Annotated in this window: 54 protein-coding genes (2 of these 54 cut by a window edge); 23 read left to right on the top strand and 31 right to left on the bottom strand. The window is 45.9% G+C overall.

From position 1 onward, the window contains the following. The 6 genes from ABUE30_RS11110 to ABUE30_RS11085 all read right to left on the bottom strand — a co-directional run. On the bottom strand, positions 1-611 hold the 5' portion of the coding sequence (locus tag ABUE30_RS11110) for an SIR2 family protein (RefSeq protein ID WP_408623842.1). The gene continues 424 nt to the left of window position 1, outside the view; only the first 611 of its 1035 coding nucleotides appear in the window; its start codon is at positions 609-611; its stop codon lies beyond the left edge, outside the window. 115 nt (positions 612-726) lie between these two features. Beyond that, positions 727-1452, bottom strand: a complete 726-nt coding sequence (locus ABUE30_RS11105) for a DUF4145 domain-containing protein (protein ID WP_408623841.1) — start codon at positions 1450-1452, stop codon at positions 727-729. Between the two features lie 89 nt (positions 1453-1541). After that, complete coding sequence (locus ABUE30_RS11100) at positions 1542-1895, bottom strand: hypothetical protein (protein ID WP_345416687.1); 354 nt, start codon at positions 1893-1895, stop codon at positions 1542-1544. Continuing rightward, positions 1885-2652 (bottom strand): toll/interleukin-1 receptor domain-containing protein, encoded by a 768-nt coding sequence (locus tag ABUE30_RS11095; protein WP_408623840.1) that lies wholly within the window; start codon positions 2650-2652, stop codon positions 1885-1887. Before ABUE30_RS11095 ends, ABUE30_RS11100 begins: the two co-directional genes overlap by 11 nt. 1369 nt (positions 2653-4021) lie before the next feature. Next, the gene (ssb, locus tag ABUE30_RS11090) at positions 4022-4633 is read right to left on the bottom strand and encodes a single-stranded DNA-binding protein (RefSeq protein ID WP_408623839.1); all 612 of its coding nucleotides are present in this window, start codon (positions 4631-4633) and stop codon (positions 4022-4024) included. Positions 4634-4912: 279 nt separating this feature from the next. After that, positions 4913-6283, bottom strand: a complete 1371-nt coding sequence (locus tag ABUE30_RS11085; protein WP_408623838.1) for an MFS transporter — start codon at positions 6281-6283, stop codon at positions 4913-4915. A 149-nt stretch (positions 6284-6432) separates the two neighbouring features. Between ABUE30_RS11085 and uvrA the strand changes: the two genes are divergently transcribed. Then, positions 6433-9261 carry an excinuclease ABC subunit UvrA gene (gene uvrA / locus ABUE30_RS11080; RefSeq protein WP_408623862.1) on the top strand — a complete coding sequence of 943 codons (2829 nt, stop codon included), beginning with the start codon at positions 6433-6435 and terminating at the stop codon, positions 9259-9261. Positions 9262-9445: 184 nt separating this feature from the next. Here uvrA and glpD read toward each other — a convergent pair whose 3' ends face one another. Together glpD and ABUE30_RS11070 are read right to left on the bottom strand one after the other, a co-directional pair. Beyond that, positions 9446-10960 (bottom strand): glycerol-3-phosphate dehydrogenase, encoded by a 1515-nt coding sequence (gene glpD, locus ABUE30_RS11075; RefSeq protein ID WP_408623837.1) that lies wholly within the window; start codon positions 10958-10960, stop codon positions 9446-9448. 508 nt (positions 10961-11468) lie between these two features. Then, positions 11469-12227 carry a DeoR/GlpR family transcriptional regulator gene (locus tag ABUE30_RS11070; protein WP_408623836.1) on the bottom strand — a complete coding sequence of 253 codons (759 nt, stop codon included), beginning with the start codon at positions 12225-12227 and terminating at the stop codon, positions 11469-11471. A gap of 290 nt (positions 12228-12517) precedes the next feature. Here ABUE30_RS11070 and ABUE30_RS11065 point away from each other — a divergent pair, with 290 nt between their 5' ends. Both ABUE30_RS11065 and glpK read left to right on the top strand, forming a co-directional pair. Further along, positions 12518-13366, top strand: a complete 849-nt coding sequence (locus tag ABUE30_RS11065) for an MIP/aquaporin family protein (RefSeq protein ID WP_408623835.1) — start codon at positions 12518-12520, stop codon at positions 13364-13366. A gap of 23 nt (positions 13367-13389) precedes the next feature. Then, complete coding sequence (glpK, locus tag ABUE30_RS11060; protein ID WP_408623834.1) at positions 13390-14910, top strand: glycerol kinase GlpK; 1521 nt, start codon at positions 13390-13392, stop codon at positions 14908-14910. Between the two features lie 50 nt (positions 14911-14960). Here glpK and ABUE30_RS11055 read toward each other — a convergent pair whose 3' ends face one another. After that, a complete protein-coding gene (locus ABUE30_RS11055) occupies positions 14961-15740 on the bottom strand; it encodes an NAD(P)H-dependent oxidoreductase (protein WP_408623832.1) in 780 nt (259 codons plus the stop codon). A gap of 85 nt (positions 15741-15825) precedes the next feature. On the opposite strand from ABUE30_RS11055, the gene ABUE30_RS11050 reads away from it, so the two are divergent. Further along, entirely contained in the window at positions 15826-16740 is a 915-nt protein-coding gene (locus tag ABUE30_RS11050) for a LysR family transcriptional regulator (protein WP_408623831.1), read from the top strand. Here the strand turns inward: ABUE30_RS11050 and ABUE30_RS11045 are convergent. Continuing rightward, on the bottom strand, positions 16724-17095 hold the full coding sequence (locus ABUE30_RS11045; RefSeq protein ID WP_408623829.1) for a flavin reductase family protein: 372 nt from the start codon (positions 17093-17095) through the stop codon (positions 16724-16726). The two genes, ABUE30_RS11050 and ABUE30_RS11045, sit on opposite strands and share 17 nt — an antisense overlap. Beyond that, complete coding sequence (locus ABUE30_RS11040; RefSeq protein WP_408623828.1) at positions 17095-17343, bottom strand: hypothetical protein; 249 nt, start codon at positions 17341-17343, stop codon at positions 17095-17097. Before ABUE30_RS11040 ends, ABUE30_RS11045 begins: the two co-directional genes overlap by 1 nt. A gap of 443 nt (positions 17344-17786) precedes the next feature. Here ABUE30_RS11040 and ABUE30_RS11035 point away from each other — a divergent pair, with 443 nt between their 5' ends. Next, complete coding sequence (locus ABUE30_RS11035) at positions 17787-18002, top strand: DUF1127 domain-containing protein (RefSeq protein ID WP_408623827.1); 216 nt, start codon at positions 17787-17789, stop codon at positions 18000-18002. A gap of 232 nt (positions 18003-18234) precedes the next feature. Then, on the top strand, positions 18235-19161 hold the full coding sequence (miaA, locus tag ABUE30_RS11030; RefSeq protein ID WP_408623825.1) for a tRNA (adenosine(37)-N6)-dimethylallyltransferase MiaA: 927 nt from the start codon (positions 18235-18237) through the stop codon (positions 19159-19161). Here the strand turns inward: miaA and ABUE30_RS11025 are convergent. Together ABUE30_RS11025 and ABUE30_RS11020 are read right to left on the bottom strand one after the other, a co-directional pair. Further along, positions 19134-19376, bottom strand: coding sequence for a DUF3624 family protein (locus ABUE30_RS11025; RefSeq protein WP_408623824.1), 243 nt, complete (start codon positions 19374-19376; stop codon positions 19134-19136). The genes miaA and ABUE30_RS11025 overlap by 28 nt on opposite strands. A gap of 244 nt (positions 19377-19620) precedes the next feature. Next, a complete protein-coding gene (locus ABUE30_RS11020; RefSeq protein ID WP_408623823.1) occupies positions 19621-20439 on the bottom strand; it encodes a 4'-phosphopantetheinyl transferase family protein in 819 nt (272 codons plus the stop codon). A gap of 353 nt (positions 20440-20792) precedes the next feature. Between ABUE30_RS11020 and ABUE30_RS11015 the strand changes: the two genes are divergently transcribed. Further along, positions 20793-21776 (top strand): YheT family hydrolase, encoded by a 984-nt coding sequence (locus ABUE30_RS11015; protein WP_408623822.1) that lies wholly within the window; start codon positions 20793-20795, stop codon positions 21774-21776. Here the strand turns inward: ABUE30_RS11015 and ABUE30_RS11010 are convergent, their stop codons facing one another. After that, positions 21777-22925, bottom strand: a complete 1149-nt coding sequence (locus tag ABUE30_RS11010; RefSeq protein ID WP_408623821.1) for a Gfo/Idh/MocA family protein — start codon at positions 22923-22925, stop codon at positions 21777-21779. A 312-nt stretch (positions 22926-23237) separates the two neighbouring features. Here ABUE30_RS11010 and ABUE30_RS11005 point away from each other — a divergent pair, with 312 nt between their 5' ends. Together ABUE30_RS11005 and ABUE30_RS11000 are read left to right on the top strand one after the other, a co-directional pair. After that, positions 23238-24122 (top strand): BadF/BadG/BcrA/BcrD ATPase family protein, encoded by an 885-nt coding sequence (locus tag ABUE30_RS11005; RefSeq protein WP_408623820.1) that lies wholly within the window; start codon positions 23238-23240, stop codon positions 24120-24122. Between the two features lie 46 nt (positions 24123-24168). Further along, the gene (locus ABUE30_RS11000; RefSeq protein ID WP_408623819.1) at positions 24169-25272 is read left to right on the top strand and encodes an ROK family protein; all 1104 of its coding nucleotides are present in this window, start codon (positions 24169-24171) and stop codon (positions 25270-25272) included. A gap of 286 nt (positions 25273-25558) precedes the next feature. Here the strand turns inward: ABUE30_RS11000 and ABUE30_RS10995 are convergent, their stop codons facing one another. Beyond that, positions 25559-26650: an ABC transporter ATP-binding protein gene (locus ABUE30_RS10995; protein WP_408623818.1), complete on the bottom strand. Its 1092-nt coding sequence runs from the start codon at positions 26648-26650 to the stop codon at positions 25559-25561. A gap of 1 nt (position 26651) precedes the next feature. Then, on the bottom strand, positions 26652-27263 hold the full coding sequence (locus ABUE30_RS10990; protein WP_408623817.1) for a GNAT family N-acetyltransferase: 612 nt from the start codon (positions 27261-27263) through the stop codon (positions 26652-26654). 518 nt (positions 27264-27781) lie between these two features. On the opposite strand from ABUE30_RS10990, the gene ABUE30_RS10985 reads away from it, so the two are divergent. The 8 genes from ABUE30_RS10985 to ABUE30_RS10950 all read left to right on the top strand — a co-directional run bounded on the left by ABUE30_RS10985 (position 27782) and on the right by ABUE30_RS10950 (position 35831). Next, entirely contained in the window at positions 27782-29113 is a 1332-nt protein-coding gene (locus ABUE30_RS10985; RefSeq protein WP_408623816.1) for an extracellular solute-binding protein, read from the top strand. Between the two features lie 60 nt (positions 29114-29173). After that, entirely contained in the window at positions 29174-30046 is an 873-nt protein-coding gene (locus tag ABUE30_RS10980; RefSeq protein ID WP_408623815.1) for a carbohydrate ABC transporter permease, read from the top strand. Beyond that, complete coding sequence (locus tag ABUE30_RS10975; protein WP_408623814.1) at positions 30046-30861, top strand: carbohydrate ABC transporter permease; 816 nt, start codon at positions 30046-30048, stop codon at positions 30859-30861. The genes ABUE30_RS10980 and ABUE30_RS10975 overlap by 1 nt, the downstream gene beginning before the upstream one ends. Before the next feature lie 32 nt (positions 30862-30893). Next, complete coding sequence (locus ABUE30_RS10970) at positions 30894-32246, top strand: glycoside hydrolase family 28 protein (RefSeq protein WP_408623813.1); 1353 nt, start codon at positions 30894-30896, stop codon at positions 32244-32246. A 174-nt stretch (positions 32247-32420) separates the two neighbouring features. Further along, a complete protein-coding gene (locus tag ABUE30_RS10965) occupies positions 32421-33776 on the top strand; it encodes an MFS transporter (RefSeq protein ID WP_408623812.1) in 1356 nt (451 codons plus the stop codon). Between the two features lie 59 nt (positions 33777-33835). Then, on the top strand, positions 33836-34627 hold the full coding sequence (locus ABUE30_RS10960; RefSeq protein WP_408623811.1) for an AraC family transcriptional regulator: 792 nt from the start codon (positions 33836-33838) through the stop codon (positions 34625-34627). A 68-nt stretch (positions 34628-34695) separates the two neighbouring features. Further along, entirely contained in the window at positions 34696-34935 is a 240-nt protein-coding gene (locus ABUE30_RS10955; RefSeq protein ID WP_408623810.1) for a YheU family protein, read from the top strand. A 26-nt stretch (positions 34936-34961) separates the two neighbouring features. Further along, entirely contained in the window at positions 34962-35831 is an 870-nt protein-coding gene (locus tag ABUE30_RS10950; RefSeq protein ID WP_408623809.1) for a phosphoribulokinase, read from the top strand. Positions 35832-35833: 2 nt separating this feature from the next. Here the strand turns inward: ABUE30_RS10950 and ABUE30_RS10945 are convergent, their stop codons facing one another. Next, positions 35834-36244 carry an OsmC family protein gene (locus ABUE30_RS10945; protein ID WP_408623808.1) on the bottom strand — a complete coding sequence of 137 codons (411 nt, stop codon included), beginning with the start codon at positions 36242-36244 and terminating at the stop codon, positions 35834-35836. Between the two features lie 100 nt (positions 36245-36344). Between ABUE30_RS10945 and ABUE30_RS10940 the strand changes: the two genes are divergently transcribed. The 5 genes from ABUE30_RS10940 to ABUE30_RS10920 all read left to right on the top strand — a co-directional run bounded on the left by ABUE30_RS10940 (position 36345) and on the right by ABUE30_RS10920 (position 40750). Then, on the top strand, positions 36345-36470 hold the full coding sequence (locus tag ABUE30_RS10940) for a hypothetical protein (protein ID WP_408623807.1): 126 nt from the start codon (positions 36345-36347) through the stop codon (positions 36468-36470). A 284-nt stretch (positions 36471-36754) separates the two neighbouring features. Continuing rightward, positions 36755-37393: a cAMP-activated global transcriptional regulator CRP gene (crp, locus tag ABUE30_RS10935; RefSeq protein ID WP_408623806.1), complete on the top strand. Its 639-nt coding sequence runs from the start codon at positions 36755-36757 to the stop codon at positions 37391-37393. A 416-nt stretch (positions 37394-37809) separates the two neighbouring features. After that, a complete protein-coding gene (locus ABUE30_RS10930; protein WP_408623805.1) occupies positions 37810-38832 on the top strand; it encodes a TRAP transporter substrate-binding protein in 1023 nt (340 codons plus the stop codon). An 11-nt stretch (positions 38833-38843) separates the two neighbouring features. Then, positions 38844-39383 carry a TRAP transporter small permease gene (locus tag ABUE30_RS10925; RefSeq protein ID WP_408623804.1) on the top strand — a complete coding sequence of 180 codons (540 nt, stop codon included), beginning with the start codon at positions 38844-38846 and terminating at the stop codon, positions 39381-39383. A 62-nt stretch (positions 39384-39445) separates the two neighbouring features. Then, the gene (locus ABUE30_RS10920) at positions 39446-40750 is read left to right on the top strand and encodes a TRAP transporter large permease (protein ID WP_408623803.1); all 1305 of its coding nucleotides are present in this window, start codon (positions 39446-39448) and stop codon (positions 40748-40750) included. A 104-nt stretch (positions 40751-40854) separates the two neighbouring features. Here the strand turns inward: ABUE30_RS10920 and ahpF are convergent, their stop codons facing one another. The 8 genes from ahpF to ABUE30_RS10880 form a co-directional block, all read right to left on the bottom strand. After that, on the bottom strand, positions 40855-42399 hold the full coding sequence (ahpF, locus tag ABUE30_RS10915) for an alkyl hydroperoxide reductase subunit F (RefSeq protein ID WP_408623802.1): 1545 nt from the start codon (positions 42397-42399) through the stop codon (positions 40855-40857). Between the two features lie 77 nt (positions 42400-42476). After that, positions 42477-43034, bottom strand: a complete 558-nt coding sequence (gene ahpC / locus ABUE30_RS10910; RefSeq protein ID WP_408623800.1) for an alkyl hydroperoxide reductase subunit C — start codon at positions 43032-43034, stop codon at positions 42477-42479. Between the two features lie 342 nt (positions 43035-43376). After that, positions 43377-44168 (bottom strand): DUF1338 domain-containing protein, encoded by a 792-nt coding sequence (locus ABUE30_RS10905; protein WP_408623799.1) that lies wholly within the window; start codon positions 44166-44168, stop codon positions 43377-43379. A 190-nt stretch (positions 44169-44358) separates the two neighbouring features. Next, positions 44359-45567, bottom strand: a complete 1209-nt coding sequence (locus ABUE30_RS10900; protein WP_408623798.1) for a hypothetical protein — start codon at positions 45565-45567, stop codon at positions 44359-44361. Positions 45568-46130: 563 nt separating this feature from the next. Beyond that, positions 46131-47588: a succinylglutamate-semialdehyde dehydrogenase gene (gene astD / locus ABUE30_RS10895; protein WP_408623797.1), complete on the bottom strand. Its 1458-nt coding sequence runs from the start codon at positions 47586-47588 to the stop codon at positions 46131-46133. A gap of 23 nt (positions 47589-47611) precedes the next feature. Next, positions 47612-48625, bottom strand: coding sequence for an arginine N-succinyltransferase (gene astA, locus ABUE30_RS10890; protein WP_408623796.1), 1014 nt, complete (start codon positions 48623-48625; stop codon positions 47612-47614). Between the two features lie 66 nt (positions 48626-48691). Next, the gene (locus ABUE30_RS10885; RefSeq protein WP_408623795.1) at positions 48692-49909 is read right to left on the bottom strand and encodes an aspartate aminotransferase family protein; all 1218 of its coding nucleotides are present in this window, start codon (positions 49907-49909) and stop codon (positions 48692-48694) included. A 254-nt stretch (positions 49910-50163) separates the two neighbouring features. Next, positions 50164-50775 carry an anthranilate synthase component II gene (locus ABUE30_RS10880; protein ID WP_408623861.1) on the bottom strand — a complete coding sequence of 204 codons (612 nt, stop codon included), beginning with the start codon at positions 50773-50775 and terminating at the stop codon, positions 50164-50166. 591 nt (positions 50776-51366) lie between these two features. Here ABUE30_RS10880 and ABUE30_RS10875 point away from each other — a divergent pair. Beyond that, positions 51367-52110: a carbonic anhydrase gene (locus ABUE30_RS10875; RefSeq protein WP_408623794.1), complete on the top strand. Its 744-nt coding sequence runs from the start codon at positions 51367-51369 to the stop codon at positions 52108-52110. A gap of 49 nt (positions 52111-52159) precedes the next feature. On the opposite strand, the gene trpS is transcribed toward ABUE30_RS10875, so the two are convergent. The 6 genes in view from trpS to aroB are tightly spaced (at most 42 nt apart) and all read right to left on the bottom strand, a layout consistent with a single transcriptional unit that may run on beyond the window. Further along, positions 52160-53170 (bottom strand): tryptophan--tRNA ligase, encoded by a 1011-nt coding sequence (gene trpS / locus ABUE30_RS10870; RefSeq protein WP_408623793.1) that lies wholly within the window; start codon positions 53168-53170, stop codon positions 52160-52162. Positions 53171-53195: 25 nt separating this feature from the next. Further along, positions 53196-53882 (bottom strand): phosphoglycolate phosphatase, encoded by a 687-nt coding sequence (locus tag ABUE30_RS10865; RefSeq protein WP_408623792.1) that lies wholly within the window; start codon positions 53880-53882, stop codon positions 53196-53198. Beyond that, positions 53879-54544: a ribulose-phosphate 3-epimerase gene (gene rpe / locus ABUE30_RS10860; RefSeq protein ID WP_408623860.1), complete on the bottom strand. Its 666-nt coding sequence runs from the start codon at positions 54542-54544 to the stop codon at positions 53879-53881. The genes ABUE30_RS10865 and rpe overlap by 4 nt, the downstream gene beginning before the upstream one ends. 42 nt (positions 54545-54586) lie before the next feature. Beyond that, positions 54587-55453, bottom strand: a complete 867-nt coding sequence (locus ABUE30_RS10855) for a Dam family site-specific DNA-(adenine-N6)-methyltransferase (protein ID WP_408623791.1) — start codon at positions 55451-55453, stop codon at positions 54587-54589. Positions 55454-55477: 24 nt separating this feature from the next. Continuing rightward, a complete protein-coding gene (locus ABUE30_RS10850; protein ID WP_408623859.1) occupies positions 55478-57007 on the bottom strand; it encodes an SPOR domain-containing protein in 1530 nt (509 codons plus the stop codon). Between the two features lie 2 nt (positions 57008-57009). Next, positions 57010-57671: the 3' portion of a 3-dehydroquinate synthase gene (gene aroB, locus ABUE30_RS10845; protein WP_408623790.1), read on the bottom strand. Its footprint extends 415 nt past the window's final position; 662 of the gene's 1077 nt are visible here — the last part of the coding sequence; the start codon falls outside the window, past its right edge; it ends in the stop codon at positions 57010-57012.

Below are 57671 nucleotides of genomic sequence, written 5' to 3'. Positions count from 1 at the left end.
TCAGCATGTATAAATGGATCTTTACTATAATCTTTGTTACCAACCGGATAAAGTAACTTTGATGGAGTAAATTGTTTTCCACAAAAATCACAACGATTTTCAATCCATCCCTTAGAGCTACATTCCTCACAACAGCCAATAGAAACATTGCCGTGAAGAAATATGATTTTTGGCATACTGTCGAAACCGACTATATCTTTATTTCTTTGATAAGCCTTTGCTAAAAATGGATCCCAATTAAAAGTTGCAATTATATCTTTTGAACGCAATCCCAGAATTAGATAATCGTATATTGTTGGATTTTCGGGCAATTCCATCTCACGAAAATATCGTTCCACTTCTTGCTCAATATCATTAACTAAGTCATTATGCTTACCAGACTTAACCAAACTGTCGTAAACAGATTCAAAATTGCCACCGGCATATTTAACATCATATTTATCAAATAAATACTGAATATTTAGAACTTCAACTAAATTATTCATTAATGGCAATTTTCTACCATTTTTATCACCGTTAGGAAAAGCAGCTAAACTGGCTCCTGCACCAAGAATAACTACATGAGGTGATTCATTTCGATTTAACTCGATATTTAGTTCAGGCAACCTCATTAAATACTCCGAGTTTGATTATAAATATAACGCCTCAATAAGAGGCTAAAAATTGTGGGCTAAGATACGAGTGAAGCGAGATAGCCCGCGGTTTTTAGTCCTTTTAATTGACTTGTTAGAACACATTTTTAGTAACCCAATTCACACCGTCAATTAACTCTCTAACTTGCTCTTTTGTAGGCTCGTCATCTTTTTTATGAGAACATAAATTTCTAATATCTGCTAGGTAGCTGACTTTACGCCATGTAGGAATATCGTATATTTCCTCTTTTTTTAGCGGATCATTTAAATCAGCTACCGTTGGTGACTTTTTCTTAATTACTACATTGTGATTTTCCGCAACTTTTTGGAGGTAGCCTTCCAGCACAACTCCAGCTAGGGCGCCAGCAGCTCTAGGGCTGATTTTAATCAACTGATTACATGACGATAACTCGGCATCTTTAATTTCTGCATAAATGCTTAATTCTGCATTTGCCAAAACCCCATCGATTCTTGAATTTAGTGACTGCAATAATGAGTGTTGATTAAACAAACAGATACCAGCCTGTTCTGCTGAATCAAACCCATTAAGAATTGGAGCGACTCCTTTGACATAATCTTGAATTACCCATGTCCCCCAAGACAAGGATTTTCTTTTAGGATCAATTTCATAATATGATTTAAATTCTGAGGCGCGATCAGGAGCAAGAAATGAGACTAATCCAATAGCTTTGGTATACCACTTTTGATATTCAATTTTAAAACTCTTATCTGTTATTTTACCTTTCAATATATCAGATATATCTTTCGCATCAGTACCAAGCTTATTTAACTCATATTTAATCGATTCTTTGGAGTTCATATTCAACCTTGTGTTCTAACGCCCAGCTCAGCGGGCAATTGGAGCGCAGCGTAAATTGCTCCGCTGCAGCTGATTGTTATATTTTGTTGTCATGGAGCGACATCCGGAATTGACGACTGCGTTGTTGGTTGGAGTTTGGAGACAGTCTTTGGATTTAGGGCAATTTTCCACACACCAATTAGCATTCCTAGTACGTCTACAAACAACGCTGCGCCAGCTGAAGTAACAACCAATTCAGGGAAATCAGTGTTGTTGAATAGGATATAGACCGAAACAACCATAACAGCCACAAGCAAAATTATTGACGAAAAACCCATTGCTAATCGCAATATAAACCACCATTGGTCATGCGATTTAGCTTGATCGAAAGTTTCTCTCTCTTGCCTCAGTTGTTCTGATGCTCTTTCAAGGATTACGGGATTTAGCTCTTCATTATTTGTCATGACGAGCCTCCATCTCTTTTAGAGAATTGTGGAGCTCGTCAATTTTTCTCACCAGCTCATCTTTATGAGGCCTCTCTTTTCGCATGTAAAGCAGAGAACCGAGCATAGAAGCCATAGTGCCAACAAGAAAAGCTATGATCCATTCAAAATTGGAGTACTCGATCTTTGCGACCCAGCCCAGCAAACCAATCGATACAACAACAGATGAAACCAAGGTCGCAATCATTGCGATAAAAAACATCTGACGGGATTTAAACTTTCTAAATTCTTCATGCTCAAGACTTTTTATCTTAAGCAACTCCTTTTCGATCTCTATGCTAGTTACTTTTGCTTCGAGATCCTGTTGAATTGACGTTTTTTTATCACTTCGCAAACCTTCAATAAGCCTAGACATTCCAGTTTCGAAGTCTTGACCTCTGGACATATCTAAATATAGATAATCTTTTAAGAAAAAAGGAATCTCAGAGTTTTTCTCTACAACTATTGGAATCAGCTTTACAGATTTACCGTTTAGCTTATTGCTAATCGCAAGTGACATCTCTTGATGAACCCACCGGCTCTTATCGGTGTTTCTCGAGATAATGAACAAAACTGCATCTGAAGCATCAATCGCTTCATTAATTGAAGATGCTAAATTCGACCCCATTGAGATATCAGCTTTATCGTCGAAAACGTCGATATCGCTGTGCACCAAATAATTTCGTATCTTTATGGCGATATGAGCATCTTCATTGGTATGGCTGATGAATACCTTCATTCCTGATCCTGAAAAATATAACATTTTTATATGAAGCATGCTCAAATTCCACCCCTTTGGGGGCAAAGTGAGCAAGCTGTTTTTAAAGGACTATCATACAGTTAAGTCTTATTTGGCAAAATATACCCTCGCGATAAATGCGCATGCGCATTTTCTCTCTTCGCGTTGCGCATTATCCAACCTTACATTTAGACTAATATATTGATTTTTATTTATTTTTATAATGATGTTTATAACAAAGTGCGCATCAGTTGGGGCGGATCTGCGCTCGCGATGGCACATATACAAATAATACTGTCTATCCATACAGAAATCAGAGCATTCACAATCGCCATCGCAAAATGGCTATAAAGGTAGATATCGCCGATCAGTGATCTGAGCCTATAAGCTCAGATATCATTCAAACGATCGATGCCGCTATCACTAGTCTATTCATGAGTGCTGTATTTGGTGAGGTGACAAATAAGCTTGACGACAAGCTAATTAGGTTGAACCACGCTACCGCCCCCCGATGTAGTCAATTGGGTTGCGCCGGTTACGAAGATACATTGAGATGTGTATCTGCGAATATTTCACCATACTGATTTACTCATCACCACACAATCGCCTAAAAGAGTTAATCCGCCTGTTTATATGATTTAACTCTGATATTTACACTATTTTTTCAACATATTTTTGATTGCTCATTGAAAGAAATTTTTGAACACCTTCGTTTGACTAAATTCGCTTTGCAAATCGCACCGGCTCCCTTGGGGCTGCATACCGGAGCTATCCCTGTGCGTCTAGGTGAAACTGAAACACCCATCTTTTTTATTCCCTCGGGATGAGGTGATGATTCGTATGTTATTTCCTTGGCGCAATATCGTCACGTTAGCGGCCCAATCTAGGTGCTGCCATGGTCGGCTAATGGCGAACCTTATGCCCCCACGATGGAAGCTATAGCCAAGAGAGTGCTTCCCTCCATCTAGGCAATCCTACCTCAAGGGTCGTATAGAATGACCAACAATAACTAGAGGTGCCACATCCTCCAAGTTCGACTTCACTATCTTCAAATAAAACAGCTTTTTCATCTCTATTTTCAGACTGAGCTATTATCTCTCCCCTCAAATAAATGCTGTGGCGTATTTAAGCAATTCATTTGCGACACTCAATGCGCTGCTCTTTCCAAGAGTTGTTCGGGGAGTCCATATCCGTAACGAAGAGTCATTCGTTTATTTGATCCTTCGTTAGCATCGGTAATCCTCCTTGTAAATTAACTGGGATACAAATATCAAAAGTGTTAAACATAAAAAACCCAGCGATAGCGCTGGGTTTTTTATGTTTAATTTTTAAAAGCGTTTTAATTTACACTTTTAAATTATACGTGAGCTTAGAACGGAATATCGTCGTCAAAATCCATTGGTGGTTCATTATAGGTCTGCTGCGGTGCATTTTGCTGTGCTGGCTGTGGAGCCGATTGTTGGGCTGGCCGACTCGGGCTTGGTGCTGGTGAAAAACCACCTTGTTGCGCCGCTGCTGGTTGTTGATTAAACCCGCCGTTTTGTTGTTGTGGCTGGCCTTGGTTAAAACCACCCGCTTGATTTTGATTAGAGTTGCCCCAGTTACCTTGCTCAGGTGCGCCACTGCTTTGTCCTTGACTTGCGCCGCGGCTGTCGAGCATTTGCATTTCGTTGGCAACAATTTCAGTTGTGTAGCGATCATTACCTTGCTGATCTTGCCATTTACGCGTTTGCAGTTTGCCTTCGAGATAAACTTTAGAGCCTTTGCGCAAGTATTCACCAGCAATCTCAGCCAAACGCCGATACATCACCACACGATGCCATTCGGTGCGCTCTTGCTGTTGGCCTTGCTGATCTTTCCAGCTCTCAGATGTAGCCACTGTAATATTTGCAACGGCTCCACCATTTGGCATGTAGCGCACTTCTGGATCCTGACCTAAGTTGCCCACCAGAATAACTTTATTTACACCTCTACTACTCATACATGCCTCTTTGCTTACAATTCATTGGATGACTCATCGATAATGAATCGAAATGGTCAACCAAGCTCGACCATTTCATCTCATCTATTTGACAAATTATAAGGGAGGATGCTTAGCAACACAATCTGAGCTCGCCGATGTTTGGCGTCTGTCACTTAGTCATTCCCTTTGCTTGCGGCATAACAATATAGATTTCAGCACGAAGCCCTCTGCACCCAGCCTTATTTATCAACGGCCTACCTCAAAATAGCGCAAGCAACTTTAAGATAGGAATTAACGCTATGCCTCGCGGCCAAATTCATGGACCAAAGCTTGCGCGTAAGCTAAGTCAAACTGCTTATGATTCACTTTTAAATAAGCCGTTTGTTCGTCAGGCAATACCACCACTTCGACCACGCCATCTAACTGTCCCAAATGATTGACGAGCGCATCACTGTCTAATTTTTGAGTATAACTGATCGTGTGGTTTTTCAGGCCACTTTGTACTTTGATCCCCATCGCAATGGCCATCCAAACCAATACCACCAACATGGCAACCAAAACCAGTGGCATCCGGCCAAAATGGCTCATCACCAAGCCTGCCATCGAGCCACCAATAAATGCACCGATAAACTGACAAGTTGAGTACACTCCCATCGCACCGCCTTTTTGTCCAGCAGGCGCTAACGAGGAGATCATCGCCGGCAACGAGGCTTCCATATAGTTAAAGCCAGTGAAAAAGAGCAAGGCGGAGAGCACTAACATTGGCAGGCTACTGGCAAACAATAAGATAAGGTTGGAGAGGAAAAAGATAGCCAGTGCCAAAAGGAAGTAACCGCGATGTTGATTGCGCTTAGCGGCTAAAATAAGCATTGGAACCATCAACACAAATGAGCCAAATAGCACGGGCAGATACAAATACCACTGATGTGAAGCAGCTAACCCAGCTTCAACCAAACGTCCAGGAAATTGCACAAATTCGGCGGTCAATAAAAGATGTAAGGCAAAAATACTCCAATCTAAGCGCAGCAATTGCGGGTGTTTAATTGCCTGTGCAAACTGAGCCAGCGACGTCGACACCTCGCCTTTTGGTGCATGCGTTGAGACATTGGGCACCACCAGCCATACAGCTAAAATACCTAATATGGCAAACCCAGTACTGAACCAGAACATGCCACTTAACCCAACCCAGCTCGCCAATGGCGGACCAAATACCAAAGAAGCGGCGAAGGCTAAACCAATACTCATGCCGATCGTTGCCATCACTTTAGACCGGTTTTCTTCACGGCTTAAGTCTGCGGCTAGCGCTAAAATCGAGCTGGCAATGGCACCCATTCCTTGGATCGCACGTCCGGCAATAACCCCCGTCATCGAGTGGCTTAAGGCCGCCACAACACTCCCGATGGCAAAGATCACTAAGCCTGTGATGATCACCGGTTTTCGTCCAATTCGATCCGATAACCAACCCATGGGGATCTGCAAGATGGCTTGTGTCAACCCATAGGCACCAATAGCTAATCCTACTGTGAGTGGGGAGTACCCATCTAAATGGCGCGCAAATATCGCCAACACCGGCATAATCATAAATAAGCCGGCCATCCGTAGCCCGAATACCAGTGCCAGCGACATAGCCCCACGTTTTTCTGTTGCAGAAATTGCTCCTACAGCCATATCGTTTTTTCCTAAAAGTATCAGTTGATCGTACAAAATGTCTGCATCATAGCATGGCAAAAGGCGGATCGACAGCTACGCAAAGGATGCTCCATTTGACGGGTTATGCCATACTGGTGGATTGTCAACTGAACTATGCCTTAGGTGATATGGATAATATTGAGATACGCGGTGCACGCACCCACAACTTAAAAAACCTCAATTTGACACTCCCTCGCGACAAACTGATTGTCATCACCGGATTATCCGGTTCAGGGAAGTCATCACTGGCATTCGACACGCTCTACGCCGAAGGCCAGCGTCGCTATGTTGAATCATTATCGGCCTATGCGCGGCAGTTTTTGTCGTTGATGGAAAAACCCGATGTTGACCACATTGAGGGGCTCTCTCCAGCTATCTCCATCGAACAAAAATCGACCTCGCATAACCCCCGTTCGACCGTTGGAACCATCACTGAAATTTACGATTATTTACGTTTGTTATACGCCCGAGTGGGTGAACCACGCTGTCCTCACCACGATGAGCCACTCGCCGCACAAACGGTCAGCCAAATGGTTGATAATGTGCTGGCGATCACTGGCGGTAGCCGTTTAATGTTACTCGCACCGGTGGTTAAAGAACGCAAAGGGGAACACGTTAAGACCCTCGAAGGGCTCAATGCGCAAGGTTTTATCCGAGCCAGAATTGATGGGGAAGTTTGCGATCTCTCTGATCCGCCAACGCTTGAACTACGTAAGAAACACACCATTGAAGTGGTGGTCGACCGCTTTAAAGTTCGCGATGATCTCCAGCAACGCTTAGCTGAATCTTTTGAAACCGCCCTTGAGCTGTCTGGCGGCACCGCCATTATTGCGCCAATGGAAGGCAATATGGATGAATTGGTTTTTTCAGCTAACTTTGCCTGTCCAGTATGTGGCTACAGCATGCAAGAGCTGGAGCCGCGCCTATTTTCCTTTAATAATCCCGCGGGCGCTTGTCCGCATTGTGATGGACTAGGGGTTGAGCAATTTTTTGATCCCGAAAAAGTTATTGTAAATGCTGAAATCAGTTTATCGGGTGGCGCCATTCGAGGCTGGGATAAGCGCAATTTTTACTACTTTCAAATGCTGCGCTCCTTAGCCGAACATTACAAATTCCCGCTGGATATTCCCTACCAAGAGCTAGATGATCCCACCAAACAGATGCTGCTCTATGGCTCAGGCAAAACCAAAATAGCCTTTAAATATGTCAACGATCGCGGTGATATCACACTGCGCGAGCATCCCTTTGAAGGGGTGATCCCGAATATGCAGCGCCGCTACCGCGAGACCGAGTCAAATGCAGTGCGCGAAGACTTAGCAAAATACATTAGTAGTCAAAGCTGCCCGCATTGCCATGGGAGCCGCTTAAAAGAAGAAGCACGACACGTATTTATCGGCCAAACCACCCTACCGATGATTACGGATATGTCGATTCGCGAGGCACTAGACTTTTTCAGTACGCTGAGTCTAACCGGACAGCGCGCGCAGATCGCCAGTAAGATCTTAAAAGAGATCAATGATCGCTTAACCTTTTTGGTCAACGTGGGGCTCGATTATCTCTCTTTGTCACGTAGTGCCGACACGCTTTCTGGCGGTGAAGCGCAGCGGATCCGCTTAGCGAGCCAAATTGGAGCGGGTCTGGTTGGGGTGATGTATGTGCTTGATGAACCTTCGATTGGCTTGCATCAGCGTGACAACGAACGACTGTTAAGCACCCTCACTCGCCTGCGCGATCTGGGTAACACCGTCATTGTGGTGGAACACGATGAAGATGCTATTCGCGCTGCTGACTATGTGGTTGATATTGGTCCTGGGGCAGGGGTACATGGTGGACGAATCATTGCCGAAGGCGCGGTGCAGCAGATTATTGACGAACCAGAGTCATTAACAGGACAATATTTAAGTGGTAAAAAGCAGATCAAAATTCCAACCGAGCGCCATCAGCCCGATAATGGTTGGGTGGAGCTTATCGGCGCATGCGGTAACAACTTAAAAAATGTCTCAGTTAAGTTCCCAATTGGTTTAATGACCTGTGTAACAGGGGTTTCAGGTTCAGGCAAGTCAACACTGGTTAACGACACCTTGTTTAAGATTGCCCACCGCGATCTTAATAAAGCTGACGGCAATGACATCGCCCCTTATCAATCCATTCATGGTCTTGATAAGCTCGACAAAGTCGTGGATATCAACCAAGGCCCGATTGGCCGTACTCCGCGTTCAAATCCAGCCACCTACACGGGTATTTTTACGCCGATTCGAGAACTGTTTGCCGGCACCGGCGAGTCGCGAGCGCGCGGTTATAAACCTGGACGGTTTAGCTTTAACGTCAAGGGCGGCCGCTGTGAAGCGTGTCAGGGTGATGGGGTCATCAAAGTCGAAATGCACTTTTTACCCGATATATATGTGCCCTGTGATAGCTGTAAAAGCAAACGCTACAACCGTGAAACCCTTGAAGTAAAATACAAGGGCAAAAGCATCCATGAATGTCTGGATATGACCGTCGAAGAAGCGCGCGAGTTTTTTGATCCTGTTCCAGCCATTGCCCGGAAGTTGCAAACACTGATGGATGTTGGCCTGTCCTATATCAAACTCGGTCAGGCGGCAACCACTTTAAGTGGCGGCGAAGCGCAGCGCATTAAGCTCGCCCGCGAGCTGAGCAAGCGTGATACAGGTTCAACTTTGTATATTCTCGATGAACCGACCACTGGGCTGCATTTTGCCGATATCGAGATGCTGCTGAAGGTGATCCATCGATTACGCGATCAAGGCAATACCGTGGTGGTCATTGAGCATAACTTGGATGTCATCAAAACTGCCGACTGGGTTATCGATTTGGGCCCTGAGGGGGGCAAAGGTGGCGGGGAAATTCTGGTCACTGGCAGCCCAGAAACCATCGTGGAAGAAAGCAGCTCGCATACCGCGCGCTTTTTACAACCCATTCTCAAGCGTGGTTATTAAACATCGCGGGGAATCGGCTCCCCGCTTTGAAGCCGTATTCAGTGATGAACCATTGACTTAGGTTAGGCGATCAACCATGGGCATTGAAGGCTGAATGGAGGCCCTTTATCAGCCTCCATCAGCTCCCAATCAGTAAGATCTGGATCTCACTGATTGGGGACACGACCGATAGCCTGAATAATGGCTAACCAACCAACGCGATAGACGGCTTACTTTTATCAAGTCGCCGCTCAAGGTACTGCTCTAATTGCAGCTTAACTTTATTATCCGTTAAGATACCCAGTTTAGTCCGCCGCCAAAGTATATCCTCAGCGCTGCATGCCCATTCATATTCAACCAAATAATCTACTTCAGCTTGCGAGATATGTTCGCCAAACCACTGCCCCAGATCTTCTTTACTTACCGCCCCAGCAAGCCACTTTTGCGCATTGGAGCCATAGGCATGAGCAATCCGAAAACACTGCTCCGCATCAAAAAATGGATACTTGGTGGTGAATTGCTTAGCAAGTTGTGTCGGATCACAGTCAGCACCGGGTAAAAGACTCTGTTCACTTTCACATTCGCCGCAGCCCAAGTAGGGTTGCAACTTATTCATTGCCGCTTCAGCTAATTTACGATAAGTCGTCAACTTACCACCAAAAACCGATAAGATCGGAGCCTGACCCTGCACGTCTTGTAGCTCTAAGGTGTAGTCTCGCGTAATGGCCTGCGGTGAATCCGATTCATCATCACACAATGGCCGAACACCCGAGTAGCTCCAAATAATATCTTCATGACGGATATTGTGCTTAAAGTGTTGATTGACCACATCACACAGATAATCAATCTCTTTGTCGGTAATTTTCGCCTGACGGGGATCGCCGTGATATTCTAGATCAGTTGTACCAATTAAACTGTACTGATGCATGTAGGGGATCACAAACACGATCCGACGATCGGTATTTTGCAAAATATAGGCACAGTCTTCTTTATGGATCCGTGGCACCACAATATGACTGCCTTGGATCATGCGCACCCCTCGGGGAGATTTTAATGCGAGTTGTTCTTGGAATATCGATTTAACCCAAGGCCCACCCGCATTGACCAGCGCTTTCGCGCTCACTTCATACGATTCGCCGCTTTGTAGACTCCGTGCATTTACAATCCAGCGATCACCACGACGAATCGCTCGCTCACAGGGTGTATAGTTATACACGTCAGCGCCTAAATCGCGAGCATGCATCACATTCGCCACCACCAAGCGGGCATCATCTACCCAGCCGTCTGAATATTCGAAGCCTTTGGTGATCTCAGCGCGCAGCGCACTTTGGTGGGGATTAAATTTAAGCGCACAGCTACCGGGTAAGGTCGTACGCTTAGCTAGGTGATCGTACAGAAACAGACCAATACGGATCATCCAAGCAGGACGTAAATGGGGACGATGAGGGAGGCGAAAGCGCATCGGCGTAATCAGATGGGGCGCTTTTTTAAGCAGAACTTCGCGTTCAGCCAATGCTTCGCGCACCAACCGAAACTCATAATGCTCCAAATAACGCAGCCCACCATGGATCAATTTTGAACTTGCTGATGATGTTGCACTGGCAAAATCGTTCGCCTCAAACAGCGCTACTTTTAGCCCTCGCTCAGCTGCATCAGCCGCAATACCTGAACCGTTAATGCCGCCACCAATGACGACTAAATCATATTCGCGAAGCTCCATGCATCCTCCAAACCACTAAATGTTAAATCATTTAACACCATTATTGTTCGAAAACGAAAATATTCAAGTGGTTTTTATCATAAATGTTCGAAAAGATAAATCAGATCACTCAAAACGAACATTTCAACGTACATTGTTACATTTTTGTGTCTATATACGGACATTAATAGTACTTCGGCAACAGTGATACACCCTCGCACATTAACACTAAGCAATCCGCACCGAGTCATCATCATGCACAAGCACGAATAAGAATTCCGGTTAGATTGTAGCGGCTGAGTATGACAATTTAATTAATAAGCGCAGCGCTCCCGCTGCGCGCTGAGCACTGAATGAATCCTCTCTAGAGATGGGCAAATAATGCGTGCGAGCTCTCGACTTAGCTCATCAAATCATGTGATTTTATTGGCGGAAAAAATAAATTAAAATAGGCAGTTAGCACCTTAGTGGTGCCTAAATAAACCGCCCAAAAGCCCAATGCTCTTGGGCTAAAGAATCAGCTCACCGCTTAGCAGATATGGCAAGCCACTTGATGCTGCGTCAGTAGATTGGTGATAGCGGCAGGCGGTGGGGCATCGGTAAATAAGGCGTCAATCTGGCTGATATTGCCCATATTGACCATCGCATTACGACCAAATTTACTGGCATCGGCTGCCAAAAATGAATGTCTCGCATTTTCGATAATAGCCTGTTTGACACGCACTTCATGATAATCAAAGTCCAACAGGGAGCCATCGCTATCAATCCCAGAGATCCCTAAAATGCCGTAATCCATACGAAATTGATGAATAAAATCACGGGTCGCTTCACCAATAATCCCACCATCACGATGGCGAATTTCACCCCCGGCCAAGATCACAGTAAAATCTTCATTTTTCAATAAGATACTTGCAACATTTAGATTATTAGTGACAATTCTAAGTGCTCGATGATTCAATAACGCTTGCGCCACTGCTTCGGTCGACGTACCAATATCGATAAACAGTGATGCCCCATGGGGGATCTGCTCGGCGATGCATGTGGCAATGCGTTCTTTGGCTTGTTGAAAAGCCACTTTGCGATTAGCGTATGCATCATTGACCGTACTGGTCTGCAACGATGCGCCACCGTGATGACGCTGAATACGCCGCTGCGCGGCCAGTTCATTCAGATCACGGCGGATAGTTTGCGGACTGACCTGAAAATGATTCACTAACTCTTCGGTACTTAAAAACCCCTGCTCGGCCAGATGTTGCAGTATTTGGCGATGACGCTCCGGCTGCTTCAAGATATTATTCCTCTGTATGATGATTCACAAATGCGACGCCGTGGGCGCTATTGTTCATGGTATCTCGCTTGTCGATTATGTAAATCATTTGCGCTTATTTTTTAGCTATCCGTCCAGAAGTGATTATTTATTAGACAATACATCACGTTAAATTGCGTTTTGCTCGATAACGCTCATTAACGAACATTGAAAATGAGTGATATCGCTCACTAAATTTAAAATTGATGTTTCCCAAATGTAGCTAACATGTCAATAATCGAATAATTCACATAACAATCTGGAGAAAACAGATGAAACAAACAGTGTATCCTCGTTTATTCAATGAGTGCGTTGCCGAAGTCATTGGCACCGCTCTGTTCATGTTTATCGGCACGGGATGCGTCGCCGCGCTCGTCGTCGCCGGCGCCCATTTTGGTCAATGGGAGATCAGTATTATTTGGGGGTTGGCCGTCGCATTAGCCATCTATGCAGTCGGCGGTGTCTCTGGTGCGCATATAAACCCAGCCGTCACCTTAGCTCTAGCCAGTTTTATGGGTTTTGAATGGCGCAAAGTACCCTTCTACATTATCGCTCAGTTTATTGGCTCAGCATTGGGTGCGGGGTTAACCTATCTACTCTACCAACCGCTAATTCAGGACTTTGAAAGTACCCATCACATTATTCGTGGCACAGTTGCTAGTTTGCAAACGGCGGGGATATTCACCACTTTTGCCAATGCGCACATCAGCTATTTTCATGCGATGGGTGTTGAACTCGCCATTACAGCTATTCTGATGTTTGGCATTCTAGCGCTTGGTGATGACAATAACATCGGCTCCAAAGGGATCTTATCCGGTCTATTTATCGGTCTGCTAGTCGCCATTATTGGTGCATCCTTGGGCCCGTTAACGGGCTTTGCCATGAATCCTGCCCGTGATTTGGCACCGCGGATTATGATCGATTTACTCGGCTGGGGAAATGTAGCGATGACCGGTGGACGCCATATGCTCTACGCTTGGGCACCCGTTGTCGGTTCCATTTTAGGTGCACAGCTTGGCGCTGGACTGTATATCAAATTAATTAGCCCAGCATTGCTCGCTAATAAAGCACCAACGCCCAGCCCTGAAGAACAACTTGCGCCAACAGCCCAAAACAACTAATAACAAGACTAAGGGAATCAACTATGACTGATTTATCTCAACAAAAAGAATATATTGTCGCGCTCGACCAAGGCACAACTTCATCGCGCGCGATCATCTTTGATCGCAATGCGAAGGTTGTGGCCATCTCTCAGCGCGAGTTTAGCCAGTACTATCCACAAGCAGGCTGGGTTGAGCATGACCCTATGGAGATCTGGTCCAGCCAAAGTTCAGTATTAGTTGAAGTACTGGCAAAAACAGGGATCCGTTCCGATCAAGTAGCGGCCATTGGGATCACCAATCAGCGCGAAACCACCATTGTCTGGGACAAAAAAACCGGACGCCCTATCTATAACGCGATCGTTTGGCAGTGCCGACGTACCGCTGGCATTTGTAATGAATTAAAAGAACGCGGTCTTGAAGCATATATCCGCGAAAACACAGGTCTAGTCGTCGATGCCTATTTTGCCGGCACCAAAGTGAAATGGATCCTCGATCATGTCGACGGCGCCCGCGAGAAAGCCCAGAATGGTGAGTTGTTGTTTGGCACCGTTGATAGCTGGCTGATTTGGAACATGACCCAAGGCCGCATCCACGTCACCGACTATACTAATGCGTCACGAACCATGTTGTTTAACATTAAAACACTGCAATGGGATCAGAAGATGCTTGATGAACTCGGCATCCCCTCGTCAATGCTCCCTGAAGTCAAAAGTTCCAGCGAAATCTATGGGCAAACTAACATTGGGGGCAAAGGCGGCACGCGTATCCCTATCGCGGGGATCGCGGGGGATCAACAAGCGGCATTATTTGGTCAGCTATGTTTAACCAAAGGCATGGCAAAAAATACCTACGGAACAGGCTGCTTCTTGCTGATGAACACTGGCGAAAAACCCGTTCAATCCAGTCATGGACTGATTACCACCCTAGCTGTAGGTCCTAAAGGTGAGGTTAACTACGCCCTTGAAGGTTCTGTGTTTATGGGCGGCGCCACCATTCAATGGCTGCGTGATGAACTTGGCATTGTACACGAAGCACAAGATACCAATTATTTTGCCAGTAAAGTGCAAGATACCAACGGCGTGTATCTCGTTCCTGCGTTTGTTGGGATGGGGGCACCGTACTGGGATCCTGATGCGCGCGGCGTGATCGTTGGGCTAACGCGCGGCGCAAATCGTAACCATATTATTCGTGCAGCGCTGGAATCTATCGCCTATCAGAGTCGCGATCTGCTCGACGCCATGCAACAAGATTCCGGACTAAAACTGGCCAAACTTAAAGTTGATGGCGGCGCTGTTGCCAATGATTTCTTAATGCAGTTCCAAGCTGACATTATGGGCACGCGCGTTGAACGTCCACAACTAACGGAGTCCACAGCGCTAGGTGCTGCGCTCCTGGCAGGTTTGGCCGTTGGGGTGTGGCAATCGACCGAAGAGATCAAACAAAACCTTGAGATTGACCGTACCTTTGCCCCTGAGATGGCGATCGATGAGCGAGAAAAACGCTATAAAGGTTGGCAAAAAGCGGTGAAACGTTCACTGCACTGGGATAGCAACGACGACTAACCGCTTTCAGTTTTAAATAATCCTTCTATATATATAAGGGCGAAGCGCCATCAACCTTTACGATGGATCTTCAGCCCTTTTTCAGCAGCTGAAAGTCTCGGATGTAAGGTCAGCGCGGGGAGCACATAATCGCCACCATTTTGCTGGCGAAAGTCAATCGGTTCAATCTGCTCAATATGGTTCAAACGTTCGGTAAGTAACTGACAACAATGTTCAAATTGCGCCGCATCAAAGCGACCAACGCGGTAAAAAGCCACCGCCGGTAACACGCTGAATCCCGCATAAAACAACATACCATGCTCAATCGGGAATAATAGATCACTAAGCGCGCCATTAATCCCCCGCTCGCTATAGTGCGACTCCCACCCGCCCATCGTGGTCACGATCATCGCCCGCTTTCCAGCAAAGCTGCCTTCACCATAACGATCGCCCCAGTGCTGCTGGTTATGCTCACCGACACCATAACCCAGTCCGTAGGCATAAACGCGTTCAAACCAACCCTTCATAATCGCTGGCATCGAAAACCACCACATAGGAAACTGCCAAATGACCAAGTCGGCTTGGTGCAGCTTATCTTGCTCAGATTTAATATCCGCAGGCTGGCTATCATTTAAAAAAGCATATTGGGATGCACTCGAGGGATCAAAGCGCTCATCAGCGCGAAGATGGGGAAAATCGTTCTGATCTAAGCTCGCTTTCCAGCGCATCGCATACAGATCTGACACCATCACATGGTGACCCAAAGAGTTAAGATGATCACAGATAAAGCTTTTCAGCGATCCGTTCAGTGAGCGCGGCTCAGGGTGTGCATAGACAATCAATACATTCATGGTGTTGCTCCGTTAGAAACCTGCCATGACAGTACAGCCGCCCATGTTATAGTTAAAATGAATGCAAACTATAGTAGCTATTAAAATGATTAATTTAATGACGATCGATCTGAACCTGCTGCGTACTCTGGATGTGTTGCTTGATGAGCAAAATGTGACCCGCACGGCTCAGCGGCTGTATCTCTCCCAGCCATCAGTCAGTGTGCAACTAGGCAAACTGCGAGTGATATTTAACGACCCACTATTGGTGCCGCAAGCGCGAGGCATGCAGCCGACCGCTTTAGCACAAACACTCGCTCGGCCCTTAAAACAGACGTTAGCCGACTTAACCCAATTACTGAGCAAGCTTGATAGCTTTGATCCACACCATTCGCGACAAACGTGGCAGATTAGCGCCGCCGATTATGCGGCTGTCACCATCATTCAACCCGCCTCGATAGCCATCCGCGCCCAAGCCCCGCACACTAAACTCGCTCTGATGCCATTAATCCCGCAGACACTCGAGCAGCAACTCCGTCAAGGAGAGATAGATATCGCTTTGCATGTACTCGATGATGCCCCATTGCCACTGCGCTATCGTCCACTCATTCGTGAAAACTATGTATTATGTGCCAGAGCTGACCATCCAGTTTTCGCGCAACACCTCTCACTCAATGATTTCTGCGCACTTGAGCACATCATCGTCTCACCTAATGGTCATGGCTTTCAGAGCCAAATCGACCAAGCATTGGCCAAACTAGGCCATCAGCGTCAGGTGGTGTTATCAGTACCGCATTTTTTAGTGATGGTGCAGTGGCTTAGCCACAGTAATTTAGTCGCAATGCTCCCAGAGCGTTTAGCCAAAGCCTATCAATTGTGTTATCGCCAGCCACCGCTTGAAGTCGCGGGCTTTGAATTGATGATGCTCTGGCATGAACGTAGCCACCGCGATCCGGCACAGCGCTGGCTGCGGGAGCAATTACTCGCCCAATCTGACCGTGAATCTATTTCGGTCGCTTGATGGTTACTATATCACCGGGCAGCTGATAAATATCACCACCAAGACGTGCTAATGGGGCCAATTTTTGCGGATCAACACGCAAGCGCCCGTTATCGTTAATACAGGCTATCTCATCATCTATATAAACCTGAGTGACTCGACCAAAGACTAGTGTTTGCGCCGCGTTATCGCCGATTGATTGCAACTGATAGAGCTCACAACCTAACGCTACTTTCGCTTGGCTAATGCGCGGCAATGGGAATTTGGTCATCTTGGTCATCGACAAACCACTCGGTTCAACTTCCGAGTAATTACGAGGCAAACTCGCCGCCGTTTGCGTGACTTGTTCGGCGAGGGACGCATCGGCAATATGCACTACAAACTGGCGCCGCTGGCGAATGTTATATAGCGTATCTTATCACCACGGCCATCGACGGCCGGCGCCACTGAGAACATCAATACTGCAGGCGCAGCACATACGACGGTAAAAAAAGAAAACGGGGCAATATTGTAGTTCCCCGAATCGTTTTCACTCAAAACCCATGCAATGGGTCTCGGCGTAACAGTTTGGATCATAGTGTGATAGCAATCCGTCATATTAAGCCCAGAAAAATCTAAATCCACAAAACCTCCTATTGCTGAGCTGACTTTTCTATCATACCGATTGTTGAACACCGCATCAGCGAAAGATCAGTAACAATCATCGCCACGCATATCTATTCACCGAAGCGGCGTGTAACCGCTGGAATATGCACCTTTTATAAATAATTCAAACAACACATTTTGGGATAATTTTATTTATACATATGAAATGTTATATGCATCACAAAAATGCAATATTTAAAACATTGATGATATTTTTGAATATGGCACATAATTAATTGAAATTTATACATTTTTAAATAATTAATAGATTTTTATAAATTTCTATTTAATGGTTGCAAAATTGTTACAGAAAAACATTTATAGATTAGAAAAAGTAATCCTTTGGAATGAGTTTTGCTCGTTTGATGAATACTCAATAACTGTCTATTATCTGATCATAATTTACAGAGGAGGAATCCACCATGACAACTCGTATCGCACACGTTGAACGTCGTAATCAATCGGCTAATAACCTGAAACAATTTATCCAAATCGCATCAAACATGATGAATCATTGGCATGAACGCCAACGGACTCGCCAACATCTTGACGATATGCCAGCTTATTTGTTGCGTGATATCGGCTTGGATGAACAGCAACGTCAGCAGGAACTTGCCAAACATTTCTGGCAACGCTAACGCTTTGTAAGGATACGGATTCATCCTATGTTCATCGGCGCGCTTGCGTGCCGATTTCGTTTTCAACGAAGTCACATACCACCGCAATAAACCGTTAACCCCAAGCCTTAATCACCAATCACCGCTTAATTTGCACACCATCGCGTAAGCTATCGCTTAAATTATTGCAGTGCTTCACGGGCTCTTGCTACACTTCGCACTGGCTCATCCCGTCTATCAGGCAATCCGCTTTATGAACACGCAGCAACCCTACAACTTATTGGTTATTTTAGGCCCGACCGCATCGGGCAAAACCGGATTAGGCGTCGCGCTCGCTCGTCAACATCAAGGGGAGATTCTCTCCGCTGACTCGCGACAAGTTTATCGAGGGATGAATCTAGGATCCGGTAAAGATCTCGACGAGTATGGTGAAGTGCCTTACCATTTAATTGACCTTGTCGAGCCGGGTCATGATTATAGCCTGTTTCATTATCAGCGAGATTTTTTCGCCAGTTATCAGCACATCTGTCAGCGCCAACAACTGCCAATCATGGTCGGTGGTACAGGGCTTTATATTGATGCCATCACGCAAAACTATGCGCTGCATGAGGTGGCTATCAACCATCCGCTGCGCGAACAGTTAGCCGAGCTCACCCTTGAGCAGTTACAAACTAAACTATTAGAGCTAAAGAGCAATCAACACAACCATACCGATCTATTAGTGCGACCACGTTTGGTTCGCGCTATTGAGATAGCCATGGCCGAACAACAGCCTCAACCCGCGCCTGAATACCCAGCTATCAATCCACTTATTCTCGGTGTCCAGTGGCCTCGCAGCGAATTGCGAGCCCGGATCACCGCACGCCTTAAAGAGCGCTTCAATCAAGGTATGCTCGAAGAAGTAGAAAGCTTACATACTCAGGGCGTAAGTTATGAACGGTTGGAGTTTTTTGGCTTGGAATATCGCCTTGTTGCTCGTCATCTAAAAGGCGAACTCAGTTATAACGATATGTTCCAAAAATTAAATTCACAGATCCATCAGTTTGCCAAACGCCAAGATACTTGGTTTCGCAAAATGCAGCGCCGCGGTGATACCATTCATTGGTTAAACGCACATGGGGACTTATTAGAGCAAGCCAATGAGTTACTTAGTCACTGTCGTTGGGCTGACTCAAAATAACGATAGTAGAGCGCCATCACCAGATGCGCAGCCAGCAACAAAGCCGCCGCGCCGGTCACAAACATTGCCAAAAAATGGTAAACCGGCGTCATCGACTCGCTCCACCAAAGCGTGGTGAGGCCTATCAGCAATAACAAGAGATTTAACAGCATACATTGGCGGCAACGCCCCAACTTTTGCCAAAACCAGTCGCTCGAACACCGTTGACACGCCATTATCATCTCCCATTGTTAATCGTCAATCATAGCATGCAAAACGCTCTTTAAACGCGATTCAACGCAGCCTGTTTAGCCCAAGGACCATCGTCCTTTAGCTCATCGTTCAGGCATACCCACTTAATATTAATTTATTTCATAGCAAGAGAGACTAAGTGTGTTATGGGCGCAGCACTACAAACATAGACTGTTTTCTATGAGTGTAGCTAACGCTTATTAGTGATGAAAAATAGCACTCAGCGTCCTATTTAATATTGGGATAAAGTAATGTCGTCGCCAATTGCTTGTCACATTCAGAGCTCACGGCAGAACAAAGGGTAAAGACATGCCGTGGGCTGAGCTCAAATACGCCGTGATAGGTATCCCCTTGACGATGCTGTGTAGTTAAAGTTTTATTCAAGCGCAGTGAAAAAGTTCGCTGTTGTATATCAATTTTGTCAAGTGAGACACATTGAAACCCGATAAATTGCTGAATCTCACCAAACAGTGCTTTAAATAAACTCTCTTTGGTTGAAAAAGCCAGATAAGTTGCCAATTCAACATCAGCAAAATAGCACTGCAGCACTCGCTTTTCATCTGGGGTGACGATCTCATCCACCAAATTCAAGATAAACTGCGGCTTGATAAATTCCAGATCAAGCCCTAAACGGCGCTGCGGATGCTTCGCGCTAACAATCGAGCAGGCAGTTTGCCCAGAGTGGCTGATGCTGCCGATAAACCCTTCGGGAAACAGCGGCTCTCGAAAAACGCCACGAGGAACATGAAGTTCAAGACTGCCCGCTAAGGTAAGTGCGTTCAAGGCGGCTAATCGACCTGCGAAAAACTCGGCTCGGCGCTTACTTAGCGCATGTTGTAGCTCACTGGGACAAGCAATGGCATAACGCCCAAACCAACTATCTTGAAAAAATTCAGCCTGCCAATCAACTTGGCTAAAGAACAGATCACTATCGTGTTTGGCTACCCCGACACTTAGGGTCAAGCCAGGTTCAACAACGCGATTTGTTACACGAAAGTGCGGAGGGGATGGAAAGGCAAAGGTCGGAACAGGGAGCTCAATTAGCATAATATGGGATCTCTTCGTTAGATTAGCCCAAAGTGCAATGGTTTGTGAAGCTCCTACAACAGGGATGGTACAAACACGATAATTATACACCTATTCAATTATTTATGTTGCAATAATGCTCCAACACATGGGGAATCGGACCAAGCATTTCTGTCAAAACTCATGTAATGGTATATATATCACTTAGATGTAGCCTAACAATAAATGATCAATAGTTGCGAGTTGATGCCATTTAACAGCTCAAATTGGCATGATACATCGCACAATCATCACCCAAGCGATATGCTGGATTTATTTCTAAGCCACTAGGCCCGATAACCTACGCCAAGCGTTATTGTAATGATGTGACAACTATGAACGATGAAAAGAACCGACGCGGCCTGTTTAAGGCTGCTTTTTATGCGAACAATCGTCATCTACAGACCATTTTACCAACGTTGTTTACCTACCCATTACCACCGCTTAATTGGCAAATACTTCCGATTGCCGACGGGGATCATGTTGAGCTGGCCTGGGTAAACGCACCATCACCACTGACTCAAGTGATCATCATTTTATTACCAGGCCTTGAAGGCTCCATTGCCAGCCACTATATCAGTCGGTTATTAGCTCGACTACAACACACTAATTTGACGACTGTCGTATTGCACCACCGCGGCTGTGGGCCAACTATGAATCGATTATGGCGTAGCTATCACAGCAATGATCAATTAGGTCTGCAAGCGCTCGTTCGCCATTGTCAAACACGCTGGCCGACAACCCCTCTCTATGCCATTGGTTATTCGATGGGGGCAAATCTGTTGGCAAACTATTTAGCCGACCATCCGCTCAATGGCGCTGCGCTAATCTGCCCACCATTGAATTTAGCCGTAAGCGCGGCGCTTTTAAATCAACCCACCCGTCTGATTTATCGCCGCTATCTATTAAACAGTCTAAAGCAGCGCTTAAGCACCAAAATAGCTCAGTTTGCCAATGCCCCTATCAAACGATCCACATTAAAAAGCATTCACACTCTCGCTGAGTTTGATGAATGCTATACCGCACCAGCTTGTGGCTTCAACAGTGCTAACGATTACTATCAACAGGCGAGTTGTTTGCCAAGATTAGCGTTGATTGATACCCCAACCTGGCTATTGAGAGCAGCCGATGATCCAGTGGTTGATCCCGCACCAGAAGATTTGACCCAACGTTTAAGCCCAAGCATTCACTATCAGTTGAGTCGCCATGGCGGACATGTCGGGTTTAGTCAAGGATGGCGCTTACAGCATAGTTGGTTAGATGAAACGCTGCTACGCTGGCTACAACGTTCCATCAGTCCAACCATCGAAAAGGATTGATTAGCGCCCTAACGCTGCATCAAACTGCGCCCAACATTCCGTCATATCAATCACTGATTTGGTTTTGCGCGCTTCGTCAATTTTAATGGCAGTAAGCCCAGCTTCTAACGCATCGATGACTGACACCTGCAGCGCTGAACCGGTGGTCAAATGGCGGACGACCTCTTCGGCCATTAACGCATCCGACCCATAGTGACCGTCATACGCACTACCAGCATAAGTTTTATCGACTAATGATTTACTAGTTCGAGCATCGTGCACTTTGAAAAAGTTGCGAACAAAATCACCCTCTGCCTGTCCATCCGTTCCCATCACGCAAAAGCGGCGAAACTCATCGGGGACATTGAGATTGGCGTGAAAGCTTAATGTCGCACCACCAGCGAACTCGACAATCGCACTCTGATAGTCAACAATATCCGCATCGCTATCAAACACCGCATCAGTGCTCGACCAACCACTGGGTTTACTATGATAGACCTCTGATTCAGGTGTGATGTTGCCTCGCGGGGCATGTTGTGGGGTAAACGATTTGCGGCCACCAAAACTGGCAACCCGACTGGATCGCTGCCCAATTAAACCTTGATATAAGTCGATATCATGGCAACATTTTTCCAAAATATAAGGACCGGCATATTTTTCAAATCGCCGCCAATCCCGCATAAAAAAAGCACCGTGAAAAGGACGAATGTGTTCAGTGGCTTCAATTGAAGTAATTTCGCCTAATGAACCATTAGCTTTGCTACTCACTAAGTCACGATAGAGCGGAGAATAACGCAGTACCAATCCAACGATAATCTGGTCTTGGCCATACTGAGCGATTAATTTAGCAAGTTCCAAACTCTGTTGTTCAGTGGTTACAACTGGTTTTTCACTAAAGACCCGATAACCGGCCGCCAACCCCGCTTGAATATGCTCTAAATGCATAAAGTTAGGCGAACCCACCATTAATAGATCAAATCCACCAGCGTCGAGCATACTGGTTAGCGACTGAAAACTTTGGCCAGGATCAATCCCGAACTCTCGCAAATTAGGCAATCCTGCTGGTGCAGGATCATAATATCCAACAATGGTAAATTGCGGATCAGCCTTTTTAAACTCCTTGGCTACATGAGAGAGTCGAAACCCTAACCCTACAATTGCAACTTTCATTTTTCCACCTTATCCGTCACCCAGCGAACTGTTATGCCGATGATCATCCCATCGATGATGCGTTGACCTGCCACCCTCAATTTATTACATGTAAAAAAGTAATGTCAAATAAAAACAAAATAACCATTACCAATTTTTGGCATAAATAATTGAAAAAATTAATAAAAATAATATTTTGAATGTTGTTATTTTTTTTATAAAAACTAATTAGTATTGATATTCAGTTATTTTTCCCCTAATCTTCTAGCTATAAATCACTGACTTGTGCAGTGTTTTGGCTACAATGGCTAGCTCTATAGGAGAACCTCTCACTTGCAACCGCAATATTTTATTGGTGTCGATGGCGGCGGAACTCGTTGCCGAGTTAAGCTTACCGACCAAGTTGGTACTCAATTGGCTCAATGCATCGGCGGCTCGGCAAATATCTATTCCAATTTTGAGCAAGCCATGCAAACAGTGATGCAGTTAATTGACCAAGCCTTGCTTGAAGCTAATCTCCCATCAGCGGCCTTAACACAGACTTCAGTGGTGCTGGGTTTAGCAGGGGCTAATGTGCAAAGCGCCAAGCGCAAGGCTCAAGCTTATCCTCAGTCATTTAATACCTATCAAGTTTATTCAGATGTAGAGATTGCATGTATCGGTGCTCATTTAACCCAGCCCGGTGCTGTCCTGATTATTGGTACAGGTAGCCAAGGTGTCTATTGGGATTCTCAGCAATTCCATTGCATTGGTGGCTGGGGAATGACTATTTCGGACCAAGGATCAGGTGCACAATTAGGATTAAGTGCAGTGCGTTTAGCGCTGCAAGCACACCAAGATCTGCTCAGTCAGACGTTATTCACTCAACAAATTATGGCGAATTTTTCCCACTCACCTGAACAATTACTCAAATGGAGTTGCCAAGCTACACCTGCCGATTGGGGCCAATTTGCGCCAGTCGTTTTTGCGCATGCTGACACAGATAAACATGCCCGTGCACTAATTCGTCAAACCGCGCGGGAGATTAGCACCATGCTGGATTACTTGACCTGCAACAACGACATACCCGTTGCGTTAATGGGAGGATTAGCCGAACCGATTCTTCGCTGGCTTCCCACAACGCTTCAAGCTAAAGTAGTGCCCCCCCAGGAAGATGCGCTAACTGGGGCACGCCTGTTAGCCGGAAGTCCAATAGCTAATGCGCAGCGCGCCAGCTGAATTGGTCAAATTTCAACCTATCGATAAGAATATTTGGATAACCTTGATGACGACACCTTCAATCACAACACGCATCTTGCGCTTAGTTGTTGAGCGGGCCCCAATTAGTCAATCAGGCCTAAAAACACTAAGTGGTTTAAGTATGTCAGCAGTCTCTCAGGCCACGAATCGACTGCTATCCAAAGGTCTCATTCAAGAGTTAGGTTTACGCCGTGTCTCGATGGGGCGTCCCAAAATGTTACTTGGACTCACACCTGATTATGCCAATGTGATCGGCGTGCAGCTCAACGCTGAGCGTAATCTGATCATTATGACCGACCTAAGTGGGAATTTAATTAGTGAGCAGCAGCTTCCCTCTGGCGAGTTATCGCCTAAACAGTTGAGCGATGCATTGGCTAAATTTTTAAATACCAATCGCGACAAGCATATCGGAGCAATTGGTCTGGCCATCTCCGGTCTAGTGGACCCTATCAGTGGTGAATGTCTTCGCTCGACCGTACTTCGTTGGACTCGCGTGCCTATCGCTCAGCAGTTAATGGAGCGTTTTAACATTCCGGTTTATATCGAAAACGATGCGAATGCAATGGCTCAAGCAAGTTTGGTTTTTGGTCAACTTGGGCAAGCAAAATCAGCAATTATTGCCACATATGGGCAAGGAATTGGTGCGGGTATTATCATCAATCGTCAACTTTATCGGGGTAACCACGGTACTGCAGGTGAAATAGGAAGTGCATTATTAGCGGATGGCTCAGGGAACGTACTCGAAGATGTCGCATCAACCAAAGCGATCTTAAGTCAGTTGGCAGATGATCCCTTGCTTAAGGCGCCGCTGCACCACCTACAAGAGCTTGACCACCAACCCAGCGAGCTGGCTCTCGAAGTGCTCACCCATGCGGGCCATCATCTAGGTATTGCTCTGGCAAATTTGGCCACTGCTTTTGATCCAGAAGTCGTTTATCTAGTCACTGAGCCACAGATGGCTTCTCGAATTTTACTCGACCAAGTGGCTCAAAGTTTTCAGCAATTTCGCCTTAAACTTGCTCCGCAGTTAACTCCGTTGCAGTTTATTACAGAATCGAGAATGTCAGCCCAAGGTGCAGCCGGGCTTGCTGTCAATCGACTGATTGATGAGCTCTCAAGCGAGATGTAAATGTGACTTAAATGGTCTCATCTCACTTCGCACCTTAATTATTTTAAAAATCGAATAGATAGATATTATTGGCAACCCGCCGTCATTTGACTTATATACTTAATCGATCCCTCTTTTTTACTGCCAGCTAATTTTGATAGCTGGCTTGTCTCCCTTAAATCATCACCAACTTCTCTAGCAGATCCACGCGAATCAAACAAACTCATCATCGCCGACAGCAAGCAGGAGTGAGGCTCACCTTGAAAGTTGAATATTTTAGTCTCTCACCCCAACATGCTGTTATGAATTAACGCACTCTTGCACCTTCAGCATCAAACAGTAATACCTTTTGCGGATCGATGGCAAGCCTCAACGAGGCATGCGTATTAAGTGAGTCGGCATGGCGATCTTCGAGCACAAACATCGCCTCGCTACCGATATCTAAATAAAGATAATTGGTATGACCGAGACGCTCTGCGTAGGCGATAGTAGCCTCAAAGGCGTTTATTTGCTCGCTTGGTGCTTGACTAATTACATGTTCGGGACGAATACCAAGTGTTAATTCGGTGCCTTCCGCTACTGTCGAGCCCACCTCACAAACTAAGCATTCGATACCGAGTTCAGCCACCTCTACTTGCAACTGCGTACCGTTACAGGCCCTGACTCGAGCTCGCAAAAAGTTCATGCGCGGAGAACCGATAAAACCTGCCACGAAGATATTATCAGGATCGTGATAAATGGCGAGCGGCTTACCCACTTGTTCAATTTGACCATCACGTAACACCACAATGCGGTCCGCAAGGGTCATCGCCTCAAGCTGGTCGTGCGTCACATAGATCATGGTATTGCCCAATGCTTCATGCAATTTGGCGATCTCAATACGCATCTGCAACCGCAGCTCAGCATCTAAGTTCGACAACGGCTCATCAAATAAGAAGATTTTGGGTTCTCGTATTATCGCCCGACCTATTGCAACGCGCTGGCGCTGACCGCCTGAAAGCTCGCGTGGCAGACGCTCAAGCAGCTCAGTTAAATGCAGCTTTTTCGCCACATCGCTCACCTTGCTGGCCACTTCATCTTTTCTTTTTTTAGCCATTTCAAGAGGATATGCCAAATTCGCGCGCACGCTCATATTTGGATATAACGCGTATGATTGAAACACCATTGCGATCCCACGATCGGCCGCATTTTGCGCCGTCATATCCTGCTCATCGATCCAAAGCGAGCCATCACTAATGGTCTCTAAGCCTGCAATCATACGCAATAAGGTTGATTTACCACAGCCTGACGGGCCAACAAAAACGATGAACTCACCATTTTCAATAGTAAGATCAATTCCATGGATAACAGTGTGCTGATCAAAATTTTTCTTTAATTGTTGTAACGCTAAATTGGCCATCTTATTCCTCGTCTAAACGCTGCCCCATATAAATAGCGTGGCTGCGCAAAATGGTCTCAAAACCGACTTTTTCGTAGAATTGGCAGACTCTTTCATTGGCTAAATTCACGCCAAGATGCACCCCATCAACACCCGCTTCTTTTAACGCATGGAGTTGATGGGCGATCAGCTTCCGTCCCCATCCCCCTGCCTGTGCTTGAGGCAGCAAATTAATATGTAAATGCGCAGGCCAGCGTTCTAATAACTCGGGACTTGCCCCTGAAGGATGTCGAATCTGGCCGAGAACTTTGTGATCCCAAAGCGCCATTTCTTCACGCTCGGCATATTGCGCCTTTAACTTAGGCCACCACTGCTTAGCCAGCGTTTGCTCATAATGCGCGGTATCTGCTGTTGCGACGACATATCCAACAACTTGCTGGTTCATTTCTAATACAAACGCAAATTGCGGCTCAAAGAGTAAATAAGGGATCACATAAACTTGACCAGGATACTCATGATCACTATATAAACCTGTTGCATCGTCTCCAGCCTTCGCCGTCTGCAAACAAATCTGGTAAAGCATTGGCCTATCGGTTAGCTTGGCATGGCGAATAAAGGCGACTGGCTGATCCATCGGGCAACTCCTTACACCGTCAGTAAATGGTGATGAATAAATCATCAAACTTAATTTTCAGTAAATAATAAATATGATTTCCATGCAAGCGTTATTCACTTCGATAGCTGTATTTACAAGATCAATTCGCCGCAACAAACCTGTTGGCCGACTTTAACAAACAATAACGAAGAGTTGATCCATCCAATGAGCTCAACAAGATGCCCTCAAAAAACAGATTTATAACCTATTATTGATATAAAATTAGTTGAATAATCTATTATTATCCCAATCAATTAGTTTTTAATATCCTCACCAAATGATTGTTAATTTTTTGTAGCACAATAAATTTGCTGGCAAGATATGTCTTAATATTTTTCGATCCAGATCGAAATACTAGAATGTGAGAGAGAAAAACAACTTTACTTTATATATAAAAATAAGTAAGTCTATATGGAGAACGTCTGGGATACTTGATGCGATACGACCATCCAACGACGACCACCCATCATGGAACTTGATGAACAGGGGATATAATCATGCCAAAGCCACAAAATATTCATAACTGGATACGTTACACCAGCTTATCAATAGCCACTTTAGTGGGGGTTGCAGTCATTCCAGCAGTGCACGCAACCTCCATTGAACTAAAAGAGTGGGATATTTATAACTATCCTGAACAAACTGCCGTAATCAACCAAGCGATTAAAGATTTCACCGCGCAACACCCTAATATCAAAATCACCCGCTCTGTCCATTCCTTTGAGGATATGCGTATTCCACTCAAGTTGGCGCTCTCATCAGGGGGCGGTCCACAGGTGGCACAAGTTAATCAGGGGGGAGGCGATATGGGAGCCTTAGTTAAACAACAGTTGTTAGTCCCAATGGATAGCTATGCAAAACACTATCATTGGACTGAACGCTTTCCGCCTTCTATTTTAAAGAGCAATCGATGGTCAAAAGATCTTAAATTTAGTCAAGGCGAATTATACGGTGTGGCCAGTTTAGGCGAGATGGTTGGTTTTTATTATAATCAAGCAATATTAGATAAGGCCGGAATCAGCGTTCCCAAGACGATGACACAGCTGAACCTTGACATGGCTAAACTGAAAAAACAGGGCGTGGCGCCGATGATGCTAGGCCTGTTGGATGGCAATGCTGGCCAGCAAATGCTGAGCGCCTTATGGCAAGACCAGATTGATAGCAGTCACCGCGCTACCCTTGATAAACTCATTTATGACCAAGGCGGCACATTCCACAATCCCAAATTAATGAAAGCTGCAAAACTAATGCAGTCATGGGCCAAAAAGGGTTATTTCTTTCAAGGTTTTCAAGGGATTGGCCATGATGATGCGGCCACCTTATTTCAAAGTGGCCAATCAGCATTCTTTATTAGTGGGACATGGTATATGGGGCAGTTCAAGGCGAATAAAGATATCCATTTTGCCGCACTTCCCAAATTTGCGGGCGTCCCGCATCCATTAATTGAAGGGGGGACCGATTTGCCATTCTCCATCACCACCGCCGCTAAAACCAAAGCGCAACGTGATGCAGCAGCTGCATTTATCAACGAGTTAGTGTCTGACAAAGTTGCTAATGCGTGGTTGCAACATGGCTTTTTAGCCGCCGCAGTGGCCAAAAATGCCAAGCTTCCAGCCGATAACCCTTTGTTAGGCGATGTCTATCGAGTTTGGGTAACGGTAAATCAAAGCAATGCATTGGGCCATTATATCGATTGGGCAACGCCAACCATGTTAACCACGATTAATCAAAGCGTACAGAAGTTAATGGGTGGACGAATGACTCCGAAGCAGCTGACCGATGTACTCGATAAAGACTACCAAAAATATCTCGCATCACTCTCTCATTGATTGTTGAGACAACTCAGCTCACAGCAAGGTGGGCTGAGTTCGATAGAAGGAGTTGCATCAATGCTCAATGGCTCGTTATTAAAAAACTCGCTGTATTTACTGCCAGCACTACTTATCTATAGCGTATTTTTGCTTTTTCCATTAATAGCCTCATTATTGGTAAGTCTAACCGCCTGGGATGGTAGCGGCTGGCCAATTTTTGTTGGACTGCAAAATTTTGTGACTATTTTTGGTGATTACCAATTTTGGGTCGCGGTAGGAAATAATGTCATCTTGATGCTGTTCTATACGCTCTTCCCTATTGCTCTTGGATTAGCGCTGTGCAGTTTTTTGAATGAACTCAAAGGGACTAAAGAGTTGACGCTATTAAGAGCACTCTTTTTCCTTCCCTATATTATGCCGATGGCGGTACTGGGGGTAGTCTGGCGCTGGTTATACAACCCAGCATTTGGCCCCATTGATCAATTTTTCCGATTCATTGGCATGCCTCAACTGGCTATCGCTTGGTTGGGGAATTTTACTTGGGCACTCCCCGCAACAGGTATGGTTGCCGTCTGGTATTTTTTTGGCTTCTGCTTAGTGTTGTTTATGGCCGGGATCCAACGCATGGACCCATCCATTCATGAAGCGGCCGAACTAGATGGTTCATCACGCTGGCAAAAATTTAAGCGGATCACCCTGCCCGGACTTCGTCCTGAGATCAAAGTGGCCTTAATTTTAACAGTGATCGCCAGCCTAAAAGCCTTCGACCTTATTTATGTGATGACGCGTGGTGGCCCGGGGACTTCCACGTTAGTTACCAATATGTACATGTATCAGCAAGGCTTTGATCTGCGCCACTTTGGCTATGCCTCTGCGGTAGCCATCTTGAGTATGCTGATTATCTTTATCGTCAATGGCCTGATTCATTTTATGATCCGAGAACGCAGATAATGTTAAAACATCTAACTATTTCACGCTTATTTTTATGGCTGCTTGGACTCCTGACCGTTGCCCCATTTCTGATGGTCCTATCAGCCTCGTTTAAAACCCAATCGGAGTTATTCCAAGGGTTGTTCGTTTTGCCTGGCCATATCAGTTTGCATAACTATCTTGAAGCCTGGCAACAGGGACACTTTCGTATCTACTTCCTCAATTCAGTAGTGGTCGTTATCCCCGTAGTCATCAGTAGCCTTTTTATCGGGATCTTGTCTGGCTTTGCCTTCGCCTTTTTAAAGATACCCGGTAAAACGCTGGTCGCCGCATTGATGGCCCTGGGAATGGTATTGCCCTCGGAATCATTCATTATCCCGTTGTATCAGGAACTTCGCTTAATGGGGCTGACCAATACCTATTGGGCGCTGATCTTGCCGCAAATTGCTTTATCATTGCCGTTTACGACATTGATGATCGCCACGGCTTTTCGCCAGGTTCCAAAAGAATTGCTTGAAGCGGCAGTAATGGATCAAACACCTCGCTGGAAAATACTCTGGAAAGTACTGCTCCCCGCTATCGCGCCCACACTATCGACACTGGCGTTACTGTTGTTTATCTGGACTTGGAATGAGTTTTTGATCCCATTAATTTTAGTCAATCAAGATAACCTGCGCACACTACCGATTGGCATGATGTTCTTTCAAAACCGCAACACCATTAATATTCCCGTGCTCATGGCAGGTGCGATGATCGTCATTATTCCGTTAATCTGCGTCTTTCTTATCTTCCAGCGCAAATTTATCAGCGGTGTCACCGAAGGCGCGGTCAAATAACCCGCCCCATTATTGTCAAAGGAGTTTTGTCGATGCAGATTACTCTCGCAGCACTCGCTCACCACCAAGGCCAACAAGATGTCAGCGCTGCATTTCAACAAGCATTCGATCAGATCGCTCAAGCCGGAGGTGGAACTCTGATTGTTCCCACCGGACGATATCGAATCGGAGCATTACAATTACCATCGAATTTATATTTGTGGCTAGAAGCTGGGGCTGAGCTGATTGCCAGCCCTGATTATCAGGATTTTCAAGGTGCAATCACCCTATCGGTCGCAGAAAACTCGGATCGCGCGATGCTTTATGCTCGCCATCAACATAATATCACGATTGCCGGCCCTGGCCTTATCAATGGTAATGCCAGCGCTTATTTTGCGTCAGAACCGGATGAACAAGGGTATCGCTTGCCCGCGCCACATCGTCCTCGATTGATCGTATTTGAAGATTGCCAACAGATCCGACTGACTCATTTCACGATCATTGATGCCCCAATGTGGACCGTTCATTTAGTGAGTTCTGCACATATTTTTATCGACCAGCTAACCATCAGCAATGACCTGACCATGGCAAATACCGACGCATTAGATATCGACGGCTGCCAATATGTCCAGATCAGCAATAGCCACTTTAGCTCTGCTGATGATGGCATTTGCCTCAAAACCACCTGTAAACCCAGCGAACTACGCCGCCCGACCCAACATGTATTAGTGCAAAATTGCCTACTTCGTTCATACAGTTGTGCATTCAAAATTGGTACTGAAACCTTTGATGCGATTGAAGATATCAGTGTTAACAATTGCTCCATCTATGACAGTAATCGCGCAATTGGCATCGTCAGTCGAGATGGCGGAGTGATCCAGCGACTACAATTCAGTCACATTAACTTTGCTTGCCACCATGTACACCCTTGCCATTGGGGTAAAGCAGATCCTATTTTTATCTCCTGTCGCCATCGCGATCCAGCGATCGCCCCAGGAGCAGTTCGTTGGGTCAGTTTCTCTCATCTTAGCGGAACAACCGAAGGTGCCATTAATATGCATACCGACACCCCTGGCAGTTTGCTGCATATCTCGCTCAGTCACCTACACATGCAACAATGCGTAAATGACCAGTCTGAACAAGGATTGTACGATGTGCGTCCGCCTTGTAACCCTGACCAACCTACTGGCATGGGACTTGATAATGCTTATCGCCTTAACCCCAACACCGGACAAGCCTTTGGCGTCGAGCACTACCCCAACGGTCTGCCAGCCATCTATGCACAGGGGGTTGAACAATTGCATCTCGAACATCTTTTTATTGAAAGACCGCCTATTCTGCCGCAAAGTTGGGATGTTAATCCTATTGTGCAAACCGCACTGAGCGATGCGGGCCCACGTCGGTAAGACGCAAAGCTGTTACAAATCGATGAGTTCAGCCCTTGAGCTCATCGAGTCAACTCATAGAAGGGCCCCCTAGATTGTCTGCTTCGTTCGAAAATATGACTTATCCGACCATTAAGAACAACAACAGTGCGCTCTATACTAGCTTGACACTTCATTCATACAGGCATCAAAAATATGCAGTTGTCAATTCTCCATGCTCAGGCACACCGCGGGATCCTTATCGCCGTATCGATAGCACTTTTTCTGGCAGCAATGGATAGCACCATTGTTGCGCCCGCGCTACCCACCATCCAAGTCACGTTTAGCAATCATTCAAGCTGGCCTTGGATCATGACTGGTTTTTTACTCCCTATCGCTTTTATGGCACCATTAGTCGGCAGCCTAGCGGATATTTTTGGCGCTTTAACCGTATTTCGCGTCAGTATCGGTATTTTTCTTATCGCCTCGCTAGGTGCGTCGCTAGCCCATACCATGGCACTTCTCATTAGCGCTCGCATTATTCAAGGGGTTGGCGCAGGAGGGATTATCGTGCTCGCTTACACGCTGCTTGGCAGTCTCTATCCACCCGAGCAGCGCGCTAAAATGCAGGGGCTACTAAGCGCAGTTTGGGGTTTAGCCGCCGTCATCGGTCCTGTCCTTGGTAGCCTGATTTTATTAACATTAGGTTGGCGCGGGATCTTTTGGCTCAATTTGCCAGTGGGGCTAATTGCTCTAGCTCTCAGCCATCGGTTAAACCTTCCGCGTCACGTCAATCAGTCTAAGAGTTCCATTGATGGCTGGGCGCAATCGTTAAGCATCATCGCAATCGTGTCTTGGCTACTCAGTTTGAATGCGCCTTGGCCGCAACACATAGTCGAGCTAAACATTGTTGTTGTCGCAATCGTCAGTACGATCTTGGTCATCATTCGCATTCGCGCAAACCCTTCTCGTTCACCGATTCCACTAGCGATATTTATGCAGCCCTCGTTACGCTGTATGACGCTTCTTATGCTGTTATCTAGCGCCAATATCTATGCGACCGTCACGCTATTGCCAAGCGTGTTAGTCCACTCACATAGTATGCTTAGTCCCGGGATACTAATCACCGTAGCGGCATTAGGCTGGGTGGGCGGCGCGATCATTTGCGCCAAATTACTCAACACCAACAATCAACTGTTCATGCTGCTATCCGGTTCAGTCGGTTTAATCATCGGTCCGCTAGGCATCGCGATGTCACTCAACCAAGGACGATGGGCATTGCCTTGTGCATTACTGATTAGTGCGCTAGCAACTGGCATCGTTGCTGCTACAACATTAGTATGGATACAAAACAGTGCCCCGCCTTCGGCACTTGGCCGCTGGACGGCCGCTGTCCAGCTCTTTCGTAATCTCGGTTCCGTCTGTGGAATTAGCCTCCTAACAGGGCTTTATACACACGCATTGACGGCGCGAACTTGCTTTATCATACTGGCATTATTGATGAGCATGGGCATCATCTGCACCCGTTATCTCTTTACCAGTAAACGCCGGCAGCACGAATCCATTCACTGATCTAGGCGCAACCAAACAGTATGGCCCAGACGAGTCGCAATTTGAATGAGGAGAGCACGATGCTTGATGACATCTTACCTTACGCGGTTGAGCGCATTATTGATACGCAGCGCCCCATGTCAGAAGATTCACATCAGCATCCTCAAGGGCAACTAATTTGGATGCGCCGCGGGATGCTCTCTGGACAAACCGCACATCAGCATTGGCTCATTCAAACCAATATGTTGATTTGGATCCCGCCAATGATTAGCCATAAAGCTCAAAATCATCAAAGCGCAACCCTTGGCGTGCTCTATTTGCCCACAGAAATGACAAGTACCTGGCCCGCGCAAGTACGCCTGGTTGATGCCTCGTTATTGGCGATTGGTATTTTTGACAAGCTACTACAAAAAAAACCCGCCTCAGCACACACACAACATCTGCTCATCGATCTGTTATGCGATGAACTCAAACAGGCCCCACCCAGCGATAATCAGCTACCACTTCCAAGCGATCCGAGGCTTAAAAAAATCACTGATGCACTGATCCTATCCCCTGCACTGCGCCAAAATCTGACCCAGTGGGGGAAACAGGTTGGGGCGAGTTCTCGCACCTTGGCGCGATTATTTGTCAAAGAAACTGGATTAAGTTATCGCGTCTGGCAGCATCGCTTGCGCCGCGTTGAGACCTTAAGCGGTTTACGCGATGGACTCACCCAAGAGCAACTGACCGAGCATCTCGGCTTTAGCTCTGTCGATGCGTTTAGCCACTGGGTTAAACGTATTTTTCAAACCACCATTCGCACATTAAAGCAGCAACTTATCGACGGTCGTGTAACCGATACATTTCATGATAGGGATGATGAAATATAATTGGATTAAACTGCATCGATGATATGTTGTATGATGACGGCTTGATATCTTCTGCAATAGGTGCGTTGATGATTATTCCTTGGCAGCAACTCAATCAGGAAACCCTCACCAATTTATTAGAATCTTTTGTGCTGCGAGAAGGCACCGATTACGGCTCTGAGGAACTATCCTTTGCTGAAAAGGTCAGTGCGCTACGCGCTCAGCTTGAGTCAGGCCATATTGTAGTTGTTTATTCTGAGTTACATGAGTCTGTTAATTTGATGTCAATCCAAGATTTTAAAGCGCAGCAATCGAGCTCGATGAAGTAACCGGACGCCACGATACAGGAATCATTATGTCAACCAAACATCCTATCATCGCAGTTACTGGCTCATCAGGAGCGGGGACAACTACAACCAGCGAAGTATTTGCCCACTTATTTCGCCAGCTTCACCAACGTGCAGCTTTTATTGAAGGGGATAGTTTTCACCGCTATACCCGTCCGGAAATGGACATTGCGATTCGTAAAGCTCGGGAACAGGGCCGCCATATTAGCTATTTTGGCGCCGAAGCCAATGATTTTCAGCTCCTACATAATTTTTTTAAAGAATATGGTGATGAGGGGACGGGGCGTTATCGGCGCTACCTGCATACCTTTGATGATGCGGTTCCCTACAACCAGATGCCTGGCACATTTACCCCTTGGCAAGAGTTAGCAACCGATACGGATCTATTATTTTATGAAGGGCTGCACGGCGGCGTACTTTGGGAAGATGTCAATGTATCACAGCATGTTGACCTGTTGATTGGCATGGTCCCTATCGTCAACTTAGAGTGGATTCAAAAACTGATCCGCGATACAACCGAACGCGGTCATTCTCGTGAAGCGGTTCAAGAGTCAATTGTACGTTCCATGGATGACTACATTAATTACATTACGCCGCAATTCTCACGCACCCATATTAATTTTCAGCGGGTGCCGACCGTTGATACCTCGAACCCATTTAGTGCCAAAAGCATTCCCAGTGCCGATGAAAGTATGCTGGTCGTGCGGTTTCGTGGATTAAAAAATATCGATTTTCCCTATTTGCTACAGATGATTGACGGTGCCTTTATGTCACGCATCAACACCATGGTCGTTCCGGGTGGTAAAATGGGGTTCGCCATGGAGTTGATTTTACTGCCCATTCTGCAACGATTACTCGATACAGGAGAAGTCAGCTAGCGTTATTCGCTAATGCGGATCTCATAACTATGTTCAATCGGGCAATGTTTGCTCAGCATCAGTGACACTGAACAATATTTTTCCATCGATAGATCGACAGCACGAGCAACTTGTTTGTCACTGAGTTTAGCGCTACCTGTCAGTACAAAATGTAGATGAATTTTGGTAAACACACGTGGTGTGGTATCGGCACGCTCGGTGGTTAATTCAACGTAGCAGTCATGAAAAGGTTGCCGCGCTTTTTGTAAAATAGAAACAACATCCACAGAGCTGCAACCACCTGCAGCCATTAACAGCACTTCCATCGGACTGGCTGCCGTCTGGGCACCATTACCGTCCATCACCAACGCATGACCTGATCCAGATTCACCAATAAACTGCATATCACCAGCCCACTTGACTTTCGCTTGCATTCTGTTTGCTCCTACAACACACGACGTGCAATTTCAAAAGCGTCAGCTTAATAGAGCCCTTGATGAAACGCCAGCTTTGGATCGCTGAAAAACGAGGCTCGTGAGTGATGACTCAGATAAGCCCTATTTTATTGTGCAGATCCCTCTTGCAGCAATATCGCAAGCCGCTTATGCTATGAAGTCTAAGGGATTGCTCGATGTGCCCTACATGCTAGGGAAATATTGACGTTTTGTGATGGTTTTGTAGCAAATGGCCGAGAGTTGACCAGATAGCGCATCATCATGGTGATTATCAACACCGATGGTGAACGAATGCGGAATACATTCTCAGCAACCGCTGCCCTTTGGATTCATCTAAATGGATTTTGCCCATGGCTGTGACACCTAGTGCACACCAAGGCAACAAAGCATAATGATCGGCTACTTTTCGATGGATAAAACTCAACCTCAAAACGTCAACATACCCTAGGCACAATTTGAAATAAAACTAAAAAAATTAGAGGACTATCTATGGTACTCGGAAAACCTCAAACGGATCCTGTATTAGAATGGTTTCTATCGCATTGCCATATTCATAAGTACCCATCCAAAAGTACCCTTATCCATGCAGGTGAAAAAGCAGAGACGCTTTACTATATTGTGAAGGGTTCGGTATCTGTGCTGATCAAAGATGATGAAGGCAAAGAGATGATCCTCTCCTATCTTAATCAGGGCGATTTCATGGGAGAACTCGGTCTGTTTGAAGAAGATGAAACTTCAGTTCGTAGTGCGTGGATCAGAGCAAAAACGCCTTGTGAAGTTGCTGAAATTTCTTATAAGAAATTTCGCCAGCTGATCCAGGTTAATCCAGATATCCTGATGCGACTTTCCACACAAATGGCGCAGCGTCTACAAGTCACCAGCCAAAAAGTCGGGAATTTAGCATTTTTGGATGTCACTGGACGGATTGCCCAAACATTGCTGAATTTGGCTAAACAACCCGATGCGATGACCCATCCTGATGGGATGCAAATCAAAATCACACGCCAAGAAATTGGGCAGATTGTAGGCTGTTCGCGGGAGACAGTCGGACGGATTTTAAAAATGCTCGAAGAGCAAAATCTGATTTCTGCTCACGGGAAAACCATTGTCGTCTTTGGTACCCGCTAACCCAACTCATGTCGTTTCACGCTGACAGTGAAACGACAACCGTCCGGCGCCTATTTCAACAGGCGCCGCAACAATCTCTCAAGCTTTGCCCTACACAAAAGATAACGCTTTATCTGACGATTACACGCGCTCGCCATCTCGTGCCATAACCGCTATCTTGTCGTGATGCGAGTCACACTCGCCTTTAGCTAAAATGCGATGTCTATCAGACTTCTCAACAAAATCTCTGCTTACTTCACTGTTCATCTTGCCCAGAACCGCTACCTTGGTATGATAAAAAACATAATATTAACACATCATTAACAATAATATTAACCTACTCGCTGCCATCGCTTACGCTAAAACGTGAATCGATTGATGCCGGCGCGTAAGCGGAGATAAGCACAGTCACACCATCGCACGCCAAGAGAGGCCTTATGAATATACGACACTATCCACACCATAAATTACGCCTGTTTGTTAGCGCCATGCTTTTGAGTTGCAGTACAGTGGCCGCTCAGGCCAGCGAATTACAACTTCGCTTTGCATGGTATATGCCGCCTCATACTGCGACAGCCGAACAAGCTGAACTTATCGCTAAGAACATAAAGACTCTCAGTCACGGCCAAATTGATGTACAGACTTATCCGTCAGGCTCACTGTTTAAGGCCTCAAATATTGCCAAAGGAATTATGAATAACACCACCAACATGGGGATCAATGCACTGCATTGGTGGTCAAAATATGAGCCTGCTTTTGAGTTTGATACCATCCCTTTCTTAGTCCCTGATGCGAAGAGCTTATTAGCCAACTTGCATGGCAAACTCGGCCAAGACATTAATACTATCTTAGAAAAACATGGCGTTCGCATCATTGCTTGGGGCTTCTATGGTTATGCTAAATCCTACATTAATAATCACCATGCGATCATAAAACCCTCGGATTTAAAAGGGTTACGAATCCGCTCTGAAGGGAAATTGTCAGCGCTGTTCTTACAAAGCCAAGGCGCGACCCCCGTCGCAATCGACTCGAGTGAAGTTTATACCGCCATCCAGCGCGGCGCGCTGGATGGCGGAGTATCAGGATTATCTACAATTGTGTCGCGCAAATGGTATGAAGTGGGTAAATATGTCAGTGCAATTCACTATGTTCCGCTCATTTATCCGGTTCAAGTTAACTTGCACTGGTGGAACGGTCTAACCCCACAGCAACGCTCAATTATTTCAAAGGCTGCACAATCTTCAGAAAAATCAGCCATTCAATCGATTGAACATGAATACACACAGGATATCCAAACGCTTAAACAAGCGGGCAACCACGTGAGCGTGCTAAAAGGCGCGGCCCTTAAACCATGGATGGCAACCGCAGGCACACTTGATCGCAAAAACTATCTGAAGGAAACAGGTGCAACGGGCAAAATGCTATTGCAGGATATCAATCCCTCTTCAATCCATGGATAGCGAGCACCGGCATGGTTACTCAGTCAGATCAAACATCGCACCGGGGCCAGACGGGCCCTTTTCGTAAACTTGAGACAGGCTGCGCTCAGGTCGCAAAGTGGGCAGGCTTAGTTAGCGGGACATCATTAATCTTACTGAGCGTCTCGATCATCATGGGTATTGCATTGCGAGTGTTCAAACTTGATAACTCTTGGACCTATGATTTAGATCTCTTCTGCCTACTTTGGCTGGCCTTTATCGGCGCGGTTAGCACGGCTTTACATGGACGACATGTAAACGCGGGAATTGCACTTGAGCATCTCATCGGACGGGGTCAATGGCTGATGATATTACGCTTTCTCATCATTATTGGCTTTTTGATTGTGTTTGCGCTCTCGGGCTACCGACTCACTATTGACAGTATCCAAACGCATGAAATCACACTTGATGTCGTGCAATGGCCGGTATGGATTGCCGAGATAGCGATCCCTATTGGTGCCAGTTTATGGGGGATAGCTGAACTATATAAATTTTTACGCGACTGGCGCCAATCATCATCGAATAAATCCTGAATGATTGGCCATAATGATTCGTTTAGTCTTTTTTGCTTTGTCTGTTGCAATGGAGCTGTTTAATGTCTTTCACTCTCATGAGCCTCACTTTAGCAATACTGTTGATTCTCGGGCTACCGATTGCCATTTCACTGCTGTTAAGTGGCATGATTGGTTATATGCTGGTCATTGGTATCAATCCGGGAATTGATGCGCTCGCTCAAACAGCCTACAGCGATTTAAACTCGTTTGTGATCATCGCCATTCCTCTATATATATTTATGGGGCAATTAATGCTCAAAGGTGAAGCAGGTAAAGATCTATTTGATTTAGCACATCGGCTCACCTACAAGCTACCCGGAGGGCTAGCCATTGCCGCGACTATCGCCAGTACCATATTTGCTGCGATTTCAGGCTCGTCAACCGCGACAGCCGCAACTATTGGCTCGATCAGTATTCCCGAGATGCGTCGTCGTGGCTATCCTCGTCGACTCAGCGCCGGCTGCGTTGCCGTATCAGGCACGCTCGGGATTCTGATCCCGCCCAGTATTTCATTTATCCTCTATTCACTGGTCACAAGCACATCCATCAACAAACTATTTTTAGCTGGCATTATACCCGGTCTGCTTCTGGCTGGATTATTTATGCTCTACTCTGTTTACGCCATGTATATGTACACTGACAGAGAGACAAATCGCAAATCGATGACAACGTCAGGCGAAGCCCCCTTACCCCAAATTAATATAGAGATGATTGGCAGTTTGTTGATTATTCCCGTCGTCCTAGGCGGGATCTATAGTGGCTGGTTCACCCCGACAGAAGCGGCTGGAGTAGGCGTTTTGTATGCTTTAATCTGGACTGCAGGGCTAAAACGAACACTGAGCTGGCCACAATTTATGGCCGCAACAACTGCCAGTGTGCAGACCAGTGCTATGATCTTAATGCTAATTGCAGGCGCATCGGTATTTGGCAACACTTTGTCATTGTTACAGATCCCTCAAGATGTGGCACAGTGGATGACTCATTTGCAGATGAACACCTGGCAGTTTTTAATCGTGATCAATATCCTCTACCTCATTTTGGGGATGTTTATGGACGCGGCTGCCGCCATTTTAGTCACCGTTCCGATTTTATTACCGGCCTTGCAAACTATGCATATTGATCTCATTTGGTTTGGGGTGATCTTAGTGATCAATATGGAAATCGGCGCAGTAACTCCCCCTGTAGGAATGAACTTATTTGTCGTTAAAGCAATTTGCCCCGATTATACCCTTACGGATGTCCTTGTCGGGGCACTACCTTATGCACTGATGGGGCTGTTCGGGCTGGTATTGATTATGATTTTCCCAGACATCGCCTTGTGGCTACCCCATTGGTCGACGCATTAAACTCAAAGTGAATAGTTAGCTATATTATCGAAGGACAAAAACGCAACCGCTTCAGCCAAGCATCGTGAATGAAGCGGTTATTAAATCATAGTGTTCGTGCGGGTTTATTGACGGATGAGGTAGTCAAAAGCGCCTAGTGCTGCGGAAGCGCCACTCCCCATTGAGATAATAATCTGTTTATATGGACTATGAGTGACATCGCCAGCGGCAAAAACGCCCGCAAGTGAGGTCTGCCCATGGGCGTCGGTAACAATTTCTCCGCGCTCAGTGAGCTCAAGGGTATCACGCAACCATTCGCTGTTAGGGACCAAACCAATTTGCACAAAGATCCCAGCAACATCGAGCAGATGTGCGTCACCATTAGTACGGTTTTTATAATTTAACCCTATCACTCGCTGGCCATCGCCGATCACTTCGGTGGTCATTGCCTGTGTCATAATAGTGACATTGGCCAGTGACTGCGCTTTTTTAATTAACACTGCATCGGCGCGCAATGTGTCACTAAATTCCAGCACAGTGACATGTTCGACGATCCCAGCTAAATCAATGGCGGCCTCAATACCAGAGTTACCACCACCAATAACCGCAACCCGTTTACCTTTAAACAGTGGGCCATCGCAGTGTGGGCAATAGGCCACACCTTTGCCCCGATAAAGCTGCTCACCGGGCACATTCATCTCACGCCAACGCGCCCCTGTTGCTAAAATGACCGCTTTACTTTTCAGTTGCCCGCCATTGTCTAAAGTGACTTCGATCAAGTCGTGCTTTTCCAATTTAGCGACGCGCTGTGTCGTGATCAAATCGACATCATAATCTAAAACATGTTGCTCTAAATTAGCGACTAACTTAGGCCCTTCGGTGGCACTCACGGAGATAAAATTTTCAATCGCCATGGTATCTAACACCTGCCCACCGAATCGATCAGCGACGATCCCGGTGCGGATCCCTTTACGCGCCGCATAGATAGCAGCAGCAGCTCCGGCGGGGCCCCCTCCAACAACCAACACATCGAAGGGCTCTTTGGTCGACAGTTCCTGCGCTTGCTTGACACTAGCGCCACTATCGACTTTATTTAAAATCTCGTTCAGTGACATCCGTCCCTGTCCAAATTCTTCCCCATTGAGATAAACTGTTGGCACAGCCATGATATTGCGTCGCTCAACTTCACTTTTAAAGAGCGCGCCATCAATCATGGTACTGGTGACATTCGGGTTCAAATTAGCAAATAAATTCAAGGCTTGAACCACTTCGGGGCAGTTTTGGCAGGTCAATGACACATAAACTTCAAAATGCAATTCTTGCTTAATTGAGCGTGCTTGGTCAATCGTTGCTACATCCGCTTTAGAAGGATGTCCACCGGCTTGCAATAGCGCTAATACAAATGAGGTAAACTCATGTCCCATTGGCACCCCGGCAAAGGTAACGCGCGCTTTCTCGCCTAGCGGGGCAATTTGCATCATCGGTGCCCGAAAACCATCTGCAGCCACGACAGTACACTTGATTTGATCAGATAATTCGCTCACTTCTTGCCCTAGGGCAGCCAGTTCAGCGGCTTTGTTTGATTGGTCTGTGAACACCTTAATCTCAATCGGATGAACGATATTTTGAAAATAGGTGTCGAGCTGTTTTTTTACTTTTGAATCTAGCATCGTAAGAACCATACCTGTTACAAGAGATCATCGAAGGTGACACAGCAGGCAGGCCAAAAGACCTGCCAGAAGTAAACTTAGATTTTGCCTACTAAGTCCAAAGAAGGTGCTAATGTTGCATCACCTTCTTCCCATTTAGCTGGGCACACTTCGCCAGGGTGGGCGGCCACATACTGAGCGGCTTTCACTTTGCGCAGTAGGTCTTGCGCATCACGACCAATCCCTTCAGCAGTGATTTCCATCGCTTGGATCACCCCTTCTGGGTCAATTAAAAATGTCGCACGGTCAGCAACACCTTGACCTTCACGCAATACGCCAAAGTTGTTAGCCATAAGATGTGTTGGGTCACCAATCATCGGATATTGAATTTTACCGATCGTGTCAGATGAATCGTGCCACGCCTTATGAGTAAAATGTGTGTCAGTCGAAACAGAGAAGATCTCTACACCACGTTTTTCGAACTCATCATAGTTATCGGCCAAATCACCTAGCTCAGTTGGGCAAACAAAAGTAAAGTCGGCAGGGTAAAAGAACACGACAGCCCACTTGCCTTTAAGGTCATTGTCAGTAATTTCAACAAATTCACCTTGTTTGAAAGCTGTAGCTTGGAATGGTTTGATCGCAGTATTAATCATGGCGTTATCCTTAAGGTTCATAGAATCGTATTGGGTTGACAGAGGTTATTCTATGGGAGATTAACGATTGTTTGAAATTGTTAATTTCTAATGTTTTGATTAATAAAAGCTATCAATATGATATGAATATCACATTTCTGTAATATTTAATTTACAATTAGTTAATATTAATGGGTGTTCTAGCGCCTTATCTTCTGTCAAAAAGAAGAAAACCATATGAGAATAATTGATTTTTTCGTCTGCAGAACCATCCATGACTTATATAGCAAAACAGCGATAGAAGAAGAATGTAAGGAGGAATAATAGCGCGCGCCTAATAGCGACACACGCCAAAATTCATGCTTATAAAGCGTTGGTACTATCGAAAATTTTATCCGCGGATGCTTCAACAAACCCTTGATAGAGTTGGCCAGACGCATCAGGATAACGCAGTGCAAACTCATAAAAACAGGATGGAATAATCGCTTGTTGATCGCTAAAACTGACCGCCACATGATCTGCCAAGGTAGATGATTGCTCTAGCATTGCCAGTTCGCTGCCCTTGATTTCCCCGCCACTGTGATTGAGTTTAAACCCTGCATTGACCAGCGCCTGATTCACTTGGATTAAATCATAAAAGCCATCGAGCAGATTGACATTAACCGTGAAATGATTGGCCCGATAGCCAAATGCTGCGACCCACGCCGCATACTCACTCTCGTTTAAGAGTGTGAGGTAATCGTGATAGCTCACCGACCAAGGGCGGCCACTATAAAGATGTGAGACGCTCCCCATAAAGCCGACCTTAACCTGCTGATACAGTTGCCCAATTATGCGCTGGGCTGTCGCTGAAAGCTCATTAACCTTAAGCTCGCTAATAAAGACTTTAGGGATCGATGGATCTGGATGTTGCAAATGACGCGCCCGTAATTTTTTGACGCCAAATTGATAATCTCCAGCATACTCAAATCCTAACTGGACAAAATGACGGCCTAAATCTTCTAAACCGATATCCGGTAGTGCATAGGTACGCAGCGCAATATGATCATTAATAATCGGATCACCTTGCCCGAGCAACTGCTGGATCGGCTTGGCACTGGGGGTAACCTCTAGATACTGCTGCCATAACTGGCGAAAAAGCGTGTCGATTGTCATTATTGCTCCACCATCAAACGTATATGCCATTGTACGTGATGGAGCAAAGGTAGCAGCATCCTCTGCCAGCGTTTGTGAACCCTTTCACGTATTTTTACGCCAGCAAAGGTAGCTATTTTCCTATTTTTGCGAGTTTTGCCACAAGGCATCCCATCAAACCCATGTGCCGGACATGGGTTTGATGTCACCATTAAAAGTGGAAGTCAATTTGGGTACGGAGCAGATGCCGCATCGCGTTATGATCAACGCTAGATGCTCTATTACGGCGCTGCACCGAGAAAAATGTTTCCCAAACCACATTTTTAAATGGGACGAAAGTTCCCCCTAGCAGCCAACCTTTGGCATCATTTGGCAGGGATCCCCATTCATCATCGTGCGAGTAATCGCCATACCGTTCAAAATCGATATAACGAACATACATGCCATAAGAACCGACTTGTTCAAGCTTCGATCCTTTATAATCAACACGATACTCTTGGCTAGTATTGTAATCATCGGCATTCGTTCTAACAAACGCACCACGCAGTAAGATATCGTCGGTCGCTTGATATTGCAGTTCAAAAGCGCCCATTTGGCTCATTTTCTGGTCACCATTATAATCTTTATTGCCTGCATAGGTGATACTGGCCGCCAGATTTTTAGTGATATTACCAGTGATATTCATCCCCGTTATCGTGGTTTCTTGACCATTCGGCATAGTCACCAAATCCCCCTGACGCGGACGCAGCCAATAGGCTTTTACATTCCAACTTGGCACGACATCATAATCCACCGAAATACCATCTGCGGCGTGACCAAATGGAACATTCTGAAATCCAAGCCCCCACCATTTAGTCCCAAGTGCTATGCCAATATTAGCAGGCTTACCTTCAACCCAGATCCGCTGAAAGGTGCCGTTTTGGTCATCACTACCTGGATCACCATTACGCCACGACTGATTGACGGTATAACCTTTGCGGGTTTCGCTTTGAAAATGAGCATCCCAATCATCCGACACTTTCATTTTCCCTTCTAAATTCATATAGAAGTGTTTGTTGTTACTCCCCGAGCCAATTCCATCTCGGTCATCAGAGTCATATTTGGCTCTTACAAAACCAGATATTTGAATACGATCGAGCTGTTCTTTCAATTTGTTGTATTTGCTATCACTGAGCGTGCTTTGCGCCGGTTTAGCTTCGTTCATCTTTTTAAGCTGCGCGGCATATTGTTCACGCAATTGACGCATTTTCGCAAGTTCGCTTTGATAGGCTTGTTGCATGTTATCTAATTTAGCAAGTTCTTCTTTGAGGGTTTGAGTTCCAACAACTTGCTTACTCTGAGCGGCCCATACTGAGCCTGATGCCAGTGAAACACAGACACATCCGAGCGCCACAAGCTGTATTCGTTTAATCATTTTCATACCAATTATCCTTTCGGTACCGTTTGTTGGCTTTGTTTTGATTTGTCCCTACAAGCACCTCGAGGGCAATTCATCTCGCAGGTTGAATTGTTAGGCCCATCACTACGTCGCTAGTACAGCGCATATTGACAGCTTTCCTCGCTTGCCTTGAGAGACTAGAAAATAATCAGCTATTAGGATGTGGTAGAGCGCACAGTTTTGGAAACCGGTTTCCAAAATTTCCGAATTTGTTTCACGAATTGGGATCAAACGCTAAATTAATCGCGTTAATGATTTATAGCATATTAGTCATATGCTGAGAAAAGCAGCCGCTGAGCAAGTCAAAGCATCAAGATAGGGGTATAAGATTCACAGCGATTCCAGTTGCTGCGCTTAGAGGCTTAGCGTATCCAATGACAGGCCATAAAGGACGTTGATATTTCAGAAACAATGTTGCAGCGAATGGGTAGGCTTTTATACATAAAAAAGCACGTGTTGTTATTTTAGATAATCGATGGATCAATAATAAAATAAACCAGCCAAACGCTACCCGACAAATAACGCCATTGGCTGGTATATTATGCCTAAAAAATGATCCCAGGAGAGAGGGTCTCCGGCAAGCTAACATGCTCTGCTTGCACGCTTGCAACCGGATAAGCACTATAGTCGGCTGCATAATAGGCACTGGCACGGTGATTCCCCGAATCACCAACTCCGCCAAAGGGCGCACTGCTCGATGCCCCAGTAATCGGTTTATTCCAGTTGATGATGCCCGCACGGCTACGTTGATAAAAATCCTGCCAGCGACTTTGATCGTCGCTTAATAATCCAGCCGATAGGCCATATCGGGTATTATTGGCAATGGCAATCGCCTGATCCCAAACTTGATAGCGGATCACCTGCAACAAGGGGCCAAAGAACTCTTCATCGGGAAGCTCACGCACCCCTGTGACATCAATAATCCCAGGCGTGACAAACCCCTTGTCAGCTTCAGGCTGGGTCAGCGCTAATAGTTGACAGCCGCCACGACTGACTAAATCACGCTGAGCACTCACCATCTGGCTAGCCGCTTTAGCCGAAATCATCGCGCCCATAAATGGCTGGACTGCGCTGTCGTACTCGCCAACCACAATTTGTGCACTCACTTCCAGTAAGCGACCTAAGATCGCTTCCCCTTGCTCAGTAGCAGGCACAATTAAACGTCGTGCACAAGTGCAGCGCTGCCCTGATGAGATAAAGGCCGATTGCACAATCGCATACACGGCCGCATCAATATCACTGACCTTATCAATGACCAACGGGTTGTTGCCACCCATCTCTAGAGCTAAAATTTTGCTAGGTTGTGAGGCAAACTGGCGATGGAGCAATTGACCGGTAGCCGAGCTGCCAGTAAAAAACAACCCATCGATACCAAGATGGCTCGATAATGCTTTCCCCGTTGTTACTTCGCCTTGCACCAAGTTAAGCACCCCATCAGGTAACCCAGCTTTTTGCCACAGCTGCACCGTTGCTTCAGCCACTGCTGGCGTTTGTTCAGAAGGCTTAAAGACGATTGTATTGCCTGCTAGCAATGCCGGTACAATATGGCCATTGGGCAGATGCCCTGGAAAGTTATACGGACCAAAGATGGCCACGACACCATGGGGTTTATGGCGTAGCAACGCCTGAGCATCGCCGAGCGGCTGACTTTTTTCTCCAGTTCGCTCATGATAGGCTTGCTCCGATATAGCCACCTTTCCTTTCATGGCATTGACTTCAGTACGCGTTTCCCAAAGCGGCTTGCCGGTTTCTTGAGCAATAGTGAGCGCTAACGCTTCATGATTTTCTTCTAACAACGTAGCAAACTGTTTCACGATAGCAAGGCGCTGTTCAAATCCGGCTAACCACCATTGTTGCTGCGCTTTACGCGCCGCGTTAACAGCGGCATCAACTTGCTTTTCGTCGGCTGCGGCTCCTTCCCAGATCTGCTGATTTTTCGCCGGGTCGATCGAGACAAAGGCGCTGCCTTTACCTTCAATCCATTGCCCATTAATAAATTGCATGTTATTCACTCCCCATTCTTTATTTAACGCAGGGCAACCAAGCGAATCGGTTCACCGTCACTGACCCGAAGAGCCTTAGCTGTAGCCGCAGTCAGTGTGACCTCATTGCGTTTTAAGTTAAGGTTAACTTTATCCACACAGGCGCGAAATTGAGCTAAATCAGTATTGCTTAACAACCGTTCATCGCCACCAATGACATCACCGATTACGACCGTTAACCGCTGACTTTGTTGCACGGATTTAATATGGGCCAGTTGGCATTCAACCGTGGGGCCTGCATCAAAAATATCCACATACCCGCGATTTAAAAATCCTTCGGCTTCTAATAATTTTAGTGCCGGAATTGTTTTAGGGTGAACCTTACCGATGACTGCTTGGGCGGCTTTTGATAATAAATTCACATAGATGGGGTGCTTAGGCATCAACTCGGCGATAAATTCTTTACGCCCTACCCCAGTGAGGTGATCAGCGGTCGGAAAATCCACACTAAAAAAGTGCTCTTGTAACCACTGCCAAAAAGGTGATCGCCCTTGATCATCACTGACACCGCGCATTTCCGCTATCACTAACGGATTAAAATGTACACCATGTTCTGCCAACATTAAAAAACGACATTTTGAGAGCAACCGACCATTATTGCCACAACGAAAAGCTTCACGTAAAAACAGGGTACAAAGCTCGGTCACACCCGTATAATCATTGCCTAGCGTTAATGTTTCTACCACGTTATAGACATTTAAACTACGAGAAGCATGCACCACTTTGCCTAAATGATAGGTATAAAATGGATTGCTCAACCCGACTGCCGAGTCGATAGCCGTAGTTCCTACAACTTGACCCGTTTCGGTATCTTCAGCGACCATTAAAAAATAGCGCTCTGGCTGTGCCTCTGGAGCAAATGAGCGCAGCGAATGCGCAATTTTGTCATAAAGCAATGGCTCATCGACAGGCAGTGAGGTAAACCCCACGCCAGATTCTTTGGCCATCTCAAATAACGCCGAAAAATCGCTTTGTTTAATCGGTCGAATGACGAGCATGGATATGCCTCTCCTTATTATTGAGTGAGCGATCGCTAAGTTCTTTCAAAAGCGATCGCTGCGGCTTTATTTGGCGAGTACTTTGGCGACAGCTTGTTCAAAACGGCGCAGACCTTCTTCGACATCTTCACGAGGAATAATCAGCGAAGGTGCTAGGCGAATAACATTAGCACCAGCGACCAGTACCATGACGCCACACTCAATTCCCGCCGTTAGGAATTCACGCGCACGCCCTTCATACTCGCTAGTTAATGCTGCGCCCAACAACAGGCCTTTGCCTCGAATTTCACTAAATACATGATATTTTTCATTAATCGCATTTAGCCCATCTCGGAACCACTGTTCTCGGACTTTAACACCATCGAGTACTTGTGGCGTGTTAATCAACTCAAAGACTTTACTGGCGACCGCGCAAGCTAAAGGATTTCCGCCGTAGGTACTGCCATGAGTTCCCGGTTTCAAATGTGGGGCATATTCATCGGTTGTTAACATCGCAGCAATCGGGAAGCCGCCGCCTAACGATTTTGCGGTACTTAAAATATCAGGCGTCACACCCAGCTGTTGATAAGCATACAATGTACCAGTACGCCCCATACCAGTTTGCACTTCATCGAAGATCAATAAAGCATGATGTTGACTACATAACTTACGAACCTGCTGAATAAATTCAAGATCCGGTGAAACGATACCTCCCTCACCTTGCAGTGGTTCGATCATCACCGCACAGGTGTCATCATCGATGGCGGCTTTAAAAGCTTCAATATCATTGTAAGGGATATGTGTAATAGCGCCGGGCTTAGGACCAAATCCATCCGAATAAGCCGGTTGTCCACCTACGGTCACAGTAAAAAAAGTACGTCCATGGAACCCTTGTTTAAAGGCGATGATTTTGTTTTTATGCTCGCCAAAGGTATCAAATGCATAACGGCGAGCCAGCTTCAAACAAGCTTCATTAGCTTCACCACCAGAGTTGGCAAAAAACACCTTGTCAGCGAAGGTATTCTCAACAATTTGCTTGGCTAAACACAACGCAGGTTCATTGGTCATTACATTGCTTAAGTGCCAAAGCTTGTTTGCTTGCTCTGTTAGTGCACCCACCAACGCTGGATGACAATGTCCCAGTGCACTGACGGCAATACCACCGGCAAAATCGATATACTCTCGTTCTTCTTGATCCCACACGCGAGAACCTTCACCCCGAACTGGAATCATCGCCGCAGGGTTATACGTCGGCACCATCACATCATCAAAGAGTGCGCGAGTTGGATGGTTAACATTGGTCATTACTGTCTCCTTTGATACCGATGGCTATCGGCATGTCCATCACGTTAATGAATCATGGAATGGCTGGATTATTCCAAAATCTCCTACCATTGTCTGTCACAAAGATGCCACGATCACACGAAAAAAGTGATGATTAATCGCAAAAAGTGCATTAAATATCTATCATCAATGGTTTGGCTCAATCACTATATCAGAATGCAACACCAATAATTGCATAATTATTCATAACTTATTCATCCCAAAAATTATGCCAGTTATTCACCTAACCCACCTATTTCATTCGATTTATTCGACTCTAAAAAGTTATTCAGCAGCGTTAAACCCGATTCGGTGAGGATACTTTCGGGATGAAATTGCACTCCCTCAATGGCAAATTGGCGATGCCGAACGCCCATAATAATAGCTGGCGCATCCCCCTCAGCAGGTATCCAAGCAGTGATCTCTAAGCACTGTGGGAGTGTCTGCGGGTCGATGACCAAAGAGTGGTAACGCGTCACTTGTAACGGCGTGGGTAATCCGGCAAATACCCCTTGCTGGCGATGATGCACAGCGCTGGTTTTACCATGCATCACTTTATTGGCATGGATGATCTGTCCACCGAAATACTGCGCAATACATTGATGGCCTAAACACACCCCAAGAATAGGAATTTGACCGGCAAATTTTGCTATCAGCGCCAATGAGATCCCCGCTTGTTGCGGTGTTTTAGGGCCTGGGGAAATAACCAGATAATCGGGAGCAAGTTCAGCGATCTGCTCTAAGGTAATCTCATCATGACGATGCACTTCAACATACTCGCCTAACTGACTAAAGTACTGGTAAAGGTTATAAGTAAATGAGTCATAATTATCAATGATCAGCAGCACAACATTTCCCTGCATAACACGGCTGCCCAAACAGTGGCCACAACTACTCTTGCAAGTTAGAGCAGCAAATAGACCATCGAGCTTAGAGGCAGTTATTAGTTTATCGTAGAACACGTCAACGCCTCGGCCGTTATCACTTAGCCACTGACATTGAGGCATACTCATCTATCGGTTCTTTACTCTACCCCGTTTAATGAGAACTGTCATGTTTTGCAAAAGTGTCCTATGTAACAGTCACCTCACGCTCTGTTTACAAGTCATTCGCCCACTCATCTCTATGTGAAAAACACATATAAATCATTTTGTTATATTTTTATCGATAGCTGCTCTGTTGCGCACGTTTCACAGTGCTTGTTTCTTTCCAGCTATAGCCGATCGATGCGATAACTAGCCCTTCTCTTATAAAAGGATAAAAGAGTCAATAATCCCATCAAAATAGATAATCTATGACTACACTCACTAAAGTTTGTTGAACTCAGTGGCCTTCATAAAAATGAGACTGAAAAGCCATTTGTGATGTGGCTACTTTATCAGGGCACATTGATCAATGAATCACAGATATTCTGTAGCAATCATTCAAAGGAGTCATATATGAAACGATTCGTCCAAGCTGGGTTGCTCACTGCCTTACTCGCTTCACCAGCAGTCTTGGCTTCTCAAGGTGCGTCTTGGGGATATAGCGGAGCGACAGGCCCAGAACATTGGGGAGAGCTCAATAGCAAATTTATGATGTGCTCTGAGGGAAAAAACCAATCCCCCATCGATATCACTCAAACCGTCAAAGGTGAGCTTCCAGCCATTCATTTTTCTTACAAAGCCAGCCATATCGATTTGCTGAATAACGGTCATACGGTACAAATCAATGTAGAACCTGGCAGTTATATCACCGTCAACAATCATCGCTATGATCTAAAACAGCTGCATTTTCACTCACCTAGTGAAAATATGATCAATGGCCATAATTTTCCGCTAGAAGCGCATTTTGTGCATGCGGATAGTCAAGGCAATTTAGCGGTGGTTGGCGTGCTATTCCAAGAAGGCGCGGCAAATAAAGTTCTATCAGGACTTTGGCAAAATATGCCGATGCATGCGGGTGACCGCCGTAAACTAGCCCGGACTTTCAATCCAATGAATCTTATCCCGCTGAACGAAACCTATTATCGCTTTAATGGCTCACTCACCACGCCACCATGTAGTGAGGGGGTAAGCTGGATGCTGTTAAAAGCGCATACAACGATCTCTAAAGAGCAGGTGCAAAAATTCATAGTGAGTCAGAAAGGCCACAGTGATGCGCGCCCCGTTCAACCATTAAACGCCCGCATGGTGATTGAATAAGTGGACAGACACATTGCATAGCAATGTGTCTGTATTACCATTGCTGAGCTTAGATCCCGCTTGCCGGCACAAATCCGAGGACATCATAGACCTTCGCGAGGGTGATAACGGTGTGCTCACGTGCTTTTTCCGCCCCTTTTGCCATCACCTGACGCATTGCTTGTTCATCACGACGCAAGTCTTGATAACGGTTTTGCACAGGCTCTAGCATGGCCACGACTGCGTCGGCCACATCTTTTTTCAAATGCCCATACATTTTATCTTCGTAGTAAGGCACTAACTGAGCAATCGACGTACCAGTAGCGACCGAGAGTAAGGTCAACAAATTAGAAACACCGGCTTTTTCGCTTGGATCGAAATAGATCCGGGCCTGCTCATCCGAATCGGTCACTGCCGATTTAATTTTTTTCTCAATTTGTTTTGGCGTGTCATTGAGCAAAATAAATGCTTTAGGATTGTCATCCGATTTAGACATTTTTTTATTGGGATCTTGCAACGACATCACTTTCGCCCCAACTTGTGGAATAAAGGGATCAGGAACAGTAAAAACTTCACCATATAAATTGTTAAAACGCGTTGCAATATCACGGGTTAACTCTAAATGCTGCTTTTGATCTTCACCGACCGGAACCTGGTTGGCTTGATAGATCAAGATATCCGCAGCTTGCAGAACGGGGTAATCGTACAAACCCACATTAATGTTATTGGCATGTTTGACCGATTTATCCTTGAACTGTGTCATCCGACTCAGTTCCCCCATCTGTGTATAACAATTAAGCACCCAAGCCAGTTGCGCATGTTCGGGTACATGCGATTGTACAAAAATAGTGCTTTGCTGTGGATCCAGACCACAGGCCATATACATCGCTAAGCCGTCGTAAGTACGCTGACGCAGCAGCGTTGGATCTTGACGAACGGTGATTGCATGCAGATCCACCATCATAAAATAGCAATCGCTATGTTGCTGCATCGGTAGCCATTGGTGAATAGCACCCACATAATTACCAAGCGTCAGGTTACCAGATGGCTGAATGCCACTTAAAACAATGGGTTTGCTCATTAAAGATGATTCCTAGCTATTAGAGTTAGTGGGCGATGTTAAGAATGTCTGACAAAGCAGTTAGGCTATCCGCGACCCAATCAGGTTGGCTTTCGCTGATAGGAATGCCATAGTTATATCCATAGGTCAGCCCCAAGCTCGGACAACCGGCAGCTTTGGCAGCCAATATATCATTGCGAGAGTCGCCAACCATCAACATTTGACCACTGGATAACTGTCGTTTTTCAAGTATATATTGCAATGGATAAGGGTCGGGTTTGCGTTTAGCTAATGAATCGCCGCCCAAAACGATGTCAAAATAGTGATCCATGTGTAGTTGTTCAAGTAGCGGACGGGTAAACACATATGGTTTATTGGTCACTACCGCCATTGCAATCCCCTGCTCATCGAGCCATTCTAACGTCTGACGCACCCCAGAATAGAGATGCGTGTTCACACACAAATTCTGCGCATACAGGCGGTCAAAACGCGCCCGAGCATCTTGGTAGAATGATTCATCAAGATCTTCGGCGACAGTTTGTGAACCAGATAACGCACGCTTAACTAATAACTCGGCACCATTGCCCACAAAGCTATGGATTAACGCCATATCAAGGGGCTCGCGCGCAAGCTCTTTGAGCATTAAGTTAATCGCTAAAGCGAGATCAGGACCACTATTAATTAAGGTACCATCGAGATCAAAAGCTATCGCTTTAATTGGCTGTGAGCTCATACAGTCTCCAGTTCTTGGCGCATCGCCGCAATCGCCTGACGATAGTCGCTTTGATTAAAAATCGCAGAACCTGCGACAAAGGTATCTGCGCCAGCTTTCGCGATCTGAGCAATATTGGCACAGCTTACGCCGCCATCCACTTCCAGACGAATTTCTCGACCCGAAGCATCAATACGCTGGCGTACTTGCTTGATTTTTTCAAGCGTCATGGGAATAAATACCTGACCACCAAATCCGGGGTTGACCGACATCAATAGCACTTGGTCAATTTTATCCATCACATAATCAAGATAATGCAGAGGTGTCGCTGGATTAAACACCAATCCACAGCGACAACCATGCTCTTTAATCAATTGCAATGAGCGATCAATATGTTCGCTGGCTTCAGCGTGAAAAGTGATCGTACTCGCCCCTGCTTTAGCAAAATCGGGGATGATTCGATCAACGGGTTTAACCATAAGATGCACATCGATTGGTGCGCGAATACCATACTGACGCAGCGCCTGACAGACCATCGGCCCAAAGGTCAAATTAGGCACATAGTGATTATCCATCACATCAAAATGAATTTGATCAGCACCAGCAGCCAACACGGCACTGGCTTGTTCACCTAATCGAGCAAAATCAGCAGAGAGGATCGAAGGGGCAATATGATACGGCATTTTCATCGGGTCACCATCTATATTGAGGATAAGCGTACGATATTAGCGCAATTTAATCGCAGTCACCAAACTTGGTGCAATCGCTACACGCTCCTGCGCCGGATAGAGCGCGAGCAATTCGTCTACTTTAATACGCGCTTTCCCTTTACGGCTAATCGTGCGACGTACTTGCAAAGAACTTAGCTGAGCTCGGTGGTATATCTGGCGAGTGAAGGCCAGTTCATGATTACTGATAAGTACCGTTGCGCCTTGCTCTTGGCACGCTTTTTCTGCAAGTTCAGCCAAACGCTGTTGATCACCTTGATTAAAACCATCACTGGCGTAACTGGTAAAACTAGCAGTTGCAGAAAGCGGCGCATAAGGCGGATCGCAATACACCACATCACCCGCTTGTATTTTGGCAAACGTCTGTTCATAACTACAACAGACAAACTCGGCGCACTGCGCTTTTTGTGCAAAAAATTCCAGTTCAGCCTGAGGGAAATAAGGTTTTTTATAACGACCAAAAGGTACATTAAAACCACCACTTTTGTTATAGCGGCATAAGCCATTATAACCATGGCGATTTAGATACAAAAATAGCAGCGAGCGATAATAGGGATCGACGCTGCTATTAAACTCTTGACGCAGCGCGTAATAACTCTCTGGTTCATTATTAGTCGCAATAAAAAAGCCACGCGCATCTGCAATAAAGCGTTCGGGGTCGCGCTTTAGCAGATTGTATAGGTTGATCAAATCGACATTAATATCTGTCAACAAGTAACGTGGATAATCGGTGTTTAAAAACACCGATCCGGCCCCTAAAAAAGGCTCGACTAATAGATCGCCTTCAGGAAGATGACGGCGGATAGTCTCAATTAAATGGAATTTGCCGCCAGCCCACTTTAAAAATGCTCGGGTTTTCATCACGATCTACTAACTCACCAGTGCTTATTACTTCTTATTTAGCTCAAATTGAACCTGTCGAAATGACTTAATCAGGCTGTTCTGCCCTTTAACTTTGAACGCTTGTTGCTGCGCTCCGGCACTACGGCGGTCAGAGAAATCACCGACGATCACTTTATACAAAATCCGATTATTTGCTTGGAAAGGATAGACCCAAGCCGCTTCTTGATTTAATTTTTTGGCAAAATCAGTCGCTGCTCGCATCGAGCTATAAGCCCCTAACTGCAGTGTATAATGCCGAGGTGGTTTCGCACGCAAGACACTTTCAGTATCTTGGGGTTGACCACTAACCGCCGATGTCGAACTTGGCGACGCCTTTGGCGATACTGCTGTTGTTGATGGAGCCGTCGTTTGCGCAGCATTTGACGACGATGATTGAGTGTCCGTCGGTTGAGACTGTGCATGATCATCACTGGCCACCGTCGATGTGCTGTTCGCATTTTGATCTTGCTGAGCTTTCATTAGCTGATCGACCACTGCATCATCCACCACGACCCGCTGTTGACCAATTACTGGTGCATCTTTTTTATCGATGGTTTGTTCAGTCACTGGCTTTGGCAATATATCGGTATTGTCTTTAGACGAACTAGCTGTGCTCCCGTTGCCCTGATTGGCAGGATTAGCTCCCCCCGAAACAGTTGCATCAGCCGCTTGCTGATCAGTTTTGGTTGGTAACACCACTGGAATGTTAATATTGGCTTGCCCAGTGGCAGCAGCCTTTTTAGCGGGATTCGATGACCCGCTCAATAATTGCACGGCCAAACCGGCAACAGCGGCTACCAATACAGCAATAATCGCCCAAATAAGGTAGGGTTTACGTGGCTTACTCTGCTCTTCTGACATGATCCCTGCTCCTGAAATAGTTTGCTCAACAACCTGACAAATAGCACCGGGGTTACCCTGCGCTTGTTCAATACCATGGACTAAAGCTTGTCGACTCACAACATCAGCCGGGAGATCCGCTCGCATCAAGAGCTGCTTGGCTAATGTCGTGGCATCATACTCATCGAGTGGTTCAATATCCAATTCAAGCACATCCGTTACCGTCCATTGATTTTCTCGAGATAACTGCTGAAAACTAGTTGATGAAAACAACACAATATTTAATGGATGTTGGTAATTGAGAGGGTATTGCTCGATAAGTTCAAATAATTCAGTAAATATCTGTGGCGATAGAAATTGGGCGTTGTCAATGACAAGTAGTTGTCCCGCCACCGACTCGTTCATATTTTGCGTGAGACTATCCAACAGCCGATCATCTGCATTAAACAACGGGTCAGCCAACCACTGAGTAAGTATGCGCTCACGTAACTTCGCATCACTGTGCTCAGTATGAATATTAAGCCATGCTTGATTGGCAAATTCAGCGCGATCGAGCAAGCTCTTGGCAATGCTGGTTTTCCCTGCCCCCCCCTCGCCGTACACGACAATCATATGGCTGGAAAAAAGTACTAACGTTTCCAGCCGCTCTAATAATTGGTGTTGGCTAGATAATTCAACTAATCCGCCGCGGGGCATGGTCAACGAACAGCCTGCAAGACTCGGGCAATATCAGCTTGATCAAGTTGATCGGTAATTATAGCTGATCCTATAGACGTTGGCAGAATCAACCGCAGCTGCTGATTGAGTACTTTTTTATCACGCATCATATGTGTCATAAAATCGTCTACAGTCATGCTGCGAGGCGGACGAATCGGTAATCCTACTCGTTCTAATAACTGCCGAATACGTCGCGTTTGCGCACCGCTTAGTAAACTTTGATGCTCCGCACTAATCGCTGCCATCACCATCCCGACAGACACGGCCTCACCGTGCAGCCAGTTGCCATAACCTTGTTCCGCTTCAATCGCATGACCAAAGGTATGACCTAAATTTAATAAAGCACGAAGCCCTTGCTCAGTTTCATCTTTGGCAACAACCTCAGCTTTAATCTGACAGCAGCGCTGAATAGCATACGTCAGCGTTGCAGCGTCTAAACGCTGTAACGCTTCGAGGTTATCCTCAAGCCAAGTAAAAAATTCGCCGTCATACATAATGCCATATTTGATTACTTCAGCCATTCCCGCTTGAAACTCTCTCAGAGGTAATGTTTTCAGGCAATCAATATCAATAATGACGCTGCGCGGTTGATAAAACGCACCGATCATGTTTTTACCTAATCGATGGTTGACCGCGGTTTTTC

Source organism: Celerinatantimonas yamalensis (assembly GCF_046054155.1).
Taxonomy (GTDB): Bacteria; Pseudomonadota; Gammaproteobacteria; order Enterobacterales; family Celerinatantimonadaceae; genus Celerinatantimonas; species Celerinatantimonas yamalensis.
The sequence above is the reverse complement of the archived record's forward strand: the minus strand, read 5'-3'. Positions and strand labels throughout refer to the sequence as shown.

Coding starts and splice junctions, on each gene's coding strand:
- glpD (WP_408623837.1), bottom strand. CDS start 10,960: ATGGAGCTTCGCGAATATGATTTAGTCGTCATTGGTGGCGGCATTAAC.
- ABUE30_RS10965 (WP_408623812.1), top strand. CDS start 32,421: ATGCAGTTGTCAATTCTCCATGCTCAGGCACACCGCGGGATCCTTATC.
- ABUE30_RS10980 (WP_408623815.1), top strand. CDS start 29,174: ATGCTCAATGGCTCGTTATTAAAAAACTCGCTGTATTTACTGCCAGCA.
- uvrA (WP_408623862.1), top strand. CDS start 6,433: ATGGATAATATTGAGATACGCGGTGCACGCACCCACAACTTAAAAAAC.
- ABUE30_RS11025 (WP_408623824.1), bottom strand. CDS start 19,376: ATGGCGTGTCAACGGTGTTCGAGCGACTGGTTTTGGCAAAAGTTGGGG.
- ABUE30_RS10975 (WP_408623814.1), top strand. CDS start 30,046: ATGTTAAAACATCTAACTATTTCACGCTTATTTTTATGGCTGCTTGGA.
- glpK (WP_408623834.1), top strand. CDS start 13,390: ATGACTGATTTATCTCAACAAAAAGAATATATTGTCGCGCTCGACCAA.
- ABUE30_RS10905 (WP_408623799.1), bottom strand. CDS start 44,168: ATGACAATCGACACGCTTTTTCGCCAGTTATGGCAGCAGTATCTAGAG.
- ABUE30_RS10955 (WP_408623810.1), top strand. CDS start 34,696: ATGATTATTCCTTGGCAGCAACTCAATCAGGAAACCCTCACCAATTTA.
- ABUE30_RS10925 (WP_408623804.1), top strand. CDS start 38,844: ATGGTTACTCAGTCAGATCAAACATCGCACCGGGGCCAGACGGGCCCT.
- miaA (WP_408623825.1), top strand. CDS start 18,235: ATGAACACGCAGCAACCCTACAACTTATTGGTTATTTTAGGCCCGACC.
- ABUE30_RS11020 (WP_408623823.1), bottom strand. CDS start 20,439: ATGCTAATTGAGCTCCCTGTTCCGACCTTTGCCTTTCCATCCCCTCCG.
- ABUE30_RS11015 (WP_408623822.1), top strand. CDS start 20,793: ATGAACGATGAAAAGAACCGACGCGGCCTGTTTAAGGCTGCTTTTTAT.
- rpe (WP_408623860.1), bottom strand. CDS start 54,544: ATGCCGTATCATATTGCCCCTTCGATCCTCTCTGCTGATTTTGCTCGA.
- ABUE30_RS11055 (WP_408623832.1), bottom strand. CDS start 15,740: ATGAATGTATTGATTGTCTATGCACACCCTGAGCCGCGCTCACTGAAC.
- ABUE30_RS10900 (WP_408623798.1), bottom strand. CDS start 45,567: ATGAAAATGATTAAACGAATACAGCTTGTGGCGCTCGGATGTGTCTGT.
- ABUE30_RS10990 (WP_408623817.1), bottom strand. CDS start 27,263: ATGGATCAGCCAGTCGCCTTTATTCGCCATGCCAAGCTAACCGATAGG.
- ahpF (WP_408623802.1), bottom strand. CDS start 42,399: ATGCTAGATTCAAAAGTAAAAAAACAGCTCGACACCTATTTTCAAAAT.
- ABUE30_RS10950 (WP_408623809.1), top strand. CDS start 34,962: ATGTCAACCAAACATCCTATCATCGCAGTTACTGGCTCATCAGGAGCG.
- ABUE30_RS11035 (WP_408623827.1), top strand. CDS start 17,787: ATGACAACTCGTATCGCACACGTTGAACGTCGTAATCAATCGGCTAAT.
- ABUE30_RS11010 (WP_408623821.1), bottom strand. CDS start 22,925: ATGAAAGTTGCAATTGTAGGGTTAGGGTTTCGACTCTCTCATGTAGCC.
- ABUE30_RS10865 (WP_408623792.1), bottom strand. CDS start 53,882: ATGAGCTCACAGCCAATTAAAGCGATAGCTTTTGATCTCGATGGTACC.
- ahpC (WP_408623800.1), bottom strand. CDS start 43,034: ATGATTAATACTGCGATCAAACCATTCCAAGCTACAGCTTTCAAACAA.
- ABUE30_RS10985 (WP_408623816.1), top strand. CDS start 27,782: ATGCCAAAGCCACAAAATATTCATAACTGGATACGTTACACCAGCTTA.
- ABUE30_RS11100 (WP_345416687.1), bottom strand. CDS start 1,895: ATGACAAATAATGAAGAGCTAAATCCCGTAATCCTTGAAAGAGCATCA.
- ABUE30_RS10920 (WP_408623803.1), top strand. CDS start 39,446: ATGTCTTTCACTCTCATGAGCCTCACTTTAGCAATACTGTTGATTCTC.
- crp (WP_408623806.1), top strand. CDS start 36,755: ATGGTACTCGGAAAACCTCAAACGGATCCTGTATTAGAATGGTTTCTA.
- ABUE30_RS10885 (WP_408623795.1), bottom strand. CDS start 49,909: ATGACCAATGTTAACCATCCAACTCGCGCACTCTTTGATGATGTGATG.
- ABUE30_RS10850 (WP_408623859.1), bottom strand. CDS start 57,007: ATGCCCCGCGGCGGATTAGTTGAATTATCTAGCCAACACCAATTATTA.
- ABUE30_RS10995 (WP_408623818.1), bottom strand. CDS start 26,650: ATGGCCAATTTAGCGTTACAACAATTAAAGAAAAATTTTGATCAGCAC.
- ABUE30_RS11085 (WP_408623838.1), bottom strand. CDS start 6,283: ATGGCTGTAGGAGCAATTTCTGCAACAGAAAAACGTGGGGCTATGTCG.
- ABUE30_RS10960 (WP_408623811.1), top strand. CDS start 33,836: ATGCTTGATGACATCTTACCTTACGCGGTTGAGCGCATTATTGATACG.
- astD (WP_408623797.1), bottom strand. CDS start 47,588: ATGCAATTTATTAATGGGCAATGGATTGAAGGTAAAGGCAGCGCCTTT.
- ABUE30_RS11065 (WP_408623835.1), top strand. CDS start 12,518: ATGAAACAAACAGTGTATCCTCGTTTATTCAATGAGTGCGTTGCCGAA.
- astA (WP_408623796.1), bottom strand. CDS start 48,625: ATGCTCGTCATTCGACCGATTAAACAAAGCGATTTTTCGGCGTTATTT.
- ABUE30_RS11050 (WP_408623831.1), top strand. CDS start 15,826: ATGATTAATTTAATGACGATCGATCTGAACCTGCTGCGTACTCTGGAT.
- trpS (WP_408623793.1), bottom strand. CDS start 53,170: ATGAGCAAACCCATTGTTTTAAGTGGCATTCAGCCATCTGGTAACCTG.
- ABUE30_RS10875 (WP_408623794.1), top strand. CDS start 51,367: ATGAAACGATTCGTCCAAGCTGGGTTGCTCACTGCCTTACTCGCTTCA.
- ABUE30_RS11095 (WP_408623840.1), bottom strand. CDS start 2,652: ATGAAGGTATTCATCAGCCATACCAATGAAGATGCTCATATCGCCATA.
- ABUE30_RS10970 (WP_408623813.1), top strand. CDS start 30,894: ATGCAGATTACTCTCGCAGCACTCGCTCACCACCAAGGCCAACAAGAT.
- ABUE30_RS10930 (WP_408623805.1), top strand. CDS start 37,810: ATGAATATACGACACTATCCACACCATAAATTACGCCTGTTTGTTAGC.
- ssb (WP_408623839.1), bottom strand. CDS start 4,633: ATGAGTAGTAGAGGTGTAAATAAAGTTATTCTGGTGGGCAACTTAGGT.
- ABUE30_RS10945 (WP_408623808.1), bottom strand. CDS start 36,244: ATGCAAGCGAAAGTCAAGTGGGCTGGTGATATGCAGTTTATTGGTGAA.
- ABUE30_RS11000 (WP_408623819.1), top strand. CDS start 24,169: ATGACGACACCTTCAATCACAACACGCATCTTGCGCTTAGTTGTTGAG.
- ABUE30_RS11105 (WP_408623841.1), bottom strand. CDS start 1,452: ATGAACTCCAAAGAATCGATTAAATATGAGTTAAATAAGCTTGGTACT.